Origin of the sequence: Streptomyces sp. HUAS TT7 (assembly GCF_051550175.1) — a bacterium.
GTDB lineage: Bacteria > Actinomycetota > Actinomycetes > Streptomycetales > Streptomycetaceae > Streptomyces.
On record NZ_CP196175.1, the window covers coordinates 2,892,053 to 2,945,853 of the forward strand.

The 53,801-nt window shown below is 71.0% G+C and carries 57 protein-coding genes, 1 tRNA gene and 2 pseudogenes (2 of these 60 running past the window's edge); 31 read left to right on the forward strand and 29 right to left on the reverse strand.

The features are described from left to right. The 4 genes from ACSHXC_RS12740 to ACSHXC_RS12755 form a co-directional block, all read left to right on the forward strand. Positions 1-364, forward strand: the 3' portion of a protein-coding gene (locus ACSHXC_RS12740; protein ID WP_438291690.1) for a class F sortase. 263 nt of this gene lie to the left of the window's left edge; only the last 364 of its 627 coding nucleotides appear in the window; its start codon lies off the left edge, out of view; its stop codon occupies positions 362-364. Between the two features lie 73 nt (positions 365-437). Then, a complete protein-coding gene (locus tag ACSHXC_RS12745; RefSeq protein ID WP_438296548.1) occupies positions 438-1,226 on the forward strand; it encodes a hypothetical protein in 789 nt (262 codons plus the stop codon). Then, the gene (locus ACSHXC_RS12750; protein WP_438291691.1) at positions 1,223-2,551 is read left to right on the forward strand and encodes an ATP-binding protein; all 1,329 of its coding nucleotides are present in this window, start codon (positions 1,223-1,225) and stop codon (positions 2,549-2,551) included. Before ACSHXC_RS12745 ends, ACSHXC_RS12750 begins: the two co-directional genes overlap by 4 nt. 100 nt (positions 2,552-2,651) lie before the next feature. Further along, positions 2,652-2,993 carry an SH3 domain-containing protein gene (locus tag ACSHXC_RS12755; RefSeq protein WP_438291692.1) on the forward strand — a complete coding sequence of 114 codons (342 nt, stop codon included), beginning with the start codon at positions 2,652-2,654 and terminating at the stop codon, positions 2,991-2,993. Positions 2,994-3,002: 9 nt separating this feature from the next. On the opposite strand, the gene ACSHXC_RS12760 is transcribed toward ACSHXC_RS12755, so the two are convergent. Next, the gene (locus ACSHXC_RS12760; protein WP_438291694.1) at positions 3,003-3,260 is read right to left on the reverse strand and encodes an SHOCT domain-containing protein; all 258 of its coding nucleotides are present in this window, start codon (positions 3,258-3,260) and stop codon (positions 3,003-3,005) included. A 3-nt stretch (positions 3,261-3,263) separates the two neighbouring features. Beyond that, positions 3,264-3,749, reverse strand: a complete 486-nt coding sequence (locus ACSHXC_RS12765) for a DUF6325 family protein (protein ID WP_438291695.1) — start codon at positions 3,747-3,749, stop codon at positions 3,264-3,266. Positions 3,750-3,844: 95 nt separating this feature from the next. On the opposite strand from ACSHXC_RS12765, the gene ACSHXC_RS12770 reads away from it, so the two are divergent. From ACSHXC_RS12770 to ACSHXC_RS12780, 3 genes are read left to right on the forward strand one after another with little or no spacing between them, the layout of a single operon-like run. Beyond that, positions 3,845-5,236 carry an FtsW/RodA/SpoVE family cell cycle protein gene (locus ACSHXC_RS12770; RefSeq protein WP_438291696.1) on the forward strand — a complete coding sequence of 464 codons (1,392 nt, stop codon included), beginning with the start codon at positions 3,845-3,847 and terminating at the stop codon, positions 5,234-5,236. Further along, positions 5,233-6,696 carry a penicillin-binding transpeptidase domain-containing protein gene (locus tag ACSHXC_RS12775; protein WP_438291697.1) on the forward strand — a complete coding sequence of 488 codons (1,464 nt, stop codon included), beginning with the start codon at positions 5,233-5,235 and terminating at the stop codon, positions 6,694-6,696. Before ACSHXC_RS12770 ends, ACSHXC_RS12775 begins: the two co-directional genes overlap by 4 nt. A gap of 60 nt (positions 6,697-6,756) precedes the next feature. After that, the gene (locus tag ACSHXC_RS12780) at positions 6,757-7,224 is read left to right on the forward strand and encodes a DUF3291 domain-containing protein (protein ID WP_438291698.1); all 468 of its coding nucleotides are present in this window, start codon (positions 6,757-6,759) and stop codon (positions 7,222-7,224) included. A gap of 108 nt (positions 7,225-7,332) precedes the next feature. On the opposite strand, the gene ACSHXC_RS12785 is transcribed toward ACSHXC_RS12780, so the two are convergent. After that, positions 7,333-7,947, reverse strand: coding sequence for a Uma2 family endonuclease (locus ACSHXC_RS12785; RefSeq protein ID WP_438291699.1), 615 nt, complete (start codon positions 7,945-7,947; stop codon positions 7,333-7,335). 134 nt (positions 7,948-8,081) lie between these two features. After that, a complete protein-coding gene (locus tag ACSHXC_RS12790; RefSeq protein WP_438296549.1) occupies positions 8,082-9,188 on the reverse strand; it encodes a ferritin-like domain-containing protein in 1,107 nt (368 codons plus the stop codon). A 190-nt stretch (positions 9,189-9,378) separates the two neighbouring features. Here ACSHXC_RS12790 and ACSHXC_RS12795 point away from each other — a divergent pair, with 190 nt between their 5' ends. From ACSHXC_RS12795 to ACSHXC_RS12810, 4 genes are all read left to right on the forward strand, one after another. Further along, positions 9,379-10,308 (forward strand): AurF N-oxygenase family protein, encoded by a 930-nt coding sequence (locus ACSHXC_RS12795; protein ID WP_438291700.1) that lies wholly within the window; start codon positions 9,379-9,381, stop codon positions 10,306-10,308. A gap of 119 nt (positions 10,309-10,427) precedes the next feature. Next, positions 10,428-11,153 carry a TetR/AcrR family transcriptional regulator gene (locus ACSHXC_RS12800; protein WP_438291701.1) on the forward strand — a complete coding sequence of 242 codons (726 nt, stop codon included), beginning with the start codon at positions 10,428-10,430 and terminating at the stop codon, positions 11,151-11,153. A 10-nt stretch (positions 11,154-11,163) separates the two neighbouring features. Next, on the forward strand, positions 11,164-11,463 hold the full coding sequence (locus ACSHXC_RS12805; RefSeq protein WP_438291703.1) for a hypothetical protein: 300 nt from the start codon (positions 11,164-11,166) through the stop codon (positions 11,461-11,463). 105 nt (positions 11,464-11,568) lie between these two features. Next, positions 11,569-12,729, forward strand: coding sequence for an NlpC/P60 family protein (locus ACSHXC_RS12810; protein WP_438291704.1), 1,161 nt, complete (start codon positions 11,569-11,571; stop codon positions 12,727-12,729). On the opposite strand, the gene ACSHXC_RS12815 is transcribed toward ACSHXC_RS12810, so the two are convergent. From ACSHXC_RS12815 to ACSHXC_RS12835, 5 genes are read right to left on the reverse strand one after another with little or no spacing between them, the layout of a single operon-like run. Further along, a complete protein-coding gene (locus tag ACSHXC_RS12815; protein WP_438291705.1) occupies positions 12,726-13,967 on the reverse strand; it encodes a styrene monooxygenase/indole monooxygenase family protein in 1,242 nt (413 codons plus the stop codon). The two genes, ACSHXC_RS12810 and ACSHXC_RS12815, sit on opposite strands and share 4 nt — an antisense overlap. A 48-nt stretch (positions 13,968-14,015) precedes the next feature. Beyond that, a complete protein-coding gene (locus ACSHXC_RS12820) occupies positions 14,016-14,633 on the reverse strand; it encodes a GTP-binding protein (protein ID WP_438291706.1) in 618 nt (205 codons plus the stop codon). Then, the gene (locus ACSHXC_RS12825; RefSeq protein ID WP_438291707.1) at positions 14,614-15,012 is read right to left on the reverse strand and encodes a DUF742 domain-containing protein; all 399 of its coding nucleotides are present in this window, start codon (positions 15,010-15,012) and stop codon (positions 14,614-14,616) included. The genes ACSHXC_RS12820 and ACSHXC_RS12825 overlap by 20 nt, the downstream gene beginning before the upstream one ends. Beyond that, entirely contained in the window at positions 15,009-15,524 is a 516-nt protein-coding gene (locus ACSHXC_RS12830; RefSeq protein ID WP_438291708.1) for a roadblock/LC7 domain-containing protein, read from the reverse strand. The genes ACSHXC_RS12825 and ACSHXC_RS12830 overlap by 4 nt, the downstream gene beginning before the upstream one ends. Further along, a complete protein-coding gene (locus tag ACSHXC_RS12835) occupies positions 15,521-18,103 on the reverse strand; it encodes a nitrate- and nitrite sensing domain-containing protein (protein ID WP_438291709.1) in 2,583 nt (860 codons plus the stop codon). The genes ACSHXC_RS12830 and ACSHXC_RS12835 overlap by 4 nt, the downstream gene beginning before the upstream one ends. Positions 18,104-18,443: 340 nt before the next feature. Between ACSHXC_RS12835 and ACSHXC_RS12840 the strand changes: the two genes are divergently transcribed. Then, on the forward strand, positions 18,444-19,229 hold the full coding sequence (locus ACSHXC_RS12840) for a hypothetical protein (RefSeq protein ID WP_438291710.1): 786 nt from the start codon (positions 18,444-18,446) through the stop codon (positions 19,227-19,229). Positions 19,230-19,264: 35 nt separating this feature from the next. On the opposite strand, the gene ACSHXC_RS12845 is transcribed toward ACSHXC_RS12840, so the two are convergent. After that, complete coding sequence (locus tag ACSHXC_RS12845; RefSeq protein WP_189962872.1) at positions 19,265-19,717, reverse strand: MarR family winged helix-turn-helix transcriptional regulator; 453 nt, start codon at positions 19,715-19,717, stop codon at positions 19,265-19,267. A 309-nt stretch (positions 19,718-20,026) separates the two neighbouring features. Here ACSHXC_RS12845 and ACSHXC_RS12850 point away from each other — a divergent pair, with 309 nt between their 5' ends. Both ACSHXC_RS12850 and ACSHXC_RS12855 read left to right on the forward strand, forming a co-directional pair. Next, a complete protein-coding gene (locus tag ACSHXC_RS12850; RefSeq protein ID WP_438291711.1) occupies positions 20,027-20,860 on the forward strand; it encodes a lysozyme in 834 nt (277 codons plus the stop codon). A 127-nt stretch (positions 20,861-20,987) separates the two neighbouring features. Further along, positions 20,988-21,794 (forward strand): trypsin-like serine peptidase, encoded by an 807-nt coding sequence (locus ACSHXC_RS12855; protein ID WP_438291712.1) that lies wholly within the window; start codon positions 20,988-20,990, stop codon positions 21,792-21,794. Positions 21,795-21,801: 7 nt separating this feature from the next. On the opposite strand, the gene lon is transcribed toward ACSHXC_RS12855, so the two are convergent. Next, positions 21,802-24,216: an endopeptidase La gene (lon, locus tag ACSHXC_RS12860; protein WP_438291713.1), complete on the reverse strand. Its 2,415-nt coding sequence runs from the start codon at positions 24,214-24,216 to the stop codon at positions 21,802-21,804. A 236-nt stretch (positions 24,217-24,452) separates the two neighbouring features. On the opposite strand from lon, the gene ACSHXC_RS12865 reads away from it, so the two are divergent. Then, positions 24,453-25,136, forward strand: coding sequence for a GNAT family N-acetyltransferase (locus ACSHXC_RS12865; protein ID WP_438291714.1), 684 nt, complete (start codon positions 24,453-24,455; stop codon positions 25,134-25,136). A 67-nt stretch (positions 25,137-25,203) separates the two neighbouring features. Here ACSHXC_RS12865 and ACSHXC_RS12870 read toward each other — a convergent pair whose 3' ends face one another. After that, positions 25,204-25,995 carry a rhomboid-like protein gene (locus ACSHXC_RS12870; protein ID WP_438291715.1) on the reverse strand — a complete coding sequence of 264 codons (792 nt, stop codon included), beginning with the start codon at positions 25,993-25,995 and terminating at the stop codon, positions 25,204-25,206. A gap of 249 nt (positions 25,996-26,244) precedes the next feature. Here ACSHXC_RS12870 and ACSHXC_RS12875 point away from each other — a divergent pair, with 249 nt between their 5' ends. From ACSHXC_RS12875 to ACSHXC_RS12890, 4 genes are all read left to right on the forward strand, one after another. Next, the gene (locus ACSHXC_RS12875) at positions 26,245-26,913 is read left to right on the forward strand and encodes a spermidine synthase (RefSeq protein ID WP_438291716.1); all 669 of its coding nucleotides are present in this window, start codon (positions 26,245-26,247) and stop codon (positions 26,911-26,913) included. A gap of 90 nt (positions 26,914-27,003) precedes the next feature. Then, complete coding sequence (locus ACSHXC_RS12880) at positions 27,004-27,741, forward strand: response regulator transcription factor (RefSeq protein WP_053730675.1); 738 nt, start codon at positions 27,004-27,006, stop codon at positions 27,739-27,741. Beyond that, positions 27,738-28,928: a HAMP domain-containing sensor histidine kinase gene (locus tag ACSHXC_RS12885; protein WP_438291717.1), complete on the forward strand. Its 1,191-nt coding sequence runs from the start codon at positions 27,738-27,740 to the stop codon at positions 28,926-28,928. Before ACSHXC_RS12880 ends, ACSHXC_RS12885 begins: the two co-directional genes overlap by 4 nt. A 281-nt stretch (positions 28,929-29,209) precedes the next feature. After that, a complete protein-coding gene (locus tag ACSHXC_RS12890; RefSeq protein ID WP_438291718.1) occupies positions 29,210-33,058 on the forward strand; it encodes a multifunctional oxoglutarate decarboxylase/oxoglutarate dehydrogenase thiamine pyrophosphate-binding subunit/dihydrolipoyllysine-residue succinyltransferase subunit in 3,849 nt (1,282 codons plus the stop codon). Between the two features lie 93 nt (positions 33,059-33,151). Here ACSHXC_RS12890 and ACSHXC_RS12895 read toward each other — a convergent pair whose 3' ends face one another. Continuing rightward, positions 33,152-33,364 carry a DUF6191 domain-containing protein gene (locus ACSHXC_RS12895; protein ID WP_438291719.1) on the reverse strand — a complete coding sequence of 71 codons (213 nt, stop codon included), beginning with the start codon at positions 33,362-33,364 and terminating at the stop codon, positions 33,152-33,154. A 187-nt stretch (positions 33,365-33,551) separates the two neighbouring features. Between ACSHXC_RS12895 and ACSHXC_RS12900 the strand changes: the two genes are divergently transcribed. Next, the gene (locus ACSHXC_RS12900) at positions 33,552-33,734 is read left to right on the forward strand and encodes a DUF6104 family protein (protein ID WP_003961784.1); all 183 of its coding nucleotides are present in this window, start codon (positions 33,552-33,554) and stop codon (positions 33,732-33,734) included. Positions 33,735-33,783: 49 nt separating this feature from the next. Here the strand turns inward: ACSHXC_RS12900 and ACSHXC_RS12905 are convergent, their stop codons facing one another. After that, a complete protein-coding gene (locus ACSHXC_RS12905) occupies positions 33,784-34,602 on the reverse strand; it encodes a hypothetical protein (protein ID WP_438291720.1) in 819 nt (272 codons plus the stop codon). Between the two features lie 223 nt (positions 34,603-34,825). Here ACSHXC_RS12905 and ACSHXC_RS12910 point away from each other — a divergent pair, with 223 nt between their 5' ends. Further along, positions 34,826-35,809, forward strand: a complete 984-nt coding sequence (locus ACSHXC_RS12910) for a DUF4097 family beta strand repeat-containing protein (RefSeq protein WP_438291721.1) — start codon at positions 34,826-34,828, stop codon at positions 35,807-35,809. A gap of 1 nt (position 35,810) precedes the next feature. After that, positions 35,811-36,860, forward strand: a complete 1,050-nt coding sequence (locus ACSHXC_RS12915) for a helix-turn-helix transcriptional regulator (RefSeq protein ID WP_438291722.1) — start codon at positions 35,811-35,813, stop codon at positions 36,858-36,860. Between the two features lie 100 nt (positions 36,861-36,960). Here the strand turns inward: ACSHXC_RS12915 and ACSHXC_RS12920 are convergent, their stop codons facing one another. From ACSHXC_RS12920 to ACSHXC_RS12935, 4 genes are all read right to left on the reverse strand, one after another. Then, the gene (locus ACSHXC_RS12920; protein WP_438291723.1) at positions 36,961-37,512 is read right to left on the reverse strand and encodes a Clp protease N-terminal domain-containing protein; all 552 of its coding nucleotides are present in this window, start codon (positions 37,510-37,512) and stop codon (positions 36,961-36,963) included. Beyond that, entirely contained in the window at positions 37,512-37,721 is a 210-nt protein-coding gene (locus tag ACSHXC_RS12925) for a helix-turn-helix domain-containing protein (protein ID WP_100579604.1), read from the reverse strand. Before ACSHXC_RS12925 ends, ACSHXC_RS12920 begins: the two co-directional genes overlap by 1 nt. Positions 37,722-37,861: 140 nt before the next feature. After that, complete coding sequence (locus ACSHXC_RS12930; protein ID WP_438291724.1) at positions 37,862-38,827, reverse strand: zinc-binding dehydrogenase; 966 nt, start codon at positions 38,825-38,827, stop codon at positions 37,862-37,864. A 146-nt stretch (positions 38,828-38,973) separates the two neighbouring features. Further along, a complete protein-coding gene (locus ACSHXC_RS12935; RefSeq protein WP_399484002.1) occupies positions 38,974-40,179 on the reverse strand; it encodes an NADP-dependent malic enzyme in 1,206 nt (401 codons plus the stop codon). A 617-nt stretch (positions 40,180-40,796) separates the two neighbouring features. On the opposite strand from ACSHXC_RS12935, the gene ACSHXC_RS12940 reads away from it, so the two are divergent. Genes ACSHXC_RS12940 through ACSHXC_RS12950 form a run of 3 tightly spaced genes read left to right on the forward strand, consistent with a single transcriptional unit; the run spans position 40,797 to position 43,494 of the window. Then, the gene (locus ACSHXC_RS12940; RefSeq protein ID WP_438291725.1) at positions 40,797-41,759 is read left to right on the forward strand and encodes an ABC transporter substrate-binding protein; all 963 of its coding nucleotides are present in this window, start codon (positions 40,797-40,799) and stop codon (positions 41,757-41,759) included. Positions 41,760-41,786: 27 nt separating this feature from the next. Continuing rightward, positions 41,787-42,722 (forward strand): amino acid ABC transporter permease, encoded by a 936-nt coding sequence (locus ACSHXC_RS12945; protein WP_438291726.1) that lies wholly within the window; start codon positions 41,787-41,789, stop codon positions 42,720-42,722. A gap of 4 nt (positions 42,723-42,726) precedes the next feature. Next, entirely contained in the window at positions 42,727-43,494 is a 768-nt protein-coding gene (locus tag ACSHXC_RS12950) for an amino acid ABC transporter ATP-binding protein (protein ID WP_053730660.1), read from the forward strand. Between the two features lie 90 nt (positions 43,495-43,584). Here ACSHXC_RS12950 and ACSHXC_RS12955 read toward each other — a convergent pair whose 3' ends face one another. Continuing rightward, positions 43,585-44,274, reverse strand: a complete 690-nt coding sequence (locus ACSHXC_RS12955) for a class I SAM-dependent methyltransferase (RefSeq protein WP_438296551.1) — start codon at positions 44,272-44,274, stop codon at positions 43,585-43,587. A 185-nt stretch (positions 44,275-44,459) separates the two neighbouring features. Here ACSHXC_RS12955 and ACSHXC_RS12960 point away from each other — a divergent pair, with 185 nt between their 5' ends. After that, positions 44,460-45,074: a CGNR zinc finger domain-containing protein gene (locus ACSHXC_RS12960; RefSeq protein ID WP_438291727.1), complete on the forward strand. Its 615-nt coding sequence runs from the start codon at positions 44,460-44,462 to the stop codon at positions 45,072-45,074. Here the strand turns inward: ACSHXC_RS12960 and sodX are convergent. Then, a complete protein-coding gene (gene sodX, locus ACSHXC_RS12965) occupies positions 44,993-45,418 on the reverse strand; it encodes a nickel-type superoxide dismutase maturation protease (protein ID WP_438291728.1) in 426 nt (141 codons plus the stop codon). The genes ACSHXC_RS12960 and sodX overlap by 82 nt on opposite strands. A gap of 175 nt (positions 45,419-45,593) precedes the next feature. Here sodX and sodN point away from each other — a divergent pair, with 175 nt between their 5' ends. Continuing rightward, positions 45,594-45,989 (forward strand): superoxide dismutase, Ni, encoded by a 396-nt coding sequence (gene sodN / locus ACSHXC_RS12970; RefSeq protein WP_053730656.1) that lies wholly within the window; start codon positions 45,594-45,596, stop codon positions 45,987-45,989. 133 nt (positions 45,990-46,122) lie between these two features. On the opposite strand, the gene ACSHXC_RS12975 is transcribed toward sodN, so the two are convergent. Next, positions 46,123-46,197 (reverse strand) — tRNA-Ala (locus tag ACSHXC_RS12975). An 86-nt stretch (positions 46,198-46,283) separates the two neighbouring features. Continuing rightward, complete coding sequence (locus ACSHXC_RS12980; RefSeq protein WP_438291729.1) at positions 46,284-46,493, reverse strand: hypothetical protein; 210 nt, start codon at positions 46,491-46,493, stop codon at positions 46,284-46,286. A gap of 63 nt (positions 46,494-46,556) precedes the next feature. Here ACSHXC_RS12980 and cpt point away from each other — a divergent pair, with 63 nt between their 5' ends. Genes cpt through ACSHXC_RS12995 form a run of 3 tightly spaced genes read left to right on the forward strand, consistent with a single transcriptional unit; the run spans position 46,557 to position 47,954 of the window. Next, complete coding sequence (gene cpt, locus ACSHXC_RS12985; protein ID WP_438296553.1) at positions 46,557-47,117, forward strand: chloramphenicol phosphotransferase CPT; 561 nt, start codon at positions 46,557-46,559, stop codon at positions 47,115-47,117. 23 nt (positions 47,118-47,140) lie between these two features. Next, positions 47,141-47,533 (forward strand): nuclear transport factor 2 family protein, encoded by a 393-nt coding sequence (locus ACSHXC_RS12990; protein WP_438291731.1) that lies wholly within the window; start codon positions 47,141-47,143, stop codon positions 47,531-47,533. 10 nt (positions 47,534-47,543) lie between these two features. Further along, positions 47,544-47,954 carry a VOC family protein gene (locus ACSHXC_RS12995; protein ID WP_438291732.1) on the forward strand — a complete coding sequence of 137 codons (411 nt, stop codon included), beginning with the start codon at positions 47,544-47,546 and terminating at the stop codon, positions 47,952-47,954. Between the two features lie 25 nt (positions 47,955-47,979). On the opposite strand, the pseudogene ACSHXC_RS13000 reads toward ACSHXC_RS12995, so the two are convergent. From ACSHXC_RS13000 to ACSHXC_RS13010, 3 genes and pseudogenes are all read right to left on the reverse strand, one after another. Beyond that, a pseudogene (locus tag ACSHXC_RS13000) lies at positions 47,980-48,165 on the reverse strand (GntR family transcriptional regulator); the annotation flags it as partial. A gap of 10 nt (positions 48,166-48,175) precedes the next feature. Continuing rightward, positions 48,176-48,622: a DUF6304 family protein gene (locus ACSHXC_RS13005; RefSeq protein ID WP_438291733.1), complete on the reverse strand. Its 447-nt coding sequence runs from the start codon at positions 48,620-48,622 to the stop codon at positions 48,176-48,178. A gap of 57 nt (positions 48,623-48,679) precedes the next feature. After that, complete coding sequence (locus ACSHXC_RS13010; protein ID WP_438291734.1) at positions 48,680-49,261, reverse strand: dihydrofolate reductase family protein; 582 nt, start codon at positions 49,259-49,261, stop codon at positions 48,680-48,682. Between the two features lie 134 nt (positions 49,262-49,395). Here ACSHXC_RS13010 and ACSHXC_RS13015 point away from each other — a divergent pair, with 134 nt between their 5' ends. Further along, positions 49,396-50,007, forward strand: a complete 612-nt coding sequence (locus ACSHXC_RS13015; protein ID WP_438291735.1) for a TetR/AcrR family transcriptional regulator — start codon at positions 49,396-49,398, stop codon at positions 50,005-50,007. Between the two features lie 12 nt (positions 50,008-50,019). Here the strand turns inward: ACSHXC_RS13015 and ACSHXC_RS13020 are convergent. The 4 genes and pseudogenes from ACSHXC_RS13020 to ACSHXC_RS13035 all read right to left on the reverse strand — a co-directional run. Beyond that, positions 50,020-50,574, reverse strand: a pseudogene (locus ACSHXC_RS13020) (GNAT family N-acetyltransferase). A 29-nt stretch (positions 50,575-50,603) separates the two neighbouring features. After that, positions 50,604-51,827 (reverse strand): MFS transporter, encoded by a 1,224-nt coding sequence (locus ACSHXC_RS13025; protein WP_438291736.1) that lies wholly within the window; start codon positions 51,825-51,827, stop codon positions 50,604-50,606. A gap of 133 nt (positions 51,828-51,960) precedes the next feature. Next, positions 51,961-52,992, reverse strand: a complete 1,032-nt coding sequence (locus tag ACSHXC_RS13030; protein ID WP_438291737.1) for a family 2 encapsulin nanocompartment cargo protein polyprenyl transferase — start codon at positions 52,990-52,992, stop codon at positions 51,961-51,963. 76 nt (positions 52,993-53,068) lie between these two features. After that, positions 53,069-53,801, reverse strand: the 3' portion of a protein-coding gene (locus ACSHXC_RS13035) for a family 2B encapsulin nanocompartment shell protein (protein WP_438291738.1). The gene runs 665 nt beyond the window's last position; only the last 733 of its 1,398 coding nucleotides appear in the window; the start codon falls outside the window, past its right edge — the gene reads right to left on this strand; it ends in the stop codon at positions 53,069-53,071.

The window sequence follows — 53,801 nt, forward strand, 5'->3', positions numbered from 1 at the left end:
GGAGGTGCCGCCGGTGGACCGGGCCGAGCAGGCGGGCTGGTACACCGGCAGCGTCACACCGGGCGAGAAGGGGGCCTCGGTCCTGGTCGCGCACTACGACACCGCGAAGGGGCCGGCGCTGATGCGGAACGTGAAGAACATGAAGGTCGGCGACGTGATCGAGGTCGGCCGGGCGGACGGCTCGACCGCGGTGTTCAAGATCCGGGAAACCCAGCAGGTCGAGAAAAAGGACTTCCCGACGCATAAGGTTTACGGGACGACACATCGCGCCGAGCTTCGCCTCATCACCTGCGGCGGTCCGATCAAGGACGGTCACCGCTCGGCCAACATCATCTTCTATGCCGACCTGGTCAAGGCCGAATAACGCACCGGGGCTCGGGCGAAGCCCCGGCGGAAGGTGAAATAGCCTGGGGTTCCCGCACGACAGGAGCACCTTGATCCGCCACCTCCGCACAGCCCTCCTGGCACCCCTGCTGACCGCAGTGGGTGCCCTGCTGCTGTCCGGTTGCGGCGGGGCGGGCCACCTGGAGAGCTCGGGTGCGACGCCGACGGCGATCGGCCCGATACACCTGTGGCCGGATCTGCCGCCCGCGACCGCGACCCCGAACGACTACGGCGAGACCGACACGGAGCAGGTGCCCGGCATCAAGGTGACCGGGGGCGACGTCCGCAAGCTGAACCCGGTCGCCGTGGTGCAGGCCGAGGTGAAGGCGCACCCGAACACCTACAGCGGCGAGGACGGTCTCTACGACGAAACGGTCCGGCAGCTCGCCTCCTGCAAGCAGAAGCCGGGCAGCTGCCCGGTGCTCAAGCCGTACTACCGGGATCTGACCGGGGACGGCAAGGACGAGCTGATCCTGGGCATCCGGATGCCGGACCAGCAGCTCGCGGTGCGCTGCTACATGCCGGCCAAGGACGGCGGCCTGATCCGCATCATGTCCACCGTCGACCAGATCATCAGCGTCGACCTGGCCGGCCGCGACGTGATCCTGCGGTCGGTGTCCGCGGGCATGCCCGGGTACGAGTACCGCACCGCGTGGTCCTGGGACGACCACCAGCAGGCGATGCTCCCCACCCGGGACGAGATCGTGCGCCACAAGACCGGCGGCGAGACTCCCGGCGGGAAGCACCCCGCACCGTCCGGCGCCGGGCAGCTCTCGCCGTCGCCGAAGAAGAAGCCGCCGACGGCGAAGCCGTCGGCCACCCCCACGGCGGACGCACCATGAGACTCCCCCGGATACCGAGGCCGCCCCGCCTGCCGCTGCCCCGCTGGACGGCGACGCTGACCTGGAAGTCGGCGGTCTTCATCACCGTGATGTGCTGCGCGCTCGCGTCGCTGCTCGGCATCCTGGTGCACGTGTCGGTGACCCGGCAGACCGTGGGCGAGGCCCGCCACAAGGCGCTCGACCGGCTCACCGACGTCACCCGGATGTACGAGGCGGGCGAGCAGCTGCCGCCCGGCGCCGGCCTCGACCCGCCCGAGCTGCCGCCCTCGCTGCGCGCGCTCGCCGTCTCCGGCAAGCGCGGCACCCTCGTCGACGACGACCACGGCCGCCCCACCATGTGGGCGGCGGGCCCGGCCGACGGCAGGGCGCTGGCCGCCGAGATCGACTACACCCAGAGCGCCCGCACCATCAACGGCCTGGACAAGGCCATCCTCGGCTCGTCCATCCTCGCGATCGGCGCGACCCTGCTGGTCGGCGTCTTCGCGGTCACCCGGATCACCCGGCGGCTGCACCAGACGGCGACGGTGGCCCGCCGGATCGACGCGGGCGACCTCGACGCCCGCGTCAACGACCCCCGCACCAAGGACCCCTCGCGCCCCCAGGACGAGGTGGCCACCGTGGCCGGCGCCCTGGACACGATGGCCTCCACGCTCCAGGGCAAACTGCTCAGCGAGCAGCGCTTCACCGCCGATGTGGCGCACGAGCTGCGCACCCCGCTGACCGGTCTGCACGCGGCGGCCGAGCTGCTGCCCCAGGGCCGCCCGGCCGAGCTCGTACGCGACCGGGTGCAGGCGATGCGCTCGCTCACCGAGGACCTCCTGGAGATCTCCCGCCTGGACGCGGGCAGCGAGACCGTCGACCTCGACATGCAGCAGCTGGCCCCGGTGGTGGAGCGGGTGGTGCGCGCCTCGGTCGCCTCGGGGACGGCGGAGGCGGACACCACCCTCACGGTGGTGCGGGACGCCTGCGTGGAGACCGACAAGCGCCGCCTTGAGCGGGTGATCGGCAACCTGCTCGCCAACGCCCACAAGCACGGCAAGGCCCCGGTCGAGCTGACCGTGCACGGCCCGGTCGTCACCGTCCGGGACCACGGCACGGGCTATCCGGACTACCTCCTCGACCACGGCCCGCAGCGCTTCCGTACCGACGCCGGAAGCAAGGGGCACGGGCTCGGCCTCACCATCGCGGTGGGTCAGGCGGCCGTGATCGGCGCCGAGCTGCGCTTCGCCAACGCCGCGGACGGCGGCGCGGTGGCCCGGCTCGAACTCCCCGAGTACGTCGACTTCGAGGCGCCCGAGTCCGGGGAGCGCCCGCACGCCGAGTGACGCCTCATTACGCTTTGCGATATCCCATGAGCGAATTTACCGTGAGGCAGGCGAATTGAGGGTCGTCCACCCGCGGCCCCGCCCCCATCCAGGAGGCACCATGTCCCTGCGCTCACCCCTTGCCGCACTCGGCCTTTGCGTGGCCACCGGCGCCGTGGCCGCCCTCGCCACGGCGCGGACGGCCGTCGCCGAGGAGTTCGCGGACAACGGGTACAAGGGCCGCGTCACCGCCAGGTCCGGCCTGCTCCTGCGCGACCGGCCCACCCGCGGCAGCAGGATCGTCGGCACGGCGCCGTACGGCTCGATCGTGCACATCTTCTGCAGGACCAGCGGCGACCGGGTGAACGGGAACGACCACTGGTACCTGCTCACCGACGGCAGCTGGGCGTGGGCGTCGGCCTATTACATCGACAACATCGGGGCCGTACCGCGCTGGTGCTGAGCCGGCCGCTCAGCCGCCGAGGAGTCTGGACTTGGCGGATGCGAACTCTTCGAGCGTGAGCAGTCCTTCGCTGACCATGTCACCCAGGCGGGCCAGCCGGTCGGCGACATCGGCGCCGCTCGCGTACACGGGCGCGTGCGGCGCCGCGGCGTGCGCCGCACGGTCGGCGGCGTAGCCCGGGCTGCCGGAGAGCAGACCGCGCAGCAGGGGCGCACCGGCCGGGCGCTCGACGGGGTGGCCTTCGGGGCGGGCGGGTCGGACGTACATCGGTCAGGCCTCCGTTCCGGTGGACGGTGACGAGGATGAGGAGGGGGACGGGGATGGGGGCGAGGACGGTGCGGACGCGGCCAGCGCGGCGAGTCCCGCCTTCACCTCGGCGAGCCGCTCCGGCGGGATCCGTACCGAGCCGGCGATGCGGCCGCCGGCCGCCCGCACCTCCTCGGCCGCCTCCGCCGCCCAGAGGTGTTCGACCAGGACGAGCAGCGCGCAGTTCCCGCGGTCCAGGAGCCCGGCCGACTCGGCGACGTCCTCGGGGCCGATGAGCCGGGCCGCGTCCCGGCCGCCGAGCATCCCCCGGAGCTCCTCGAACTCGTCGAGTTCGGCGGCGAGCACCTCGCCGCCGGCGGTCTTCGTGACGACCAGCGCGTCGATCAGGGCGACGGCGCCGGACCGGCGCAGCGCGCCGAGCGAGGCGACCGCCCGGACCCTCAACTGCTCCTCGGGAAAGGCGAGGACGATGAACTCCACGGGCCCCATGGCGCCGGCTCCTTTTTGACGGACCGTCATGCATTCCGTTCGGCACTTTATGACATACAGGGACATAAGGCCTGTGTCTTGCTACGTTGCCAGGCATGACCGCACCGTCGGCGGCCGACGCCTCCCCGCCCGAGCTCCGCCTCCCCGACCCACGGGGCATCGAGCTCTCCCTGCTCGTCGGCGCCGTTCTCGTCGTGGTGCTCGGCTATGTCGACGTCGGCCTCGCCAGGAACGGCACGCTGCCGCCCGACGCCGCGCGCTACGGGGCCGGGCTCGGGCTGCTCGCGCTCCTCACCCACCTGGTGGTCCGCTTCCGCGCGCCGTACGCAGACCCCCTGCTGCTGCCGATCGCGGTGCTGCTCAACGGGCTCGGCCTGGTGCTGATCTACCGGCTCGACCTCGCGACCCCGGGCAGCCGGGCGGCCCCCACCCAGCTGGTCTGGTCGACACTCGGGGTCTGCCTGTTCCTCGCCGTCGTCCTGGTCCTGCGTGAGCACCGCGTCCTGCAGCGGTACGCCTATGTCTCGATGGCCGCGGGCCTGTTCCTGATGCTCGTCCCGATCCTGTTCCCCGCGGTCAACGGCGCCAAGATCTGGATCAGGGTGGGCGGCTTCTCCTTCCAGCCCGCCGAGTTCGCCAAGATCCTTCTCGCCCTGTTCTTCGCGGCCTACCTAGCCGCCAACCGCAACGCGCTCGCGTACACCGGCCGCATGATCTGGCGGCTCCAGCTGCCCACCGGCCGGGTGCTCGGCCCCATCGTGGCGATCTGGCTGCTGAGCGTCGGCGTCCTCGTACTCGAACGCGACCTCGGCACCTCGCTGCTCTTCTTCGGCCTGTTCGTGGTCATGCTGTACGTGGCGACCGGGCGCACCGGGTGGATCGCGGTGGGGATGCTGCTCGCCTCGGCCGGCGCGGCCGTGGTCGCCCTGCTCGAACCCCATGTGCACAGCCGCGTCGCCGACTGGCTGAACCCGTACGCCACCATCGAGGCGGGCCGCGGCCCCAGCCAGCTCGCCCAGTCCCTGTTCGCGTTCGGCGCCGGCGGCACGCTCGGCTCGGGGCTCGGCCTCGGCCACTCCACCCTGATCGGCTTCGCCGCGAAGTCCGACTTCATCCTGGCCACGGCGGGCGAGGAGCTCGGCCTGGCCGGACTGACCGCGATCTTCCTCCTGTACGCCCTGCTCGTGGCCCGGGGCTACCGGGCCGGGCTCCGCCTGACCAGCCCGTTCGGACGCCTTCTCGCCCTCGGGCTCGCCTCGATCGTGGCGCTCCAGGTGTTCGTGATCGCGGGCGGCGTGATGGGGCTCATCCCGCTCACCGGCCTGGCGATGCCCTTCCTCGCGCAGGGCGGCTCGTCCGTCGTCGCCAACTGGATCATCGTGGCTCTGCTCATCCGGATCAGTGATTCCGCCCACCGGCCGCTCCCCGCGGTCGAACCCGGCGTCATCGCACGGCCCGAACCATCGGTGAAGGGGACACCCGCATGACCCGGTACATCCGGCGGGCCGCCGCCTTCTGCCTCGTCCTCCTGGTGGCGCTGCTCGCGAACGCGGCCCGCGTCCAGGTCTTCGGAGCCGACGCGCTCGACTCCAATCCCGCCAACCGCCGCCTGATGATCGCCCGTTACCACCAGCCGCGCGGCGCCATCGTGGTCGACGGGGAGAGCGTCACCGGATCGCGGGACAGCGGCCAGCAGCTGCGGTACGAGCGGACGTACACCTACGGGCCGCTGTACGCGAGCGTCACCGGGTACGCCTCGCAGACATACGGCACGACGCTCGTCGAGAACGCGGAGGACCCCGTCCTGTCGGGCACCTCCTCGCTCCTGCCGGCGTTCCCGCTGTGGAACGACCTCACCCGCAGCCGGCAGGCCGGCGGGCAGGCCGTCACCACCATCAAGGCGTCGATGCAGCGGGCCGCGTACGAGGGTCTGGCCGGCAAGAAGGGGGCCGTCGCGGCGATCGAACCGTCGACGGGCAAGATCCTGGCGCTGGTCAGCAGCCCGTCGTACGACCCGGGCGTTCTCTCGGGTACCGGCAGGTCGGTGGCGAACGCCTGGCGGCGGCTGACCTCGGACCCGAGCCAGCCCATGCTGAACCGGGCGATCCGGCAGACATATCCGCCCGGCTCCGCCTTCAAGATCCTGACCGCGGCGGCCGCGCTCGACGCGGGGCTGATCACAGACGTCGAAGCGCCGACCGACACACCGGATCCGTACGTCCTGCCCAACTCGGTCACCACGCTCCCCAACGAGCCGAGCGGCTGTGGCGGAGCCTCACTGGCGTACGCGGTCACCGTCTCCTGCAACACGGTGATGGCGCGGGTCGGGCTGAAGGTGGGGCTGGCCGGAATGGTGGACGCGGTGCGGAAGTTCGGCTTCAACGACACGACGCTGCGCATCCCGTCACGAGTCGCGAAATCCAACTTCGACACGAGGATGAGCCCCGACCAACTGGCTCTTTCCTCGATCGGCCAGTTCGACACGACGGCCACACCGCTCCAGATGGCGATGGTCTCGGCGGCCGTCGCCAACGGCGGGGAGCTCAAATACCCCTATCTGGTGGACCATACGACGACCTCGGGCGGCACGACCGTCTCCACCACCAGGCCGCGCACCTACCAGCGGGCGATGTACCCGGCGACCGCGATGCAGCTCCAGCAGATGATGATCGACGTGGTCAGAAACGGCACCGGCACCATCGCGGCGATCCCGGGGGCCACGGTCGGCGGCAAGACCGGCACCGCGCAGAACGGCGTCGGCAACGTCGGCAGCCCGTACGCCTGGTTCATCTCCTGGGCCCGGGCGGACGGCGCGGCCCGCCCGGCCGTCGCGGTCGCGGTCGTCGTCGAGGACGCGTCGGCGCAGCGAGGCGACATCAGCGGGGGTGGCGACGCGGCGCCGATCGCGAGGGCGGTGATGGAGGCGGCGCTGGCGGGCACCCCCTAGCGTCTCGCCCCTCGGAAAACGGGGCGCCCCGGGCAGCCCCTCCTGATTACTGTGCGCCCCATGACCAACGACACACGGCAGTACGAACTCGCCCAGGTGAACATAGGCCGTCTCAAACACCCGCTGGACTCGGCCGAGTTGAAGGACTTCATGGACGGGCTCGACCCGGTGAACGCGGTGGCGGACGCCTCCGACGGCTTCGTGTGGCGCCTGCAGACGGAGTCCGGCAACGCGACCGACCTCCGGTTCTTCGGCGACGACACGATGCTGGTGAACATGTCGGTGTGGCGCGACACCGACGCGCTGACGGCCTTCATGTACCAGGGCCTGCACCGCGAACTGCTCGCCCGCCGCTTCGAGTTCTTCCAGCGCCTGACCGAGCCGATGACCGCCCTGTGGTGGGTCCCGGCGGGCCACCGCCCGACGATCCCGGAGGCCGAGAAGCGCGTCCTGAGCCTGCGCGCGCAGGGGCCGACCCCTTACGCCTTCACTCTGCGGAACGCGTTTCCGGCGGGGCCGGGTGAGTGACGCTCCCGGGGACCGTTCACCCACGGCGGGGCCGCCGTGGGCTGGTCGCGCAGTCCCCTGCGCCCCTCAAGGGAGGTTCAGTTATCCGCCTTCCTTCGACAAGCCGTCTCAGTCGGTGCGGTAGGGAGGGCGGTCGTTTACCGCCGCGAGGTCGATACTGATCGGGACGGGGACACTGACCCTGAGCTTCCCGTGGTAGATGCCGGCCGGGCCATATGCCTTGGTCGCGGGGTCGAGTTCGTAGACGTATACGACCGGAAGCCCCTTGTCCTCCTCAACGCGCCAGAAGTGCTGGATTCCAGCAGCCGCATACCTGAGGGGCTTGGTCTCACGGTCCCGCTCCTGGGACTCCTCCGAGACAACTTCGATGGCGAGGACAACGTCTTCGGACAGAAGCCTCGTCCGCCGGGGCCCGGTGTCCGCGCCCTTGCGGCACACCAATACATCGGGTTCCGGCCGGTTGCGGTCGTTGAGCAACATGCTGAACTCCCGGTAGACGTCGAGCCCCTCGGGTACCTGGCTCAGCAGGCTGTACTCCAGCAGGCGCACCGCCAGCATGTGAAAGGACGTCTGCGGACTCATGAAAACAAGACTCCCGTCGATCAGCTCCGTGTGCGGAGGGAGATTCGGAAGCCGGTCCAGGTCGTCCGCCGTCCAGCCACCGGCCGGCGGGCGGGCCCACTCGTACTGGTCGTCCAGCCCGTACTCGCGTGCGGCGCTCATGATTGCTCCCATGCGACGGAGTCTGTCTCGCAGACCGTCAGCCTACCCAGCGGCGATCCGGAAGCGCCGCACGAAAGAGTGTCGGTCGGTCGCGCCGTTGACGCGTGGGGCGGCGCGACCGGCACCGACCGCCGTCAGGACGAGGCCCCCTCCCCGATCGCCCCCTCCACCTCTGCCACCCTCGCCTTCTCCTCCGCCTCGAAGCGCTCCTTGTCCAGTTGTTCCGCGATTTCCTCGTCCTGGGTCATCAGGAGGTCCAGGTTGGAGTCGCCCATGTCGAAGACGCCCATGTCTACGTAGGCCTTCTGGAGGCGTTCGCCCCAGAGGCCGATGTCCTTCACGCAGGGGACGATGCGGCTGAAGAGGAGTTTGCGAAAGAGGTGCAGGAATTCGCTTTCCTCGCTCAGCTGCTCGGCCTCCTTCTTTGGGATGCCGAAGTTCTCCAGGACCTCGACCCCGCGCAGCCGGTCGCGCATCAAGTAGCAGCCCTCGATGACGAATTCCTCGCGTTCGCGCAGTTCGGCGTCCGAGAGCTGGGTGTAGTAGTCGCGCAGGGCCATGCGGCCGAAGGCCACGTGGCGGGCCTCGTCCTGCATGACGTACGCCAGGATCTGCTTCGGCAGGGGCTTGGTCGTGGTGTCCCGGATCATGCCGAACGCGGCGAGCGCCAGGCCCTCGATCAGGACCTGCATGCCGAGGTAGGGCATGTCCCAGCGGGAGTCGCGCAGGGTGTCGCCGAGCAGCGACTGGAGGTTGTCGTTGATCGGGTACAGCATGCCGAGCTTCGTGTGGAGGAAGCGGGCGTAGATCTCGGCGTGCCGGGCCTCGTCCATGGTCTGGGTCGCGGAGTAGAACTTGGCGTCCAGGTCCGGGACGGACTCCACGATGCGGGCGGCACACACCATCGCACCCTGCTCGCCGTGCAGGAACTGGCTGAACTGCCAGGACGTGTAGTGCCGGCGCAGATCACCCTTGTTGCGGTCGGTCATCTTGTCCCAGTACGGCGTGCCGTACAGCGTCATCGCCTCGTCGGGGGTGCCCAGCGGGTCGTACGGGTCGACCTCCAGGTCCCAGTCGATGCGCTTGGCGCCGTCCCACTGCTTGTCCTTGCCCTTCTGGTAGAGGGCGAGCAGACGGTCGCGCCCGTCGTCGTAGTCCCAGTTGAAGCGGGCGGCGCCGGAGGCCGGCACCTGCCAGAGGGGTTCTCGCGGGCCCGTCACATAGAGGTCGTGCGTCGACACGTGCGGCTCCTTCGCCTCGCGGACGTCGTCGTCCATCGGCCGAACTTCTGCACACTGCTGTGCAGTTGGCAGGTTCACACGGTGGTAGACGCGCAGTCAACAAGTGGCGCGCGAGGGATTGACGAGCTTGCTGACAAGCAGTCTCATAAGAGGCGACCGCAGGTAACCCAGCCACGAGGTGCCCCCAGCCATGACGACCATGACCGAACGCGATGCGCTCCGCGACGCACTCGGCCTGCTCAGGGACCGCGAGCAGGTCGCCGAGCGGCTGCTCGAATCGTCCGCGAAGCACTCCTTCGACCCCGACAAGGAGCTCGACTGGGACGCCCCCGTCGAGGACGGCAAGTGGTTCTGGCCGCCGGAGCTGCTCTCGCTGTACGACACACCGCTGTGGCGGAAGATGTCCGAGGAACAGCGCATGGACCTGGCCCGCCACGAGGCCGCCTCGCTCGCCTCGCTCGGCATCTGGTTCGAGATCATCCTGATGCAGCTGCTCGTGCGGCACATCTACGACAAGTCGCTGACCAGCAACCACGTCCGGTACGCGCTCACCGAGATCGCCGACGAGTGCCGCCACTCCATGATGTTCGCCCGCATGATCAAGAAGGGCGGCGCGCCGACGTACCGGGTGCCGCGCGTCTACCACAACCTGGCCCGCGTCCTGAAGACCGTCTCCACCACGCCGGGCTCCTTCGCGGCCACCCTGCTCGGCGAGGAGATCCTGGACTGGATGCAGCGCCTGACCTTCCCGGACGAGCGCGTCCAGACCATCGTGCGCGGCGTGACCCGCATTCACGTGGTCGAGGAGGCCCGCCATGTCCGGTACGCCCGCGAGGAGTTGCGCCGCCAGATGGTGTCCGCGCCGCGCTGGGAACGGGAGTTGACCCGGATCAGCTGCGGCGAGGCGGCCCGCGTCTTCGCCACCTGCTTCGTCAACCCGCAGGTGTACGAGAACGTCGGCCTGGACCGCCGCGAGGCCGTCGCCCAGGTGAAGGCGAGCGGCCACCGCCGCGAGGTCATGCAGAGCGGCGCGGGCCGCCTGACGGAATTCCTGGACGACATCGGGGTCATGAACGGGCTCAGCCGACGGCTGTGGAGGAGCTCGGGCCTGCTGGCCTGATGACATTGCCACGCGGCGGAGCCGCATATCGGATGCAGCATGAACGGGCTGAGCCGAAGGCTCTGGAAGTCCTCCGGACTCCTGGCCTGAACCTCGATCGCGGGGATTACGCTGCTGGTATGAGCTCACCCGCCGCCACCCCCGCGTACCGCAGGCTCAGCGTCGAGGAGCGCCGCACCCAGCTTCTCGGCGCGGCCCTCTCGCTGTTCGCGCACCGGGCGCCGGAGGACGTGTCCCTCGACGACGTGGCCGAGGCCGCCGGCGTCTCGCGGCCGCTGGTCTACCGCTACTTCCCGGGCGGCAAGCAGCAGTTGTACGAGGCCGCCCTCAGGTCGGCCGCCGACGAGCTGGAGTTGTGCTTCGCCGAGGCGCAGACCGGGCCGCTCACCCAGCGCCTCACCCGCGCCCTGGACCGCTACCTCGCCTTCGTCGACGAGCACGACGCCGGGTTCTCGGCGCTGCTCCAGGGCGGCAGCATGGCCGAGACGTCGCGTACGACGGCGATCGTCGACGAGGTGCGGCGGGCCGCGGCCGAGCAGATCCTGGTGCACCTCAGGGTGGGGAAGCCGGGCCCGCGCCTTCGGATGATGGTGCGCACCTGGATCGCGGCGGTCGAGGCGGCATCGCTCATCTGGCTGGACGAGGACAAGCAGCCCCCGCTGCCCGAGCTGCGCGACTGGCTGGTGGACCACCTGGTGGCGCTGCTCACCGCCACGGCCGCCACCGACGGGCAGACCGCCGCCGTGGTGCGGGGGGCGCTGGCCCACGAGCCGGCCGAGGGCCCGGCCGGCGTCCTGGCCCGCCGGGTGATACCCGTGGTGAGCGAGGCGGCCCACCTGCTGTGAGACTTGGGGGGTGCGAAGCGAGAACACCCTCTTTGTGGGCGGCCCCCTCGACGGGCGCGTCCTGCCGGTACTGACCGGCCATACCGGCAAGCCGCCGCAGTGGTACGAGGTGCCCGTGCCGGATCCCGACGGCGGACCGGCGACGGTGTACGCCTACCGCCTGGAGCCGGCCGCCCACTCCAAGCGGCTCGGCCTGCCACGCGGCTGGAAGTACGTCTACGTGCCCGAGGGCCGCGAGCCGCGCCGCTGGCCGTGGACGAAGAAGGACGGCGGCGCAAGCCCCCGCACCGGGCTGCCGCCGCACGAGTGAGGCGAAACCCCCGTTCACTTCTCCCACCAGGATTGTCGCGCCGGTGCGTGCCACGATCCGATCCGGTAGGGCCGGACGGACCGGTTCCGGACCGGAGGTGAGCACATGTCAGCTCGCGTGCGCTCGGTGTGCGCGGTGGCCGTCGCCGTGACTCTGGCGACGGCGGTGGTGGGTCCGCTCGCGGTGGCCGCGCCCCAGCCGCCCGGCGAGTCCTCGGCCGTCCAGCCCGCGCAGCCCCCCGAGACCTCGGCCCCGGCCCTGCTGGCCCAGCTCCAGACGCTGTACCGGCAGACGGAGGAGGCGACCGAGGCGTACAAGACCACCGACGTCGAGCTGAAGCGCCGTGAAGCCGAGGAGCAGAGGCTCGCCGCCTCGCTGTCCAAGGCCCGCACCGCGCTCGACCGGAGCCGCCGCGACGCGGGAAGGCTGGCCCGCGAGCAGTACCAGGGCCGCAGCGAACTCTCCACGTACGTAAGGCTGTTGCTGGCCCGGGACCCGCAGAGCGCCCTCGATCAGCGGCACGTCCTGGACCGCGCGGCGCGCGAGCGGCAGGCAGCGCTGGCCCGGCTCGCCCGCGGCGAACAGCAGGCAGCCGACCTCGCGCGGGCCTCGCGCCGGGCCCTCGACGAGCAGCAGGCCCTCGCCCGGCGGCAACAGCAGGCGAAGGACGACGTGGAGCTCCGCCTCAAAGAGGTGGAGAAGCTGCTCGCCGGCCTCTCCCCCGAGCAGCTCGCCGAGCTCACCCGCCTCGAACGGCTCGGCACCGACAAGGCTCAGCAGAACCTGCTCGCCTCGGGCGCGCTGAGCGGCACGCGCGCACCATCGTCCGAGGGCGAGCGGGCGCTCGCGTACGCCGTCGACCAGATCGGCAAACCGTACGTGTGGGGCGCGGAGGGCCCGGAGTCCTACGACTGCTCGGGGCTCACCTCGCAGGCGTGGGCGCACGCGGGCCGCGAGATTCCCCGCACCAGCCAGGAGCAGTGGGCGGAGCTGCCGCACGTCCCGCTGACCTCGCTGCGCCCGGGTGACCTGGTCGTCTACTTCCCCACGGCCACCCATGTGGCGATGTACCTGGGCGACGGCCTGGTGGTGCAGGCGCCCCGGCCCGGCGCCCGCGTCAAGGTCTCCCCCATCGCCGCGAACCCGCTGCTCGGCGCGGTCCGCCCGGACCCGGCGGCGGGCCCCATGTCCTCGTACCACCCCCCGAAGCTCCCCGAGGGAGCGACGGAGGGGGTGGACACGGGGTACTCGGAGGAGTCCGGTTAGGCCTGGGCGCCTGCCACTTCGGCCAGGTAGGCGGCCGTCTTCTCCGGTTCGTAGAAGAAGTTCTCGAAGTCGGCGGGGTCGTTGAAGCCGTTCGCGAAACGGTCGGCGGCCGCCTGGAGCTGACCGGCCGCGCCGATCAGGTTCAGGACGTGCTCCGGGGGCACCCCGAGCATGGCGTTGGTCCACTTCGTCACGTGCTGGGCGGTGTCCCAGTAGCGGTCGAAGGTGCCCTGCATCCACGCCTCGTCGAACTCCGCCTCACCGTGCTCGACGATCGAGGCGAGGTAGGAAGCCGCGCACTTGGAGGCCGAGTTGGAGCCCTGGCCGGTGATCGGGTCGTTGGCCACGACCACGTCGGCGACGCCGAGCACCAGGCCGCCGCCGGGCAGCCGGCCGATCGGGTTGCGTACGGTCGGCGCGTAGCGGCCCGCCAGCGTGGCTCCCGCGTCGGTCAGTTCGACGTTGGTGGCCCGCGCGTACTCCCAGGGCAGGAACTTCTCCATCAGCTCCAGGGTGAGCGCGAGGTGCTCGGCCGGGTCCTTCACGCCGTTGAACACGTCCAGCGGGCCGCCGGGGACGCCCTCCCAGAACAGGATGTCGGCGCGCCCCGAGGTGGTCAGGGTCGGCATCACGAACAGCTCGCCCACCCCCGGCACCAGGTTGCAGCGCACCGCGTCGGAGTCGGGGTGCTCCGGGCGCGGGCCGAGCCCGTGCACGTAGGAGACCGCGAGCGCGCGCTGCGGCTCGGCGTACGGGGAGCGCGACGCGTCACGGCCGAACATCGAGACGAGCTCGCCCTTGCCCGCGGAGACCAGGACCAGGTCGTAGGTGCGCGCGAAGAAGTCCAGGTCGGAGACGGCGGCGCCGTGGATGACCAGCTGGCCGCCGCGCTGCGCGAAGGTCTCCATCCAGCCGGCCATCTTGACCCGCTGGTCCACGGACTGCGCATAGCCGTCCAGCCTGCCCAGCCAGTCGATGGCGCGGGTGGAATCCGGGGCCGCGACCGAGACGCCGATGCCCTCGATGCGCGGGGCCTGGGACTCCCAGAAGTTCAGCGCGAGGTCGCGCTCGTGCTGGAGCGCGGTGCGGAACATGCACTGCGTGGACATGACCCGGCCGGACCGGATCTCGTCCGCCGTACGGTTCGACATCAGGGTGACCTCGTACCCCTGCGCCTGCAGTCCGAGGGCCAGCTGAAGACCGGACTGGCCGGCTCCGACTATGAGTATTCTCCGCATGCGGGACCGTTCTCCGTTGAGTGCGTAGCGAGCCGTGGGGGGCGGGGTCTATTCGGGGCAGGCTTCCAGCGCGTGGGACACCAGGCCGAGCAGGGTCTCGATCACCGAGACCCTGCTGCGCGCGTCCATGATCACGACCGGGATGTGCGGCGGCACGGTGAGCGCCTCGCGCACGTCCTCGGCCTCGAAGGACTCGGTGCCCTCGAAGTGGTTCACGGCCACGATGTACGGGAGCCCGCAGCTCTCGAAGTAGTCGAGCGCGGTGAAGCAGTCCGACAGGCGCCGGGTGTCGGCGAGCACGACCGCGCCGATCGCGCCGCGCACGATGTCGTCCCACATGAACCAGAACCGCTGCTGCCCGGGCGTGCCGAACACGTACAGGACGAGGTCGTCGTCCAGGGTGACGCGGCCGAAGTCCATGGCGACGGTGGTGGTCACCTTGTCCGGGGTCGCCGACAGGTCGTCCGTGGCCTCGCTGGCCTGCGTCATCACCGCCTCGGTCTGGAGCGGTGTGATCTCGGAGACCGCCGATACGAAGGTGGTCTTGCCCACGCCGAAGCCGCCGGCGACCACGACCTTCGTCGCGATGGGGGCCCGGCTGCGGTCCTGCTGCCAGGGCATCAACTCCTCGTCCGGGGCGAGGAGTTCAGAGGCGGCGGAGTCCACTGAGCACCCTTTCGAGCAGTGCGCGGTTCGGCTGACCCGGGCCGTGCCCGGTCCCGTACACACGGATCCTTCCCTGGTCGGCCAGGTCGCTGAGCAGCACCCGGACCACGCCGAGCGGCATCTTCAGGAGCGCGGAGATCTCGGCGACCGTACGCATCGCGCGGCAGATCTCGACGATGGCCAGCATCTCCGGCATGACCCGGTGCGTGCCGCCGCCGAGCTCCTTGCGCTCCGGGGGCGCCTCGATCGCCGCGACGAACGTCTCGACGAGCAGGACGTGGCCGAACCGGGTGCGGCCGCCGGTGAGCGAGTACGGGCGCACCCGGGCGGGTTTCCTGTCGGCGCCGCGTATCGGCAGCTTCGGGGCTGGCGGGATCACTGGGCGGCCTCCATCGACTGGCGCAGCTCGCTGCGGACTTCGGGGGTCAGGACGTGTCCGGCACGGCCCACGAAGAGCGCCATGTGGTACGCCACCACGCTCATGTCGCAGTCCGGGGTAGCGTGCACGCCGAGCAGCGAGCCGTCGCTGATGGCCATGACGAAGACGCTGCCCTCCTCCATGGCGACCATCGTCTGCTTGACGTTGCCGCCGTCCATGAGGCGGGCGGCGCCGACGGTGAGGCTGCCGATGCCGGAGACGATGGTGGCGAGGTCGGCGCTGGAGCCGCGCGGGCCCTGCCGGACGACGGTGACCTGGCGCTGCTCCGGGTCGGAGGAGAGCAGCAGCAGCCCGTCCGAGGAGACGACCGCGACGGAGATGAGCCCTGGCACCTCCTCGACCAGATTGCCGAGCAGCCACTGCAGATTGCGGGCCTCGGTGCTCGTGCCGATCGTGCCGGTTCCGGACCCGCCGCTGCCGGGCCTGCCGGCCCCGGTGCCGGTCGCACTCATCTGCGTACCTCCTCGACTGTCTCCCCCGTGTCCGTGTCTGCCTGCTGTTCGGTCTCTTCGAGCTCCGCCGCCACGTCGCGGCGGCCTTCGTTCGCGCCCTGCTGGAAGCCGCCGAGCCTGCGCCGCAGCGCCTCGGCGGCGTCGGTGCCGCCCTTGCGTTCCCGGGTCTTGGCGGATCCGGCCTGCACGACCTTGGGGGTGCGCTTGGGGAGGCCCTTGTCGGTGACCTTCTGCGCGGGCTCCGGCTCGGGCCCCGGCTCCGGATCGTCCTCGGCCTCGGGCTCGGCCTCGGCGGGCCGGGGCTCGGGGAGCCGCATCTCGAAGGTCGGCTGGTCGAGCGGGACGTCGTCGGGCTCGGCGGGCTCTGTGGGCTCTGTGGGCTCGGCGGTCTCTGTGGGCTCGACCGGCTCCGGCGTGGCGGGCCTGGCCACCTCGCCCGAGCGCTCCGTACGCTCCGGCAGCACATTGGAGTTGGCCTCGGCCAGCGCGCCGGGCAGCGTGAAGCGCGGGGCGCCGCCCTGCACCGTGTGCGGCGCGGCCGCCGGCGGGGTGGTCGGCAGGATCGCCTCGGGCAGCACCACGACCGCCGCGACGCCGCCCCGCTTCTGCTCCCGCAGCTCGATGCGCACGCCGTGCCGGTGCGCGAGCAGCGCCGAGACGTGCAGGCCGAGCCCGCCCGCCTCGGTGCCGGGCTCGCCGGGTTCGTACGACGCGGGGTCGTCGAGCCGCCGGTTGAGCTCGGCGCGCCGCTCCGCGGGGACGCCGATGCCCTCGTCCTGGACCGAGAGCATGATCTCGCCGCCCTCCAGCTGCCAGCCGGAGAGCTGCACTTGGACGTCCGGCGGGGAGAAGGAGGTGGCGTTCTCCAGGAGCTCGGCGACCAGGTGGCTCAGGTCGTCGGCAGCGAATCCGGCGACCTGGGCGTGCGGCGGCAGGGCCTGGATGACGACGCGCTCGTACCGCTCGATCTCGCTGACCGCGGCCCGCATGACGTCGACGAGCGGGACCGGGCCCGGGTGGTTGTGGTGGTGCTCGGTACCGGCCAGGACCAGGAGGTTCTCGCCGTGGCGGCGGATGACGGTGGCCAGGTGGTCGAGCTTGAAGAGGACGGCGAGCTGGTCCGGGTCCTGCTCGCGCTCCTCCAGGCTCTCGATCACGGCGAGCTGCCGCTCGATCAGACCGAGGCTGCGCAGCCCCAGATTGACGAAGGCGTGCTTGACGGTGCCCTCGGCCCGCTCAAGGCGCTCGGTCAACTCCCGTACCTGGGCGCGGAGTTCGTCCTTCTCGGCGGCGAGCCGGGCGAGCCGACCGCGCTGCTTGGCGAGGTCCTCGTCGAGCCCGCCGGCCCGCGTGGACTGCTCGGCGAACTTGTCGTGCAGCTCGTTGAGGTTCCGTACGACCTGGGCGAACTCGTCGTTGCGGCCGGTGAAGCGCACCGGCTCCGCGGCCTCGGGCGCCTCGGCCAGGCGGGCGGAGCCGCGGCTCAGCACGGACAGCGGGCGGGTCAGGCTGCGGGCGGTGGCGGAGGTGACGCCGATGGCGAGCAGCAGCAGCGCGCCGATCAGGCCGACGCGGATCTCCAGGGCGGTGACGTCGTCGTCCCGCAGCTGCTCGAACCGTTTGACCTGCGAGGTGGCGAGGGCGGCCTCGGCGCCGCGCATCCGGTCGATCCGGGCGGACAGCGCGGCGTTCACCGCGTCCGGGTCGGTCTTGCGCTCGGCGGTGCTCAGCTGGGGCTGGTCGGTGAGGCGGGTGAGGAAGCCGTCGGCAGCCTCCACCTCGGGTCCGGTGACGGTGGTGGCGACCTTGTCGCGGGCGTCGGCGCCCGCCGCCTGGTCGAAGTCGGCGAGCGCGGACTGCTCGCGCACGTGCGCCTGCTGGGCGGCCGCGCTGAGCGCGTCCCGCGCCCGGCCCGCGTCGCCGTCGTCCTTCTGTACGTACCTGCCGGTGACCGGGTCGAGCACCTTGGAGGCCTGGCCGGGCGGCACCGAGAGCGCGCCGAGCAGCAGCCCCCGGGTGGCCGAGGCCTGCTCGACGGCCCGCCCGAGCGCGCCCGGCGCCCGCACGGCCTCGGCGGCGCGCGGCGGCGTGCGGTCGGCGAGCTCGTCGGCGACGGCGAGCAGCGTGGCGATCACGTCCGAGTACGCCTTCTGCGCCTCCAGGGCCGTGCCCTTGCCGGTGAGCGCGGTGCGGCGCAGGGCGGGCACGGTGGCGAGGTCGCGCGCGAGGCCCGCGGGGGCGGTGGCGCGGAGCTCGTCGATCTGGCGGTCGACGCGGGCGGCGGGCTCCTTGAGCGCCGCGTCCTTGCCACTGGGCCGGCCGGCCGCGACGTACTGCGTGACGCCGTCCCGCTCGTCGCCCAGCGCGTGGGCGAGGCTGACCGTCTGCTGGTCGAGCTGCGCGAGGGTGACCAGGTGCTGGGAGTCGTTAAGGTCCGCGGAGGCCGCGAACAGGGTGGGCGCACCGGCTCCGAGCACGACGAGGGAGACGACGGCGACGGAGACGACCAGGCGGCTCCGCACCCGTACGGTGCGTGCTGCGCGTGTGCCGTCGTTGCCCCGAGGCCGCTTGTTCTGCACCGGTGCTCTCAATCTTCACTCGTGTTGCCAGTCAGTCCACCAAGGAAGCCAAGGTGACGACTGGTCATGACGAGTAGTCACTGCTCGGCCACCTGAACGAGTGAACATCACTTCGGAGTTGACCATCAACTCCCGCGGAATGCCCGGCCCCGCTCGTGGCGGGCCCCGGTTGGAACTTCCGCGCGGCCTTTGGCAGGATGCCCGCCCACAGCTCGGCGGAGCGGAGCATTCCTCCCGGGTTCGTGCGATTCGCCCACTGGTACAGGCCAATTGACAGGCCGTCCGGTGGCCCTGTGGAGGGCATGAAGGTGGCGTGAAGGCGTCGTGCAGACTGGCGGGTATGCGCATCCACCTGGCCACCGTTCCCGGAGATCCCGCCCGCCCCAACGAGGACTGGGCGGCGACCGCCATGCCCGCTTCGGGCCTGGGCGGCCTGCTCGTCGTCCTCGACGGCGTCACGCCGCTGCCCGGCAACGGCGACTGCGTGCACGACGTGCCCTGGTTCACCGCGCGGCTCGGCGGCGCCCTGACCGAACTGTCGGCTTCACGACGGGATATGACGCTGGACGAGATCCTGGCCGAATCCATTCGGCGCACCGCCGACGCCCACCGCGACACGTGTGACCTTTCTCACCCGCGTACGCCTCAGGCGACGGTGGTCCTGGCGCGTTGGGACTCGGCGGAGCTGGAGTACCTCGTCCTGTCGGACTCGGCACTGCTTCTCGAATCGTCCGACGGCACGGTGCGGGCGGTCCTGGACGACCGGCTCGACCGGGTGCCGCGCTCCTCCCTGGTCAGCGACGCGGTGGCCGACTCCCTCGTCCGCAACAAGGAGGGCGGCTTCTTCACTGCGGCGGCGGATCCGACGGTTGCCGCCCGCGCCGTGACCGGCCGCGAGCCGCTCGCCCCCCTGCGCTCCGTCCTCGCCCTGACGGACGGGGCGACCCGGTGGGTCGAGAAGTTCGGCGAGGGCTCGTGGGGGGACTGCGTCGCACTGGTCCGGAAGGCGGGGCCGGAGGGGTTGGTCGAGCGGGTGCGGGAGCTGGAAACGGGGGACGTGGAGCGGGTGTTCCTGCGAGGGAGCAAGCGCCATGACGATGCGACGGTGGTGGCGGTGGAGCTGTAGCCGCCTGTTCGCGACGCCGGGTGCCGAAGGGCCCCCTACCCCTCCGCCGCCGCGTTCAGCTGGTGCAGCAACCTCGCCAGTTCCGAGATTTCCGCTCGGTCCCAGCCCGCCAGCTTGCGGACGTAGCTCTCGCGGCGGGCGTCGCGCACCCGGCCGAACCGGGTCGTGCCCTCTGCCGTGATGCGGACCAGGGAGGCACGGCCGTCCGCCGGGTCGGGCTCCCGGGCCACCAGGCCCAGGTCCTCCAGGGCGTGCAGCTGGCGGCTCATCGTCGCCTTGCCCACGCCGAAGAACCCGGCGAGTTCGGTGGCCCGCTGCGGGCCCGCCTCGTCCAGGCGCACCAGCAGTCCGTATGCCGCCGGTTCGAGATCGGGGTGGACCTCGCGGGCCATCTCACCGGACGAGGCCCTGGCCCGTCGCAGAAAGACGGCCAGCTCGCGTTCGAGCGCGAGGAACTCCTGGTCCGGACCGTGCACATCGGCTCCCATGCCGTAGGTGTGTCGTGAGGGCACAGTATTTCCCAGCATGCTGTGCGCCCGGCACGCCGAGGGGCCCGTCCCGGCCGGGAGCGGCCGTGACGCCGGGGCCAACGCCGGATGAAAGTTTCTTCCAGGCCACACCGTTCCCGCAGCGTGTCGCCACCATCAAAGGTCTGAACCATCGGCATAACCTGAAGCCTCTTTCGCGCCAGCGGTCTACGTGCGTAGCGTCGACTCTGACATGTCCACAGCGATACGTCGGCATGTCGACCCAGGCCGTCAAGTCCCAAGCCCCACCGAGCCTTTCGGAGGCACGCAATGCCCGTGCACAGATCCGGAACGGCCCGCCGCGGACCCATTGCCGCGGCCGGGATCCTCCTCTCCTCCCTCGCCCTCGTCCTCGGCTCCACCGGAACGTCGGGCGCCGCCGACACCCCGGCCCGCGGCTCCGCGACCCTGGGCATGGGCGTCGCGAAGCACGACGGGGTGGGCGGTCTGCCCGGTGACACCCGTGACGTGCAGACGGTGCAGACCGAGGGTGTGGACACCAGCAGCCACAACGGCAACGTCGCCTGGTCCACCCTGTGGAGCAGCGGCGTGAAGTGGGCCTACGTCAAGGCCACCGAGGGCACCTACTACACCAACCCCTACTTCGCCCAGCAGTACAACGGCTCCTACAACGTCGGCATGGTCCGCGGCGCCTACCACTTCGCGACCCCGGACACGACGGGCGGCGCGGCCCAGGCCAACTACTTCGTGGACCACGGCGGCGGCTGGTCCCGGGACGGCAGGACGCTGCCGGGCGCGCTCGACATCGAATGGAACCCGTACGGCGACGCCTGCTACGGCAAGTCGGAGGCCGGGATGGTCGGCTGGATCCACGACTTCGTCAACCAGTACAAGGCCCGTACCGGGCGCGACGCGGTGATCTACACCGCTGCCAGCTGGTGGAGCGAGTGCACCGGCAACTCCGCCGCCTTCGGCTCCACCAACCCGCTCTGGATCGCCCGCTACAACTCCGACCCGGGCACCCTGCCGGCCGGCTGGGGCTACTACACGATGTGGCAGTACACGTCGTCCGGACCGACGGTCGGCGACCACTCCAAGTTCAACGGGGCGTACGACCGGCTGCAGGCGCTCGCCAACGGCTGACCCGCTCCGCGTCGCATGAGCGGGGCCCCCGGCGCTGCGTAGCCGGGGGCCCTTCCGTGTGCCCGTACGGAGCACGACTCGCACACCTGACCCCATCTCGCGCGCGGCATGAGTAAAGATGGGGGGCATGCGCAGGTTGGGAGTGGTGTTCCGGACAGTGGCCCTGGCGGCGGTCGTCGCGGCCGGCGGTGCGGGGTGCGGCGGGCCCGCGGCCTCGGAACCACAGGCGGAGAGTTCCCCGAGCGCCGCCCCGCAGGCCGCGCAGCCCGCCACCCAGACCAGCGCCGTCCCGGCCGCGAAGGTGGCGTCGGTCGGCGTGCTGGTCAACGGCGACGGCCATTACTGCACGGCCAGCGTGGTGGACAGCCCGCGCGGCAACGTCATCGCCACCGCCGCGCACTGCACGGCCGGCGAGCCGCTCGACTCCCTGGAGTTCGCGCCCGGCTTCTCGGGGGCGGCCAAGGGGACGTATCCGTACGGGAAGTGGAAGGTGCGGGCGGTCCAGGTCGACGACGAGTGGACCGCGGAGCAGAGCGACGCGGTGGACTACGCCTTCCTCACGGTCGCACCGGACGCGCAGGGCCGCAGCGTGCAGAGCGTGGTCGGCGCCTCGACGCCCGAGTGGGGCGCGGGCCCCGACCAGCGGGTCACCGTCGTCGGGTACCCGGAGGAGAACCACAACCCCGACAACCGGCCGGTCATGTGCACCACCGACGTCCACCGGGACCGCGACGAGCCCGCGATGATCCGCATGGAGTGCGGCGGCTTCTGGGTCGGCACGAGCGGCAGCCCCTGGCTGACCGGCTACCGGGGCCCGGACCGACTGGGCAGGATCATCGGCGTGCTGAGCGGCGGCGACACGGACAACGAGTCGACGGCGGCCCTGTTCGACGCGAAGGCCCGCTCGGTGTACGAGCGGGCCACCACGGCGTAGCCGTCACTCAGGCGGCTGCGGCGACGGCCACCTCCGCCGGGGCGAGGGCGATCTCCAGGACCTGGCGGACGTCCGTCACCGGGTGGACCTCCAGCTTCTCCAGGACCTCGGCCGGGACGTCGTCCAGGTCCGCCTCGTTCCGCTTGGGGATCACCACGGTCGTGATCCCGGCCCGGTGCGCGGCGAGCAGCTTCTGCTTGAGGCCGCCGATCGGCAGCACCCGCCCGGTCAGCGACACCTCACCGGTCATCGCCACGTCGGTGCGGACCTGCCGCCCCGAAAGCAGCGAGGACAGCGCGGTGACCAGGGTGATGCCGGCGCTCGGGCCGTCCTTGGGGACCGCGCCGGCCGGGAAGTGGACGTGCACGCCCCGGTCCTTCAAGTCCCCCACCGGAAGCTCCAGTTCGGCCCCGTGCGAGCGCAGGAAGCTCAGCGCGATCTGCGCGGACTCCTTCATCACGTCGCCGAGCTGACCGGTGAGGGTCAGGCCCGCCGCGCCCGTCTCCGGGTCGGCGAGGGAGGCCTCGACGAACAGGACGTCGCCGCCGGCCCCGGTGACGGCGAGGCCGGTGGCCACGCCGGGCACCGCGGTGCGCCGCTCGGCCGGGTCCTGTGCGGACTCGGGCACGTGGTGCGGGCGCCCGATCAGGCTCCGCAGCCCGTCCGGGGTTACGGTGAACGGGAGCTCCTGCTGGTCCAGTTCGTGCTGGGCGGCCACCTTGCGGAGCAGCCGGGCGATCGAGCGCTCCAGGTTCCGTACGCCCGCCTCCCGGGTGTACTCCCCCGCGAGCTTGCGCAGCGAGGCGTCTTCGAGGACGACCTCGCCCGGCTCCAGACCGGCCCGCTCCAGCTGACGCGGCAGCAGGTGGTCCCGGGCGATGACGACCTTCTCGTCCTCGGTGTAGCCGTCCAGCCTGACCAGTTCCATGCGGTCGAGCAGCGCCTCCGGGATGGCTTCGAGGACGTTGGCGGTGGCGAGGAACACCACGTCGCTCAGGTCGAGCTCGACCTCCAGGTAGTGGTCGCGGAACGTGTGGTTCTGCGCCGGGTCGAGGACTTCGAGCAGGGCCGCCGCCGGGTCGCCCCGGAAGTCGGAGCCCACCTTGTCGATCTCGTCGAGCAGCACGACCGGGTTCATGGACCCGGCCTCCTTGATGGCCCGTACGATCCGGCCGGGCAGGGCGCCGACGTACGTACGCCGGTGGCCGCGGATCTCGGCCTCGTCGCGTACGCCGCCGAGTGCGACGCGGACGAACTTGCGGCCCATCGCGTGAGCCACGGACTCGCCGAGCGAGGTCTTGCCGACACCGGGAGGGCCGACGAGCGCCAGAACCGCGCCCCCGCGCCGCCCGCCGACCACTCCCAGGCCCCGGTCGGCGCGCCGCTTGCGCACGGCCAGGTATTCGGTGATGCGCTCCTTCACGTCCTTGAGGCCGGCGTGCTCGGCGTCGAGGATCGCGCGGGCGCCGCGGATGTCGTAGACGTCCTCGGTGGTCTCGTTCCAGGGCAGTTCGAGGACGGTGTCGAGCCAGGTGCGGATCCAGGAGCCCTCGGGCGACTGGTCGCTGGAACGCTCCAGCTTGTCGACCTCCTTGAGGGCGGCCTCGCGGACCTTCTCGGGCAGGTCGGCGGCCTCGACACGGGCGCGGTAGTCGTCGCTCTCGTCCTCCTCGCCGCCGTCGCCGTTGAGCTCGCGCAGCTCCTTGCGTACGGCGTCGAGCTGGCGGCGCAGCAGGAACTCGCGCTGCTGCTTGTCCACGCCTTCCTGTACGTCCTTGGCGATGGACTCGGCGACGTCCTGCTCGGCGAGGTGCTCGCGGAGCTGCTCGGTGGCGAGCTTGAGGCGGGCGACCGGGTCGCTGGTCTCCAGGAGCTCGACCTTCTGGGCGGTCGTGAGGAACGGCGAGTACCCGGAGTTGTCGGCGAGCGCGGAGACGCCCTCGATCTGCTGGACGCGGTCGACGACCTGCCAGGCCCCGCGCTTCTTCAGCCAGTCGGTGGCGAGCGCCTTGTACTCCTTGACCAGCTCGGTCACCTGGCCGGGCAGCGGCTCGGGCAGGGTCTCCCCGACCCGGGTGCCCTCCACCCACAGGGCGGCCCCGGGCCCGGTGGTGCCGGCCCCGATCCGCACGCGGTGGCGGCCCCGGATGAGGGCGCCCGGGTCACCGTCGGAGAGCCGGCCGACCTGTTCGACGGTCCCGAGCACACCGGTCCCGGCATACGTTCCGTCGATCCGCGGCACGAGCAGCACCTGCGGCTTTCCCTGGCCGGACCGCGCGGCGGCCTGCGCGGCCTCGACGGCGGCCCGCACCTCGGCATCGGACAGGTCCAGCGGAACCACCATGCCGGGCAGCACGACCTCGTCGTCGAGCGGCAGCACGGGCAGGTCGGTCGGTGTGTACGCCGTGGACTCGGTAGCCATGATCTCCCCTTCGGCAGTCAAGTTGAGCTATGCCGACTCAATGCAGCTGAGTCGAGGAATGTTCCCCGGGGCGTGTTCGCTCTGAGCGATCACGTGGAGCGGGCCCTGTGACCAGGCCCGGAAACCCTCGGCGACGCCAGCACCAAGCAACGGCGCCCACGCGGACGGGACAAGGACGAACCGAGCCAGTAAGGTTCCTATAGGCAGTGCACCTATTACATACCCAGGGGGCAGCAATGACGTTGACGGCGACAACGGCACCGGATCGAGCCACGATCGGCACGCTGGTGCGGGCCTGGATCGACGGCTGGATCGTGTCGCGAGGGACCTCCGATCCCATCGACCGGCCATGGGGCTGGACGATCGACGCCGGACAGGCCGACCACGTGTCGCGCCATGTGCTCCCGACACCCGCCGAGGCGGATGTCCGCGAGCTGGCGGCCACCACGAGCGCGCCCGGAACGTGGCTGAAGCTGTTCGCCGACGACGACACCGTGCGGCCGTGGCTCGCCGAGGGCTGGCAGTTCGATCAGCCCGGCTACCTGATGACGATCCCGCTGACCGCGGAGCGCCCCGAAGTCCCGGCCGGCTACACCCTCACGACCTGGACCCGGGGCGGCGTGACCCGCGTCCTGGTCCGCACCGCAGAGGGCCACTTCGCGGCCCGCGGCCAGATCGCCCCGACGGGCCCGACAGCGGTGGCCGACCAGATCGAAACCGCCCCCACCCACCAGCGCCGAGGCCTGGGCAGCCTGGTGATGCGCACCCTGCAGAACACGGCGTACGAGTCGGGCGCGACCGAGGGAATCCTGGTCGGCACCCCGGAGGGCCAGGCCTTGTACTCGGCTCTGGGCTGGGAGACGCGCTCGCCGATGGCGAGTCTGTATTTCAGGCCGACGGACAGGCCGACGGGACGGTGATGAGGGCGCGGTGATGAGGGCGCGGCACCCAAAAAAACTCCGGACCGACCGGCGAGGCTGAGGCCCCTCAGCCCGCCGTCCCCGCGTTCCGTACCCGCCGTACCGCCGGCCAGCAGGCCACCCCCACCAGGAGGGCCACCGGGTGGCCCCAGGCCGCCAGCGGTTCCACCATGTCCACCAGGTCGTCCACCAGCAGCACGCCCACCACCGCCAGGGTCGTCCAGCGGAACAGGGGGGCGAGCAGGCCCGTCAGGGCGCCCACCGTGGCCATCAGGCCGAAGCTGATGCCGTAGTCCAGGCGGTGCAGGGAGCTCTCGGGGAGGTGGCCGGCCAGGACCGAGAGGGCCACCGGGACCTCCGTGGCCAGAGTCGCCACGACATGGCCGAGCAGGAAGACGCCCGCCGTGCGCCAGCCGCCGATCCGGCGTTCCAGCGCGGCCAGCACGAAGATGAAGACCACCGCGTACGGGGAGGCGATGCCTCCCGCTATCCACAGGGCGCTCCCGAAGATCGCCAGGACCGGTGTCGTCGACAGGTGGGCCACGTCCGTGCTCGACGCCTGGAGCAGGGTGTCCACCGTGTCCGGATCGCCGTACTCCGTGTACATCGAAGTCACCAGGAGCAGCAACGCGTAGCCGAAGGCGAACGGTGTGGAGGTCGGGGAGGGAAGCAGTCGGCCGGCCCGGGCCGGCAGGCCTCGTACGCCCGGGACAACGGGGGCCGGTGCGGTCACCGCGGTCGCGGGCTCCGGCTTCGGGCGCGGGGCCGGTATCGCCTCCAGTTGCGCGGGTATCGCCTCAAGGGCCGTCGGCAGGGGGCCTTCCGCCGTCGCGGGGCGGCGGGTTTCGAGCGGGTGCACCGGGTGAGGCCCCTTCCCCGGAGCGCGGCAGGTGCGCGCCCCGAATCAAGCCACGCCCGCGTTCTTCGGCCGTGTTCCGTGGTTCGTACTCGCTGATACCTCTCTACAACGGCTCACCTTCCGTGAACGACTCCTGCCCCGTCTATGGCGTGCGCCACACGGGACAACCTTTGACGGTTCCTGAGCGTCGGGGGCGAACGGTCCGCAACTCGCGTGCGCCGCGCCACCGGACCCGGCATCCTCTGCGGCATGGACGACATCGCCACCCTCGACCGGCGCCAGGGACCCCACGGGGAAGTCGTGCTGCGGCAGCGCGGGGCGCATTTCGAGATCATCGCCAACGGGTGCTTCCTCATGGACACTTCGGACGGCCGCTCGGAACGCCTCCTCATCGATGCGGCGTACGACACACTTTTGCCAGCCGCCACCCGGCCCTCCGTTCTCATCGGCGGACTCGGCGTCGGCTTCTCGCTCGCACATGCGGCGCAGGACCCCCGCTGGGGCCAAATCGCCGTGGTGGAGAGGGAACAGGCCATCATCGACTGGCACCGATCAGGTCCACTTGGCGCCATTTCCGGCCCGGCTCTGTCCGATTCCCGTACCCGGATCATCCCTGCCGATCTGGTCGATTACGTACGTACGGCGCAGGAGACCTTCGACGCGCTCTGCCTCGACATCGACAACGGGCCCGACTGGACCGTCACCGAGGGCAACGGCGGACTGTACTCACCGGCCGGACTCGCCCACTGCGCACGGCGGTTGAACCCCGGCGGGGTGCTCGCCGTGTGGTCCGCGCAGCCGTCCGCCGCCTTCGAACAGGCTCTCCGTAATGCCGGATTCACTGGGGTACATACCGAAGAGATCCGAGTTGCCCGGGGCGTCCCTGACGTGGTCCATCTCGGCGTTCGCCCTGCGTAGCCGAGACACGGAAAGTGCCTCTAGTCTCTGACCGACACAGGGGATCACCCCACGGATCCCCGGGCGAGCACAGTCAGGGCGGGGCAACCGATGGAGCAGACACACACCGGCCACAACGGCGTCGCGGCGACCCCCGGCGCCCAGCGCAGGGTGCTGGTCGTCGAGGACGACACGACGATCGTCGACGCCATCGCGGCCCGTCTGCGGGCCGAGGGCTTCCAGGTGCAAACGGCTGTCGACGGCCCCGCCGCCGTCGACACGGCCGAGGCCTGGCAGCCGGACCTGATGGTCCTCGACATCATGCTGCCGGGCTTCGACGGCCTGGAGGTCTGCCGCCGGGTCCAGGCCCGGCGGCCCGTGCCGGTCCTCATGCTGACGGCCCGGGACGACGAGACGGACATGCTCGTCGGACTCGGCGTCGGCGCGGACGACTACATGACCAAGCCGTTCTCGATGCGCGAGCTGGCGGCCCGGGTGCACGTCCTGCTGCGCCGGGTGGAGCGGGCCGCGCTGGCCGCCACCACGCCGCGCACGGGCATACTGCGCCTCGGCGAGCTGGAGATCGACCACGCGCAGCGCCGGGTACGGGTCCGCGGCGAGGACGTCCACCTGACGCCGACCGAGTTCGACCTGCTGAGCTGCCTGGCGAACACGCCGCGCGCCGTGCTGTCCCGCGAGCAGCTGCTCGCCGAGGTGTGGGACTGGGCCGACGCCTCCGGCACCCGCACCGTGGACAGCCACATCAAGGCGCTGCGCCGGAAGATCGGGGCCGAGCGCATCCGTACGGTCCACGGCGTCGGCTACGCGCTGGAGACCCCGGCGCCATGAGCCGGGCCGGAGACCGGGCCCGGCAGCTGCGCGGCAGCGGCGAGCGGCCCGGCTGGGACGAACCCGCCAGGCGCGGCGGGTGGGCCAGGGCCAGGCGCGTCCTGCGCGGCCAGGTCGTGGCGGGGCTCCGGTCGGTCTCCATATCGATCAAGACCAAGCTCGGCACGCTGGTCGTGGTCTCCGTCTTCATCACGACCGGGCTGCTCATGGTGGCCCTGCAGACCCGCACCGAGCTCCGCTTCATCACCGTCTTCTCGGTGATAGCGACCCTGCTGATCACCCAGTTCGTCGCCCACGGGCTCACCGCCCCGCTGGACGAGATGAACACCGTCGCCCGCGCCATCTCGCACGGGGACTACACGCGCCGGGTGCGCGGCGCCGACCGCCGCGACGAGCTCGGCGACCTCGCGGGCACGATCAACCGCATGGCGGACGATCTGGAGGCCGTGGACCGGCACCGCAAGGAACTCGTGGCCAATGTCTCGCACGAGCTGCGCACACCCATCGCGGCACTGCGCGCGGTCCTGGAGAACGTCGTGGACGGCGTCTCCGCGGCCGACCCGGAGACGATGCGCACGGCGCTCAAACAGACCGAGCGCCTGGGCCGCCTGGTCGAGACGCTGCTCGACCTGTCCCGCCTGGACAACGGGGTGGTGACGCTGCGGGCCCACCGCTTCGAGGTGTGGCCGTACCTGTCGGGCGTCCTCAAGGAAGCCAATCTGGCGGCCGCCCAGCGCAAGCTGTCCTCCGGCTCGGGCAACCACCAGCGCGCCGACGTCCACCTCCACCTGGACGTCTCGCCGCCCGAGCTGACCGCGCACGCGGATGCCGAGCGGCTGCACCAGGTAGTGGCGAATCTCATCGACAACGCCGTCAAGCACTCCCCGCCGCACGGCCGCGTGACCGTACGGGCCCGGCGCGGCCCCCAGCCCGAGTCGCTCGATCTGGAGGTCCTGGACGAGGGTCCGGGCATCCCGCAGTCCGAGTGGCACCGGGTCTTCGAGCGCTTCAACCGCGGCGCCGCGCCCTCCCCGCACGGGCCCGGCAGCGACGGCGGTACGGGGCTCGGCCTCGCGATCGCGCGCTGGGCAGTGGATCTTCACGGTGGCCGGATCGGCGTGGCCGAATCCGCACGCGGATGCCGGATCCAGGTCACCCTCCCGGGCACCCCGCGCCAGCAAAGTTGACGTAAAGTTCGAACCGGAAGCAGCCGTTCTGCGTGGTCATCAGCAGAAGTGGTCGTTCAGGGGTGCGGGCCAGGGGGCCGTAGCCGCACTGTCGCATACCCGAAGTGGCTCGCGCAGCAGCGGAACCACGCTTGTTTCCCGCCATTTCACACACCGAAACCCGGGTTTCGGTGTGACTTACACGACTGTGGCATGCCCGGTCTGCACGTCCAGGCCAGGGAGGCGTAGCCTTTATTTCCGCTGTCCATCACCTTGTGAAGCGGAAGAGGGCGGTTACCGCCGTGTCGTCTCAGTCCCCCAGTAATTCGAGCGTCTCGACCGACCAAGACGGGCAGGGCAAGAACCCTGCGGCCGGCTTTGGTGCCAATGAGTGGCTTGTCGACGAGATCTATCAGCAGTACCTCCAGGATCCCAATTCGGTCGACCGTGCCTGGTGGGACTTCTTCGCCGACTACAAGCCGGGTGCCACCGGCACGGCGGACAAGCCCGTTCAGGGTGTTCCCACCGCGGCAGCCGCGGTGGCTGCTCCGGCCGCTCCCGCGAGCCCGGCCCCGGCCGCACCCGCCGCACCGGCACCGGTCACCCCGGCCGCCGCCCCGGCACCGGCCAAGGCGGCCGCTCCGGCCGCTGCCCCGGCTCCGGCGAAGCCCGCGGCCGCCGCCGCGCCCGCCAAGGCCGCAGCCCCCAAGTCCGGTGCAAGCACCGGCTCCACCGGAGCGGCCTTCGCCGCACAGCCTGCTGGGGCCACCGAAGCCCCGGCCGGTCCTGAATTCGTGACGCTGCGCGGCCCCGCCGCCGCGGTCGCCAAGAACATGAACGCCTCGCTGGAGATGCCGACGGCCACGTCCGTCCGCGCCGTCCCGGTGAAGCTGCTGTTCGACAACCGCATCGTCATCAACAACCACCTCAAGCGCGCCCGGGGCGGGAAGGTCTCCTTCACCCACCTCATCGGGTACGCGATGGTGCAGGCGATCAAGGCCATGCCGTCGATGAACTACGCGTTCGTCGAGAAGGACGGCAAGCCGACCCTGGTCAAGCCGGAGCACGTGAACTTCGGCCTCGCCATCGACCTGGTGAAGCCCAACGGCGACCGCCAGCTCGTCGTCGCCGGCATCAAGAAGGCCGAGACGCTCAACTTCTTCGAGTTCTGGCAGGCGTACGAGGACATCGTCCGCCGGGCCCGGAACAACAAGCTGACGATGGACGACTTCACGGGCGTCACCGTCTCGCTGACCAACCCCGGCGGCCTCGGCACCGTGCACTCCGTGCCGCGTCTGATGCCCGGTCAGTCGGTCATCATGGGCGTCGGCTCGATGGACTACCCGGCCGAGTTCCAGGGCACCTCCCAGGACACCCTGAACAAGCTGGGCATCTCGAAGGTGATGACCCTCACCTCGACGTACGACCACCGCGTCATCCAGGGTGCCGCCTCCGGCGAGTTCCTGCGCATCGTCGCCAACCTGCTGCTCGGCGACAGCGACTTCTACGACGACATCTTCGAGGCGCTGCGCATCCCCTACGAGCCGGTCCGCTGGCTCAAGGACATCGACGCCTCGCACGACGACGACGTCACGAAGGCCGCCCGCGTCTTCGAGCTGATCCACTCCTACCGGGTCCGCGGCCACGTCATGGCCGACACCGACCCGCTGGAGTACCGCCAGCGCAAGCACCCCGACCTGGACATCACCGAGCACGGCCTCACCCTGTGGGACCTGGAGCGGGAGTTCGCGGTCGGCGGGTTCGCCGGCAAGTCCCTGATGAAGCTGCGCGACGTCCTCGGCGTCCTGCGCGACTCGTACTGCCGCACCACCGGCATCGAGTTCATGCACATCCAGGACCCCAAGCAGCGCAAGTGGATCCAGGACCGCGTCGAGCGCTCGCACTCCAAGCCGGAGCGCGAGGAGCAGCTGCGCATCCTGCGCCGCCTGAACGCGGCCGAGGCGTTCGAGACGTTCCTGCAGACCAAGTACGTCGGCCAGAAGCGCTTCTCCCTCGAAGGCGGCGAGTCGGTCATCCCGCTGCTCGACGCCGTCATCGACAGCGCCGCCGAGTCGCGCCTGGACGAGGTCGTCATCGGCATGGCCCACCGCGGCCGCCTGAACGTGCTGGCCAACATCGTCGGCAAGTCGTACGCGCAGATCTTCCGCGAGTTCGAGGGCAACCTCGACCCGAAGTCGATGCACGGCTCCGGCGACGTGAAGTACCACCTGGGCGCCTCGGGCACCTTCACCGGTCTGGACGGCGAGCAGATCAAGGTCTCGCTCGTCGCGAACCCCTCGCACCTGGAGGCGGTCGACCCGGTCCTGGAGGGTGTCGCCCGCGCCAAGCAGGACGTCATCAACAAGGGCGGCACGGACTTCACGGTCCTGCCCGTCGCCCTGCACGGTGACGCGGCCTTCGCCGGCCAGGGTGTCGTCGCCGAGACCCTGAACATGTCGCAGCTGCGCGGCTACCGCACCGGCGGCACCGTGCACATCGTCATCAACAACCAGGTCGGCTTCACCGCCGCCCCGGAGTCGTCGCGCTCGTCCATGTACGCCACCGACGTGGCCCGCATGATTGAGGCGCCGATCATCCATGTGAACGGCGACGACCCGGAGGCCGTGGTCCGCGTCGCGCGGCTCGCCTTCGAGTTCCGCCAGACGTTCAACAAGGACGTCGTGATCGACCTCATCTGCTACCGCCGCCGCGGTCACAACGAGGGCGACAACCCGCAGTTCACCAACCCGCAGATGTACAACCTGATCGACAAGAAGCGCTCGGTGCGCAAGCTCTACACCGAGTCGCTCATCGGTCGCGGCGACATCACCCTGGAAGAGGCCGAGCAGGCCCTGCAGGACTTCCAGGGCCAGCTGGAGAAGGTGTTCGCGGAGGTCCGCGAGGCCACCACCTCGGCGCCGGGCGAGATCCACTCGACCGACCCGCAGGCGCAGTTCCCGGTCGCGGTCACCACGGCGGTCTCCCAGGAGATCGTCAAGCGCATCGCCGAGTCGCAGGTGAACATCCCGGAGCGGATCACCGTCCACCCGCGTCTGATGCCGCAGATGCAGCGCCGCGCCGCCTCGGTCGAGGACGGCACGATCGACTGGGGCATGGGCGAGACCCTGGCCATCGGCTCGCTGCTCATGGAGGGCGTCCCGGTCCGGCTGTCCGGCCAGGACACCCGCCGCGGCACCTTCGGCCAGCGCCACGCGGTCCTGGTCGACCAGGTCACGGGCGAGGACTACACGCCGCTGATGTACCTCTCCGAGGACCAGGCGCGCTACAACGTCTACGACTCGCTGCTCTCCGAGTACGCGGCGATGGGCTTCGAGTACGGCTACTCGCTGGCCCGTCCCGAGTCCCTGGTGATGTGGGAGGCGCAGTTCGGCGACTTCGTCAACGGCGCCCAGACGGTCGTGGACGAGTTCATCTCCTCGGCCGAGCAGAAGTGGGGCCAGACCTCCGGCGTCACCCTGCTGCTCCCGCACGGCTACGAGGGCCAGGGCCCGGACCACTCGTCCGCCCGCCCGGAGCGCTTCCTCCAGATGTGCGCGCAGAACAACATGACGGTCGCGATGCCGACGCTGCCGTCGAACTACTTCCACCTGCTGCGCTGGCAGGTCCACAACCCGCACCACAAGCCGCTCATCGTCTTCACCCCGAAGTCGATGCTGCGTCTGAAGGCGGCGGCGTCGAAGGCCGAGGAGTTCACCAACGGCGGCTTCCGCCCGGTGATCGGCGACGAGCACGTGGACCCGGCCGCCGTCCGCAAGGTCGTCTTCTGCGCGGGCAAGGTCTACTACGACCTGGCCGCCGAGCGCGAGAAGCGCGGCGCGACGGACACGGCGATCATCCGCATCGAGCGCCTGTACCCGCTGCCGGGTGCCGAGCTCCAGGCGGAGATCGCCAAGTTCCCGAACGCCGAGAAGTACCTGTGGGCCCAGGAGGAGCCGGCGAACCAGGGTGCCTGGCCGTTCATCGCGCTCAACCTGATCGACCACCTGGACCTGGCCGTCGGCGCGGACGTGCCGCACGGCGAGCGCCTGCGCCGCATCTCGCGCCCGCACGGCTCGTCCCCGGCGGTGGGCTCGAAGAAGCGCCACGAGCAGGAGCAGGAGCAGCTGGTGAACGAGGTCTTCGAGGCCTAGCCCTCAGAGAGCTGATCAGCCCCTGCAGTACGCAGCCGAAGGGCCCGGCATCCCCACCAACTTGGGATGCCGGGCCCTTCGGCGCAACCGCGCTCAGTTCTCTTCTTCGTCCTCGTGACCGGCGTCCTCGTGACCGGCGCCCCTGGCCGGGGGCACGCGTATGACCACGCTGCCGCTGGCCAGGTCTATCGGGCCGCGCCCGGGGTCGGAGTCACCGACCTCGTCGAGCGTGATCTCCTGCCGTCGGCGCTCCTCTTCCGTGTGCCGTCGCGCGGGCGCAAAGAGCTCGTCGAGCCCACCGAACATCCGAAGCCTCCTCCGTCAGCCGTCCCGTACTCACACAACGCTGTGCGACGCCTGTCAGATCCCGATCATGGCTGTCGGATCCGCCGGGGAGTCTTGGGGCCAGTCCCCGGACGGGAGCAGGAGGTGGTCCCCGGCGGCCGCCGGATACGCTGAAGGGCGAACATCCGGTACGTCCCAGGAGCAAGTTGTGTACTTCACCGACCGCGGCATCGAGGAGCTGGAGAAGCGGCGCGGCGAGGAGGAGGTCACCTTCGAGTGGCTCGCCGAGCAGTTGCGTACCTTCGTCGACCTGAACCCGGACTTCGAGGTTCCGGTCGAGCGGCTCGCCACGTGGCTGGCACGGCTGGACGACGAGGACGAGGACGAGTGAGCTGAGCCGCATCGGGGTTCGACGAGCGGGCCGCAACGCGTAATACGCGTCAGTCGCCGGGCCGGGCGCGCATCCGGTCGTACGCGAGGCTCAGCACCCCGTGGGCGATCAGGACCGCGCCCGCCGTCGTCCAGCCGCCACTGCGGCGCTTCAGGCCCCAGGCCGTGAGCGGGAGGCCCGCGGCGAGTTGGGCGGCACCCAGGAGGCGGGCCCTGGGGCCGCGGACCCAGGGCCCGAGCGGGCTTTCCTCGACCGCGTCGAGTTCGGCGCGTACCGCATCGCGCCAGCCGGACCACTCGATCGTCTCGGCGCCCTGTGCGGCGGCCACCGAACGCAGCCGGTCGGTCGGTTCGCCCGGGGTGAGTCCGGCCGGCAGGGCGACGCCCGTGCGGGCCAGGATCGCGATCAGGCCGAGGAGCCGGGCCCGGGCGTCCGCGGCCGAATCGGGCCGGGTCAGACCGTCGAGCGCCTCCATGTCGTGCACGGGGTCGAGCCCGAGCCGGGCCGCGAACGTCCGCATCGCCTCGGCCTCGCCGACCGGGGTGCCGTCGGCGAGCCAGACATAGCCGACCGTACGGCGGAAGCCCGAGGCCAGGGTGTAGCCCGCCCGGGCGTCGTCCCACCACAGCGCGATCGCGGGCCAGCCCGCGCCGACCGTGAGCGCGCCCGCCCAGCCCGCGAGCACCTGGTCGACGGGGTCGGTGCCGGTCAGCCAGGGTTTGGCCGCGGGGACCAGCACGCTCCAGCCGTCGCCCGCCGGGGCGAGGAGCATCCGCTCGCGCAGCAGATGGGCGATCGGGCGGACCGCCGGGGGTTCGGCGCGGCAGAGGAGCAGGGCTCCGGGGGCGGCGGGAGGGGCGACGCGCATGATCCATACGCTAGGGCATTTTTGCCCCGATTTCGCCATATCCATACAGAAGTAGGCCCGTATCGAATCACTCCGGACCGCCCCTTGACTTTCCTCAAGCGCGATATATCGTGTCTAACGAGAGACGCGATATGTTGCGTCTTGCAGTACACACTCTTCGCGGTACGCACTTCTCGCAGTACCCACTTGCAGTACCCACTCGCAGCGCCCAGGAGGTCAGCACATGTCCGAGTCCACGTGGGCCGTCCCAGACTCGCGGAAGCTCACCTTCGACGAGGTCGACGAGCCGTTGACGATGCTCCGTGTGCGCATCGTCAACGGAACGGTGAACGTCGTGGGCACCGAGGAAAGTTCCGCCCGCCTGGAGATCTCGTCCGTCGAAGGGCCGCCGCTGATCGTGACGCGGAACGGGTCCACGCTCACCGTCGCCTACGAGGACTTGCCCTGGCGCGGCTTGTTCAAGTGGCTCGACCGCAAGGGCTGGAACCGCAGCGCGGTGGTCTCGCTGGCGGTACCGGCCGACGCGGACGTCGAGGTCGGCATGATCGGCGCGGGCGCCGTGGTCTCCGGGATCCGGGGACGTACGGAGGTGCGCGGCGTCAGTGGTGACACCACCCTCGTCAAGCTCGCGGGCCCGGTCCGCGCCGAGAGCGTCACCGGCAACCTGGAGGCCCAGGCGGTCACCGGTGAGCTCCGCTTCAAGTCGGTCTCCGGCGATCTGACGGTCGTCGAGGGGGCCGGGGGCTGTGTGGCGGCGGAGTCGGTGAGCGGCGACATGCTGCTCGACCTCGACCCGGGCGCGAAGGCCACCGACATCCGGCTGACCACGGTGTCCGGCGAGGTCGCCATCCGGCTGCCGCACCCGGCCGACGCACACGTCGAGGCGAACACCGCGAGCGGGGCCGTCTCCAGCGCCTTCGAGGACCTGCGGGTCAGCGGGCAGTGGGGCGCGAAGAAGATCACCGGCACGCTGGGGGCGGGCAACGGCACGCTCAGGGCGACGACGGTCTCGGGGTCGATAGCGCTCCTGCGCAGGCCTGCGGACGAGGAGCCGCCGTTCGAGGACGCGGGACCGGGCCCGCGGGCCACGGGGCCCGCCGCCTCGGGGCCTGTTGCCCCTGCGCCCGACGGCCCGGGGGCCGAGGACGCGCCCTCCCCCGCCGACGACCAGCCCGGCTCGGCCGGCTCGACCAAGAAGGTGCTCTGACATGCCCCCCGTCTTCGCCCACGGCCGCCTCCGTCTCTACCTCCTCAAGCTGCTCGACGAGGCCCCGCGTCACGGGTACGAGGTGATCCGGCTCCTTGAAGAGCGCTTCCAGGGGCTGTACGCGCCCAGCGCCGGCACCGTCTACCCGCGGCTCGCCAAGCTGGAGGCCGAGGGGCTCGTCACGCACGCCACCGAGGGCGGCCGCAAGGTCTACTCGATCACCGACGCGGGCCGCGCGGAGTTGGCGGGCCGGGGCGGTGAACTGGCCGATCTGGAGCTGGAGATCCGCGAGTCCGTCTCCGAACTCGCCGCCGAGATCCGCGACGACGTACGTGGTGCGGCCGGCAGCCTCCGTGACGACATGCGCCGGGCGGCCCGCGAGGCGCGTACGGGTCAGGCGTCCGGGGGCGCCGGCCGGGGTGCCCGGAAGGGGTTCCCCGAGGCCTCCGACTTCTTCGACAGCGCGTGGGGCGACGGCGAGGCCTGGCAGCAGGCGAAGGAGGAGTTCAAGCGCGCCAAGCAGGAGTGGAAGGAGCAGGCGCGCCGGGCGAAGGACGAGTCCCGGCGGGCCCGCGACGAGGCCCAGCAGGCCCGCCGCCAGGCGAAGGAGGCCAAGGACGAGGCGCGCGAGGAGATGCAGCGCGTCGCCCGGGACGTCCAGCGCCAGGTGCAGGAGCACTTCGCACGGGGCGACTGGCCGACGGGTGTACGCGAGGGGCTCGCGGAGATCACCAAGGAGCTGAGCCGCTTCGGGTTCGGCCAGCCGCCGGCGTCGTCGCCGGAGGCGGACGTCACGGTCGAGCGGGTGGACCTGGCGAAGCCGGATGCCGAGGCCGGGCCCGAGCCGGAACCCGAGCCGGAGTGGGCCCGGGAGGAGCCGTCCGGTGACCCGGCACGGGACCTGGACCGCCTGCTCGACCGCTTCCGGGACGACATCAGGGATGCGGCCCGGGACAACGGGGTGACGGGCCCCCAACTGGCCGAGGCCCGCGCCCACTTGGCCCGGGCGGCGGCCCACATCGGAGCGACGCTGCGCCCCCGGCAGCACTAGCAGGGCGGGGCGCCCCCATGCCGTCTGGGGCTCCGCCCCAGGAGGGCCCGGGCCATGCAACCCCGCTCAACGGGCGGGTGGGTGGGAAACCCCCGCCCCCCTAACCCCCCACCCCGAACAACACCCTCTCCACACCCCCATACGTCCCCCCGAACTCCGCGAGGACCTCCCCCACCAACCCCGGCATCGCGGTGAGCGCCAGCAACACGTGCTCGTCGCCGATGTGCTTCTGCTTGCGGGCCAGAGCCATCCTGAGGGACTTCTCCAGTACCTTCTTGGAGCCCTTCGTGAAGGACGGCCGCCCCGAGGGCCACGCCTTGCCCTGCTCCGCGCCGGACAGCGCGCCCGGCCCGTGGGTCTCTTCCACCCGGGCCACGATCTCCTCGACGGAGATGCCGAGTCCGGCCAGCGCGTCCTCGTCCGCCTTGGACATGCCGCCCCGGCGCCGCGCGGCGGCCAGCGCCTCGACGACCTCGGCGCGCCGGTCGGTGACGCCGAGGGAGGTGAGCGCGAAGGCCGCCTTGCTGCCCTCGCGGTCGAGGAGGGCGAGGAGCAGGTGCTCCTCGGTCACCACCGGGGACCCCGCACGCGAGGCGTGCTCGACCGCGCCCGTCACCACCCCACGGGCGTTCGCCGTGAATCGCTCGAACATCAAGTCCTCCCGTGCTTCTTGTGGACCGCCTGCCGGCTGACCCCCAGCTCGGCGGCGATCTCCTGCCATGACCAGCCCTGGTTGCGGGCGCTTCGTACCTGTACGGATTCGAGCTGTTCCAGGAGCCGGCGCAGTGCGGCGACGGCTCGCAGTCCGACCCTCGGGTCGCGGTCGCCGGCTCGTGCGGCGAGATCGGTGGCCTCGGTCATGGCGTCAACTTACATTGACACTCACTCAACCGTCAACCCTGGTTGACATCATGCCCACACAAAAAGCCGCGGCCCCGCGCATACGCACGCGTACACGCGGAACCGCGGCCATCAGCCCCGTCCACACCCTCAGCCGCACCTCACCCGACGGCGAGGACCACCTTCCCGAACAGGTCCCCCGACGCCACCTTCTCGAAGCCCTCGCGCGCCCGGTCCAGCGGGAGCACCTCGTCGATGACGGGACGTACGCCCGTCGCCGAGCAGAACGCGAGCAGGTCCTCCAGCTCGTCCTTCGTACCCATCGTCGAGCCGACGACCTTGAGCTCCAGGAAGAAGATGCGGGTCAGCTCGGCGTGCGCGGGGCGGTCGCCGCTGGTGGCGCCCGAGATGACCAGAGTGCCCCCGGGACGCAGGGACTTGACCGAGTGGGACCAGGTCGCGGCCCCCACCGTCTCGATCACCGCGTCGACGCGCTGCGGCAGCCGCGCACCGGGCTCGTACGCCTCGACCGCGCCCAGTTCCACGGCCCGCCTGCGCTTGGCCTCGTCGCGGCTGGTGGCGAAGACCCGCAGGCCCGCCGCCTTGCCGAGCACGATCGCGGCGGTGGCGACGCCGCCTCCCGCACCCTGCACGAGGACCGAATCCCCGGGCCGCACCCCGGCGTTGGTGAACAGCATCCGGTACGCCGTCAGCCAGGCGGTCGGCATGCAGGCCGCCTCCGCGAAGCTCAGTTCCTTCGGCTTCGGCAGGACGTTCCAGGTGGGGACGGCGACCTGCTCGGCGAAGGTGCCTTGGTACTTCTCGGTGAGGATCGAGCGGCCCTCGGCGGGGCCGACGCCGTGGCCGGTCTGGCCGATCACCGAGTGCAGGACGACCTCGTTGCCGTCCTGGTCGACCCCGGCCGCGTCGCAGCCGAGGATCATCGGCAGCTTGTCCTCGGTGAGTCCGACCCCGCGCAGCGACCAGACGTCGTGGTGGTTGAGGGAGGCGGCCCGTACGTCGACGAGCGTCCAGCCGGGGCGTACCTCGGGGGCCGGCCGCTCCCCCAACTCAAGGCCGCTGAGCGGCTGGTCACGGTCGATGCGGGCGGCGTAGGCGGCGAACATGGCCCTGACCCTAGAGCGCGCGGCCCGGCCGCCGGAACCTCCCACGGCTGTGACACCCCGCACGCCGGGAGGAGCCACGAAAAAGCCGTGCCGGGCTCCCCGGAGGGAAGCCCGGCACGGCTCGGTAAGCGGAACTCCGGAACGTACTACCGGCGCGCCACGCCCTCGGCGCGGGCGGCGGCCGCGACCGCCGCCGTGACGGCCGGGGCGACCCGCTCGTCGAACGGGGACGGGATGACGTAGTCGGCGGCGAGCTGGTCGCCCACGACGTCGGCCAGCGCGTTCGCCGCGGCGATCTTCATGCCCTCGGTGATCCGGGAGGCCCGGACCTGGAGGGCGCCCGCGAAGATGCCCGGGAAGGCGAGCACGTTGTTGATCTGGTTCGGGTAGTCCGAGCGGCCGGTGGCCACGACGGACGCGTACTTGTGCGCGATGTCGGGGTGCACCTCGGGGTTCGGGTTGGCCATCGCGAAGACGAAGGCACCCGGCGCCATGGAGGCGACCGCGGGCTCGGGCACCGTACCGCCGGAGACGCCGATGAACACGTCGGCGCCCGCGAGCGCGGTCTCCAGGGAGCCGGTCAGGCCCGCCTTGTTGGTGAGCTCGGCGAGCTCGCGCTTGACGTCCGTCAGGTCCGTCCGGTCCGTGCTGACGATGCCCTTGCGGTCCGCGACCGCCACATCGCCGAGGCCCGCTTCCAGCAGGAACTTGGCGATGGCGACACCGGCCGCGCCGGCCCCGGAGATCACCGCGCGCAGGTCGCCGAGGGTGCGTCCGGTGAGCTTCGCGGCGTTGCGCAGGGCAGCCAGGGTGACGACGGCCGTGCCGTGCTGGTCGTCGTGGAAGACCGGAATGTCCAGGGCCTCCTGCAGCCGGCGCTCGATCTCGAAGCAGCGCGGGGCGGAGATGTCCTCCAGGTTCACCCCACCGAAGGACGGGGCGAGCCGGACCACGGTCTCGATGATCTCGTCCGTGTCGGTGGTCGCGAGCGCGATCGGAACCGCGTCGACGCCGCCGAACTGCTTGAAGAGGATCGCCTTGCCCTCCATCACGGGAAGGGAGGCCTCCGGGCCGATGTCACCGAGCCCGAGCACCGCCGTACCGTCCGTCACGACGGCGACCACCTGAGACTTCCAGGTGTAGTCGTGGACCAGCTCCGGGTTCTCCGCGATCGCGCTGCACACCTTGGCGACGCCCGGCGTGTACGCGAGGGACAGGTCGTCCTTGTCACGGATCGGCACGGTGGCCTGGACGGCCATCTTGCCGCCCCGGTGGAGCGCGAAGGCCGGGTCGAAGGGCTCGTCGGAACCCTCCGTGCTGTCGCTGCGAGGATTGACGATCTCCGCTGCCATTGTGTTTGACCCCTTAAGTCTTCATCAGTTGAGGGTGGCCACTCCTTGTTGAGGAGGGGTGGGCGGACCCGCGTACGTTCCCCGCTGAGGGCGGTTGGCCCGCCCCGCGGGGTGGAGGTACGTACGCGCGGGCGCGCCGCACACGCGCCCTGAGCCCCGGATGAGGGGTGTAAGGATCCTTCTTACCGGACATCGACGTCCGCCGACGAGTCCATATTGGCCCAGCGCCGACGCTGCGTCGCAAGCGGCCTCCGTACCGTGACACGACTCTTGGTGTGATGTCACGACAAGTCGCGTACGCGGCGTGAAACATGTCCACAACGCGAGATGAACCGGAGAATCTGCGGTCCTCGCGGACGCTTCCCGCACATGGTCCGGCCCGGTGGGCCTTGGGGTACCGGCTTGTTGGGGTTCGGGGGTGACCCGTTATCCGATTTTGACATCTCTGCGACCCTGATTTCCGGGGTCCGAATGGCAAGATGCGACTTCACACGCGGTTCACACCGCGGTCGCGACACCCGAGGATGCGTGCACGACCACCGCCCAGGACCTGTGCGTCGTCGTTTTGTACGCACTCCATGGCCACTCCACTCAACATCTGCCGGAGGAACCCGACCATGACCGCAAGCACCACCCGCCGTACGACCGCCGCCAAGTCCCGGATTGCCGCGGTCGGCGCCATCGCGGTCGCGGGCGCCCTGCTGGTCACCGGCTGCGGTGACCAGACGAAGAAGGGCTCGGCCCCCGAGTCCTCGGGCGGGGCCTCGAAGTCCGCCCCGCTCTTCTCCAAGCTGCCCGCGAACATCCAGAAGGCCGGCGTCATCAAGGTCGGGACCGACGCCACCTACGCCCCCATGGAGTTCAAGCAGGGCGAGAAGATCGTCGGTATCGACCCCGACATCGCCGACGCCCTCGGCAAGCAGCTCGGCGTGAAGTTCGAGTTCACCAGCGGCACCTTCGACACCCTCCTCGGCGCGCTGCCGACCGGCCGCTACGACGCGGTCATGTCCTCGGTGAGCGACACCAAGGCCCGCCAGCAGGGTCTTGACAAGGACGGCAAGAAGACCGGTACGGGCGTCGACTTCGTCGACTACTACACGGCGAGCACCGGCATTCTGGTCAAGAAGGGCAACCCGGAGGGCATCAAGTCCACCGACGACCTCTGCGGCAAGAAGATCGCCGTGCAGCGCGGCACCACGTACGAGCAGGCCGCCAAGGACCTCGCCGCCAAGTGCAAGGCGGACGGCAAGGGCGACCTGACCTTCGAGCCCTACGCCACCGACGCCGAGGCGCAGACCCGCGTCAAGGCCGGCGGCGCGGTCGCCGACCTCAACGACTCCCCCGTCGCCGCGTACATCGCGAAGACCGCGGGCGGCGGCGCCGACTTCGAGGCGGTCGCCAACAAGTCGGACGCGGGCCCCTTCGGCATCGCGGTGGACAAGAAGAACACCCAGCTGCGTGACGCCCTCTCGGCCGCGCTGGACGCGGTCATCGCGGACGGCACGTACAAGACGGCGATCGACAAGTGGGGCGGCGCGCAGGGCGCCGTCACCAAGGCAGCCATCAACGGCGGCTCCTGACCCGCGCACCACTGAAGGGCAGTCGCTGTGACTGACAAGCTCGACAAGACCCCCTCCGGTCCGGCGGACGCCGCCCCGGAGCAGGTCCCGCCGGACATCATCCGTGCCATCCCGGTACGCCACTACGGCCGCTGGGTCAGCGCCGTGGTCGTCGTCGCCGTACTCGGCGCGCTCGGCTACGCGTTCGCCCAGGGCAATGTGCGCTGGGCGACCGTCACGGACAAGCTGTTCGACTCCAGCATCCTGACCGGTCTGTGGCACACCGTGCTCATCAGCGTGGTCTCCATGGCCGTGGGCCTGGCGCTCGGTGTGCTGTTCGCCGTGATGCGGCTTTCGAAGAACCCGGTGACCAGCTCGGTCGCCTGGCTGTACATCTGGTTCTTCCGCGGCACCCCGGTCTACGTACAGCTCCTCATCTGGTTCAACCTGGCGCTGATCTTCCCGATCCTGAACCTCGGGTTCTACAAGGACTACATGACCGCGGTCATGACTCCGTTCCTCGCCGCCCTGCTCGGCCTCGGCCTGAACGAGGGCGCGTACATGGCGGAGATCGTCCGGGCCGGCATCCAGTCGGTGGACGAGGGCCAGACCGAGGCCTCGCACGCGCTCGGCATGACCCAGATGCAGACCATGCGCCGCGTCGTGCTGCCCCAGTCGATGCGGGTGATCATCCCGCCGACGGGCAACGAGTTCATCAACATGCTCAAGACCTCGTCGCTGGTCGTCGCCGTCCAGTACCAGGATCTGCTGCGCAGTGCCCAGGACGTCGCCGCGACCTCGTTCGCGGTGATGGAGATGCTCTTCGTCGCCTCGATCTGGTACCTGGCCCTGACCAGCGTGTTCAGCGTCGGCCAGTACTACCTGGAGCGCCGTTTCGCACGCGGTTCGCTGCGCGCCCTGCCGCCCACGCCGCTGGAGCGCATCAAGTCGAACCTGCTCTCCCTCTCCAACTGGCGGCGGTGATCCCATGACTGCACAACCGATGGTCAAGGCGGAGGGCGTCCACAAGTCGTTCGGCCCCGCCCACATCCTCAAGGGCATCGACCTGGAGGTGGCCGAGGGCGAGGTGTTCTGCCTGATCGGCCCGTCCGGCTCCGGCAAGTCGACGTTCCTGCGGTGCATCAACCACCTGGAGCAGATCAACGCCGGGCGCCTGTACGTCGACGGCGACCTGGTCGGGTACCGGCAGAAGGGGGACAAGCTGTACGAGCTGAAGGACAGCGAAGTCGCCCTCAAGCGCCGGGACATCGGCATGGTCTTCCAGCGCTTCAACCTGTTCCCGCACATGACGGCCGTCGAGAACGTCATGGAGGCGCCGGTCCAGGTCAAGCGCGAGTCCAAGGCGGTGGCCCGCGAGCGGGCGCTGAAGCTGCTCGACCGCGTCGGCCTCGCCGACAAGGCGGGCAACTACCCCTCGCAGCTCTCCGGCGGCCAGCAGCAGCGTGTGGCGATCGCCCGGGCGCTGGCGATGCAGCCGAAGCTGATGCTCTTCGACGAGCCGACCTCGGCGCTCGACCCCGAGCTGGTGGGCGACGTCCTGGACGTCATGCGCGGCCTCGCCGAGGACGGCATGACCATGATCGTGGTCACCCACGAGATGGGCTTCGCCCGTGAGGTCGGCGACTCGCTGGTCTTCATGGACGACGGCGTGGTGGTCGAAGCGGGCAACCCGCGCGACGTTCTGACGAACCCTCAGCACGACCGGACGAAGTCGTTCCTGTCGAAGGTGCTGTGAGCCCGCGGCGCGGTAAGTAGTCCTACAGGGAGGGGGTTACGGGCAATGGGCCCGTAACCCCCCTTCCGCATGCGCTTCTTGAGGACTCTGCTACTTCAGGGCGAGGAGCAGGGTGTCCGAGGGCGAGGCCCATACGGGGCGGGCCTCGGCGAAGCCGGCGGCGCGCAGGGTTTCGGCGTGCCAGCCGGCCGAGGGCATGTCGCCGTCGGCGTGCTCACCGTAGATCTCGTACCGCTTGGCGGTCGGGCCGGCGAGGACCGGGTCCTCGGCGGCCAGCGCCCACCAGTCGGCCCAGTCGACGGCCCCGGCGGCCTTGGCGCGCTCCATCCGGGCGTGCCGGAGGGCGCGTTCGGCGGCGTTGATGCGCGGGGTGGCGGGGTCGATCATGTGGTCGGCGTTCATGAACACGCCGCCGTCCCGGACGAGCCCGGCGACCTGCCCGTAGAGCGCGGCGAGCGGCTCACTGTGCAGCCAGTGCAGGGCGGTGGCCGTGAGAACGGCATCGTAGGAATCGTACGGAAGCAGCCCGACCCATCCCGAATCCTTGAGGTCGGCGGTCACGAAGGTGACGCGCGGGTCCCCGGCGAAGGTGCCCTCGGCGATGGCGAGGAGCGCGGGGTCGAGGTCCACCCCCGTACTGACCGCGTCCGGGAACCTCTTGAGGAGCCGGTCCGTAATACTCCCCGTACCGCACGCGAGGTCGAGCACGCGCGGCGCGGGACCGGCGCAGGCCTCGACCATGTCGAGCATGACCCGGAAGCGCTCCTCGCGGTCCGGCATGTACCACTCCTGCTGCCGGTCCCAGCTGTTCTGCCAGCCCCGCCAGTCGGTGCCCGTACCGGCCCCAGTGACAGTCTCCGACACCGCGATCCCTCCTACAAAGCCACTCTGTAATACCCTCGAAGGGCATCCAGCCGTTACCTGTGAACACTCCAGACCATAGACCGCCGCCGTAAGGACTACAAGTGGAACTGGCCTATTACTCGGACTACGCCGTGCGCCTGGTCAACACCGAGGAGCCGGCCCGCAACAAGGACTCGCTGACCTCGGTCGACGCGGTGCGCGAACTGTTCGGCGGGAACAAGTCGGCGGCCCGCCGGGCGACGGACGCGGACGTGACACGCTTCCGTTCGGTACGGGCCCGGCTGCGGGCGGTCTTCGAGGCGGCGGACGGGGGCGAGGAGGTCCAGGCGGTGGACCTGCTCAACTCGCTGCTCCTGGAGTTCCCCGTCAGCCCGCAGGTGTCGGGCCACGAGCACCGGGACGAGGACGACCGCCCGCTGTGGCACATGCACCTCGCCGACCACCCGTCGAACGCGACGGCGGGCTATGCGGCGATCGCCTCCATGGGCCTGGCCTTCCACCTCACGGAGTACGGGGTCGACCGGCTCGGCCTCTGCCAGGCGGCGCCGTGCCGCAACGCCTACCTGGACACCTCGACCAACCGCTCGCGCCGCTACTGCTCGGACCGCTGCGCGACCCGGGCGAACGTGGCCGCCTACCGGGCCCGCAAGCGCCTGGAGACCGAGCGGTCGGAGAGCACCGGCCTGACCGACGAGACGAACCAGGACGCCAGGTAGCCGACGGTGCGGCGGCGTCCGGCCGTCATCGGCCGGTACCGCCCGCGCACCCGGCCGAGCACGAGCTCGATGGGCACGGCGCCGAACGCCCGGCTGTCCACGACCTCGTCGTCCGCGTTGTCCCCGAGCACCCACCAGCCGCTCTCGCGCAGCTCCATGAGCCGCTTGACGATGAGCAGATCCTGCTGCAAGGGGTGCCGCAGCACCGCCACGTCACCCGCCCTCAGCTCGGCCCCGTAGTGCACGAGCAGCTGATCCCCGTGCAACAGCGTGGGAACCATCGAGGTCCCCAGGACCTCGGCGATCCCCAACGGCACCCTCGGCTCCCGCCCCTCATCCGTCATACGTCACCCACTTCCCGGCCACCGGCACCCCGCCGCCACTCCCACGGTACGTTCCGCCACGAGTCCCATGGTGACCCTGGACTTTTGACCTAAGCCCACGGGGGCACCCGCGAAATCCCGTCTCTCACCGAGTAATGTCCCACCTGAGAAGACGATCACGAGGAAGGACAGCTCAATGCTTTCCCGCCTGTTTGCCCCCAAGGTGAAGGTCAGCGCGCACTGCGACCTGCCCTGCGGTGTGTACGACCCGGCCCAGGCCCGCATCGAGGCGGAGTCGGTCAAGGCCGTACAGGAGAAGTTCCAGGCCAACGAGGACGCGCACTTCCGTGCCCGTGCCGTGGTCATCAAGGAACAGCGCGCGGAGCTCGCCAAGCACCACGTTTCGGTGCTGTGGAGCGACTACTTCAAGCCGCCGCACTTCGAGAAGTACCCGGAGCTGCACCAGCTGGTCAACGACACCCTGAAGGCCCTCTCGGCCGCCAAGGCGTCGACCGACCCGGCGACCGGCCAGAAGGCGCTCGACCTCATCGCCGAGATCGACCGCATCTTCTGGGAGACGAAGAAGGCCTGACTCAGGCCGAGTTCGAGAGGCCGCGCGCGTTCCACGAACACGCAGGTCCGAGCGGACAAAGAAGGGCCCGACCGGGTTCACCGGCCGGGCCCTTTCGCTGCCGTCGCACGACCCGACGGAGCGTACGAAGAGGGGCGGGGCGGCCGGATTCGAACCGGCGTCCTCCTCCATGCTGTGTAGGCGCACTACCTCTGTGCTACGACCCCGCCTTGATCAACATCGTACGGGGTGCGCCTGCCCGGGCGCACGCGGATTTCGCGCACCCGCCCCGCGCAGCCCGCGGACGCCGACGCGTCACGTGCCGGCCAGCGTGCGCAGCCAACCGGCGGCTGCGCGCGGGTCGGTGAATCGCAGGGTGCGCAGCGGGGCGAGTTTTCCGTCCAGTTCGGTCCCGAGAAATACAGCACGTCCATTTCGTGGTACGGGATCTCCAGGCGCGTACCCACCGCGCGCCAGCGTGGACTTGCCGGCTCCCGTCACCCCGGCCACCAGGATTCGCTGCATCCGCGCAGGCTGGGCGGAATTCGGTTGGCCGGGAGGGGGCGGCCGCCTACGTTGACACCCGTGATGGATCAAACAGGCGTGCCCCGCTGTCAGGTGATCGTGCTCAACGGCGGGTCCAGTTCCGGGAAGTCTGGGATCGCCCGGTGTCTGCAGGCCGTGCTGCCCGGGGCCTGGCTGACGTTCGGGGTCGACTCGGTCGACGCGGCGATGCCCGCCTCGCTCCGCGACGGCGAGGGCGGGCTCGGCATCGGGGCCGACGGCACGGTGACCGTGGGGCCCGAGTACCGGCGGCTCTCGGACGCCTGGCGGCACGGGGTCGCCGCCATGGTGCGGGCCGGGGCCCGGGTCATTCTCGACGAGGTGTTCCTCGACGGCGCCGACGGGCAGAAGCGCTGGCTCCACGCCCTCGACGGGCTCGACGTGCTCTGGGTCGCGGTGCGCTGCGACCCCGACACCGCGGCCGGGCGCGAGACCGCCCGCGGCGACCGCGTCCCCGGCATGGCCCGCGGCCAGGCCGACTCCGTACACCTCGGGGTGCGGTACGACATCGAGGTCGACTCGGCGGGGGCCGAGTCCATGGCCTGCGCCCTGCTGATCGCCGAGCAGCACGCCCTCCGGGGCTGAGCCGCCAAGGGATACTCGACGGCATGGGCAGCCTCGATCTCGCAGCCGCCGCGCGGCGATTCGTGACCACCTGGGAAGCCGGCTGGGCCCGGCACGACGTCGACGCCATCCTGGAGCTGTACGCCGACGACATCGTCCACACCTCCATGCCGTTCCGCCCTCCGCACCGGGGACGCCAGGAGCTCGCCGACTACCTGCGCTGGTCGTTCGAGGGGGAACGCGTCCAGGAGGTCCGGTTCACTGAACCCGTGACCGGCCAGGACGGGCTCGCGGTCGCCGAGTTCCGGGTCCTTGCCTACGAGGGCGAGGCGCCCGTCACCCTCGCGGGCTGCGTGTTCGTCCGCTTCGGGGCGGACGGGCTCGCGGTCGAGACGCGTGACTACTGGCACACCGCGGAAGGTCATCTTCCGGGTTAGGTTCGAGGTCATGGACCCCCTGGAACCTCCGTACCCACGGCTCCTTGTCGACCGTTACGAACCCTCGTTCCGCTTCTACGATGCTGTGCTGCCCGGCCTCACCGGCTGCACGCTCGCCCGGGGCAACGCGTCCTCCGGCTATGCGAGTTGGGATGCCGTCGACGGACGGACCGCGCTCGCCCTGTTCACCCGGTCCGCGATGGTCTCCGCGCTCGGCGAGGACGCCGTGCCTCGCGGGGGTGGGTCGCTGGTCGTCCACGTGGCATCGCGCGAAGCCCTCGACTCCGCGGTTTCGCTCTGCGCGGAGGCGGGGGGCGTGGTCGCGGCCCCGGCCCGCGACATGCCCGAGTGGGGGCCCGGGTTGCGTGCTGCGCACATCCTCGACCCGGACGGGAATCTGGTCGAGCTCCAGACGTATTGAGGAGCCCCTCACGCCAGCCCCTTCCGCCCCGGCCCCGGCGGAGTTCGATCAGGCCGTCCTCCCTCAGGCGCCGGTAACCCCTCGGCACCGTATGGAGGTTGACGCCCAGGGAGTCCGCAGGGAGCGGGAGACGGGAGGAACAAGGCGGCCGCCCCGCACCACGGAGTCCCGAGGACTCCCCGATGCGCAGCGGCCGCGGGAGGAACAGCAGAGGAAGGGGATCAGATCGCGTCCAGCGGGGACGGCTGGAGGCTTGAGCCGGACGGGAGTTGGCGCCGGATGTCGTCGAGGACGGAGCCGAAGTCGAGCTCGGCGCGCCCGCTGGCGTACACCGCTCCCCCGAAGTGCAGGGCGACCCCGAGGTCGGGCTCCGGCGGTTTCAGGGAGAGCAGGCAGCTGAGGGTGGCCTGCTGGACGGCGCCGTCGTCCGAGGCGACGGGCACGGGCATGTCCCATTCCAGTACGAAGTCACGAAGGTTCCCGCCGTCGAGCGCGAAAGTGCCGCTCTCTGTCGGTATCCCCGGTACCGGGCCGAGCGAGTCGAAGCTCGCTCCGGCGAAATCGACCCCCCTGATCCGGGTCCGCAGTTGCGTCCCGTCAGTGGTGATCGTCAGCGCTTCGGATCCTAGGCGGTCCCGGTACCAACCCGCCCATGACTGTGGTGTCATGGGCGGAGATTAGCGGCGCACCCTGCTGTTCGTCACAGGGGGTGACCGAAATGAGCGTTACCGCTTCCTTGCGTATTTCGAGACGACCGCACCATTGTCGAAGGTTCGGGAGCCGGTCAACTCGAAGGGGCGGGGGCCGAATTCACCCGACACGACCCGGATTCCGTCGCCCGCGAGCACCGGGTAGGCCTTGATCACCAGCTCGTCGATCTCGTCCGCCAGCTGACCGGCGAGGTTGCCGCCGCCGCACAGCCAGATGCCGAGGCCGTCCTGCCGCTTGAGCTCGCGCACCTTGGCGACCGGGTCGCCCGCCACCAACTCGACCGCGGGGTGCGGGGATTCGGCGAGGCTGCGCGAGAAGACGTACGTCTTGAGGTGGGCGTACGGGTCGGGCATGCCCTCCTTGAGGCCCGGCTCGTAGGTGGCCCGGCCCATCAGGACCGTGTCGTAGTGGGTGTTCTCGGCGTCGTCACAGCCGAAGTGCCGTCGGCCGGCGGTCGCCAGCGTCTCTGGCCACTCCGTCTTCAGGTAGTCGAGGTACGCCGGGGACAGCTGGTCCATCAAGAACTGGATCTCGTCATCGGGCCCCGCGATGAAGCCGTCGAGGGACATGCCGATGAAGTACGAGAGCTTGCGCAAACCGACCTCTTGAGTCTCGGGTGCGTGGCCCTTCCCTGCCGACCACGACAGCTATAGTGCTTCAGGTGTAGTGGTTGTGCAACCCCGTTTTTCGTTACGGGCCATGAAGCAGATCCATCAGGAGGAGTTCCCGCGTGGCCAGAAACCCCGAACGCAGAACCGCGCTGGTCGACGCGGCGATCGAAGTGCTCGCGCGGGAAGGAGCGCGCGGGCTGACCTTTCGCGCCGTGGACGCGGAGGCGGGCGTGCCTGCCGGCACCTCGTCCAACTACTTCGCCAGCAGGGACGACCTGTTCACCCAGGCCGGCCGGCACATCCACGTACGCATGGCGCCGGACCCGGACGAGGTCGCCGAGGTGATGCGGACCGGGCCGTCGCGCGCACTGATCGCCTCCCTGATGCACTGGGTGGTGCGGCGGATGACCGCAGAGCGCACCGGGTACCTCGCCATGCTGGAGCTGCGCCTCGAAGCCACCCGGCGGCCCGCGCTGCGGACGGAGCTGACCCGGGCGATCCGCGCGGACCTGGAGGCGAACATCCGGTTCCACGTGGACTCGGGGCTGCCCGGCGACCCCGACACCGTCCGGCTGCTCCACTTCGCGATCAATGGGCTGCTCGTCGAGGTCTTCACGCTGCCGGGAGTGTTCGGCGACGATCCCGAACAGGGCGTCCACGAGCGGGAGTCGGCCGACAAGGAGACCTCCCGGCTCGTCGACCTCATCGTCTCCCGCATCGTCCCGGACTGAGCCCGCCGGACCTCAGGCCTTGGGCTCGCGCCACATCGGGTGGACGAGCGGCCCGTCCGGCAGCCGCACCGGCTCGCCGAGCGGGGCGAAGCCGAGGCGCCGGTACAGGCGGGGACTGCGCTCGCTGCTCGCCTCCAGATAGGCGGGCAGGCCCTCCCGGTCGCACCGCTCCAGTACGGAACCGATCAGCGCGGCACCCAGGCCCTCGCCCTGCCGGTCCGGGACCACCCCGACCATCCAGAGGTAGGCGTGGGCGCGGCCGTGCGGATGGATGCCCGCCATGAGGTGCGCGATCTGCTCGACCCGCTCGTTGCCGGGGTCGACGAAGGCCCGCAGCTGCGCGGGCCCGTCGTCGCGCCTCCATCAGGCGGTGGTGCACCTGTCCACCTGGCCCTCGGCGAAGGAGAGCTGGCAGAAGGCCTCCATCAGGCGGTGGTGCACCTCACGCCGCCGCGCCTCGTCGGGCAGCACCCAGCTGCTCACCGGGTCGTCCATGAACGCCGCGTCGAGGATGCGTACCGCCGCCGCTCGGTCGCTCTGCTCCGCCCGCCTGATCCGTACGCCCATGTGCACCGCTCCCACCCCGTCCGGCCGCCTCAACCAACCACCGCCATCCTAGAGTTGGCCCGCTCGGCCCACCGGACCGCGGGCCCGAGCGCGAGGCCGGCACCGAGGAAGAGGGCGCCGAGCAGCAGCCAGCCGGGCACGCCCCAGTCGACGACGAGCGCGGTGAGCAGCAGCGGGCCGAGCATCCTGGCCAGCGGCACGCCCATCCCGAAGAAGCCCTGGTACTCGCCCTGCTGGTCGGCCGGTGCGAGATCGAAGCCGATCTGCCAGGCGCCCGCCGACTGCATCATCTCGCCCGCCACCTGGAGCCCGCCCGCGACCAGCAGCACGGCCGCGGCGGCCCAGGCGGACGCCCCGGCGGCGCTGAGCGCGAACACCGCGCAGGAGGCGAGCATCAGCACCCCGCCGCGCGCCACGGTCCGCCGGGCGCTGGGCAGATCGCGGACGGCTGAGGCGGTACGGACCTGGAAGAGCATCACCGCGCCGGTGTTGAGCACGAGCAGCGCGGACACCAGCCACCCCGGGGCGTCGGTGCGCGTGACGGTCCACAGCGGGACGGCGAGGCTGATCAGCGGCATCCGTAGCAGGAGCAGGGTGTTGAGGAGGGTGATCACGGCGTAGGGGCGGTCGCGCAGCACGGCGAACCGCGGGCCCGCTCCGGGCGCGACGGCCTTGGCCGGTACCTGGGGCAGCCGGAGCAGGACGAGTGCGCAGAGCAGGAAGGCGGCCGCGTCCAGGGCGAACACGGCGAGGTAGGCGGTGCGGGTGCCGTAGTGCAGGGCGACCCCGCCGATCGCGGCTCCGACGGCGAGCCCGGCGTTCAGCGTGGACTGGAGGTGCGCGAGGACATGGGTGCGGTCCCGGCGGTCGACGAGCGCGGCGAGGAGCGCCTGGCGTGCGGCGGAGAGCCCGGTCTGGGCGGTCGCGTAGCAGCAGGCGGCCAGGACGAAGGGGAGGAAGCCGCGGACGAACAGGAAGGCCGCGACCGAGGCCCCCGTGGCGGCGGCGAGCAGGACGGCGACGCCGCGCGGGCCGCGCCGGTCGGCGAGCCGGCCGAGCGGCACCCCGGCGAGCGCGCCGACCGCCCAGGCGAGGGTGAGGCCGAGGCCTATGCGGGTGGGCGGGAGGCCGACTATGCGGCTGAAGTACAGCGCCGAGGTGACCAGGAAGGCGCCGTCGCCCAGGGAGTTGACGAGCTGGGCGGCGGCGAGACCGCGGGCGGGGCCGGCGGGCGGCAGGAAGCGGAAGGGCATGACCACATCAAATCAAGAGAAATGGCCCAGCACAGGGGCCACTTGCCCCCTGATTGACTGGGCCATTCCGTACTGCCGGGATGCCCGGCGGACCAGCCCTGCGGACTACCGGGATGCCCGGACGCCTGCCCGGTCAGTGGGTGCGGCGGGTCACGAACTCGGCCAGGGCGAGGAGTTCGCCGGCCGCGGTGGGGTCGGGGACGGCGCGCGAGAGGTGGTCGACCGCGCGGGCCATGCGGTCGGCGGCATGGATCTGGGCCCAGTCGCGGCCGCCGGCCAGGTCGACCGCCTCGGCGGCCCGGCGGACCGCGGCGGCTCCCATCGGGGCCCGGTACAGGTCGGCGAGGTCGGCCGCCGCCGGAGTGCCCGAGCCGAGCGCCGCGACGACGGGCAGCGACTTCTTGTGCGCGGCGAGGTCGGCGCCGACGGGCTTCCCGGTGCGCCCGGGGTCGCCCCAGATGCCGATCAGGTCGTCGATGAGCTGGAAGGCGAGCCCGGCCTCGCGGCCGAACGCGTCCATGGCGGCGACCTCCTCCTCGCCCGCGCCCGCGTACAGCGCGCCGAGTGCGCAGGCGCAACCGAGCAGCGCCCCGGTCTTGGCCATCGCCATGGCGAGGCACTCGTCGAGCGAGACGTCCTGCGGGCCCCGGCGCTCGAAGGCGCAGTCGGCCTGCTGGCCCGCGCACAGTTCGATGACGCAGGCGGCGAGCCGGGCGGAGGCGGCGGCGGACGCGGGGTGGCCGTCGTCGGCGATCAGGCGCAGGGCGAGGGCGAGCAGCGCGTCGCCGACGACGATGGCGTCCGGGGTGCCGAAGACGGTCCAGGCGGTGGGGCGGTGGCGCCGGGTCGCGTCCTCGTCGATGACGTCGTCGTGGAGCAGCGTGAAGTTGTGGACGAGTTCGACGGCGGCGGCCGCCTGTACCGCCGCTTCGGGGTGGCCGCCGAGCGCCGTGGCGGCGGCGAGGACGAGGGCGGGGCGGATCGCCTTGCCCGCCTGTCCGCCGGCCGGGGTGCCGTCCGCGTGCTCCCAGCCGAAGTGGTACATGGCGACCCGCCGCATGGAGCCGGGCAACGACTCGACGGTGGAGCGCAGTCGGGGGTCCACGACGGTACGGGTCCGCTCCAGCAGCTCGACCGCCTCGCGGCCCTCCACGGCTTCCGGCATTGCCAACTAGGGTGACCTTTCTGGGAGTTGACGGCGGCACCGGGCGCATCCAGCAGGGCGCGCCCGGACCGGAAGCTCACCGCCAGCGGCTGACCTCGACGTTCTCCAGGACGCCGAGCGCGTCGGGCACCAGGATCGCGGCCGAGTAGTACGCGGTGACGAGGTACGAGATGATCGCCTGCTCGTCGATGCCCATGAAGCGGACCGACAGGCTCGGCTCGATCTCGTCCGGGATGCCGGCCTGCTGGAGCCCGATGACGCCCTGCTCGGCCTCGCCGGTACGCATGCAGATGATCGAGGTCGTACGGGCCTCGCTCACCGGGATCTTGTTGCACGGGAAGATCGGCACGCCGCGCCAGGCGGGCACGTGGTGGCCGCCCACCTCCACGGACTCGGGCACCAGGCCGCGCTTGTTGCACTCGCGCCCGAAGGCGGCGATCGCGCGCGGGTGGGCGAGGAACAGCTTGGAGCCGCGGCGCCGGGAGAGCAGCTCGTCCATGTCGTCGGGGCTGGGCACCCCGTCGTGCGGCTGGAGGCGCTGGCCGTAGTCGCAGTTGGTCAGGAGGCCGAACTCGCGGTTGTTGACGAGCTCGTGCTCCTGGCGCTCGCGCAGCGCCTCGACCGTGAGCCGCAACTGCTGCTCGGTCTGGTTCATCGGCTGGTTGTAGAGGTCGGCGACGCGGCTGTGGACCTTCAGCACGGTCTGGGCGACGGAGAGTTCGTACTCGCGGGGCGAGCCCTCGTAGTCGACATAGGTGTGCGGAATGACCGCTTCGCCGACGTGGCCCGCGGAGAGGTCGATCGCCGCT

What these genes read in the sequence shown, in the direction of transcription:
- ACSHXC_RS12915 (WP_438291722.1), top strand. Translation starts at nt 35,811, where the DNA reads ATGCCCCCCGTCTTCGCCCACGGCCGCCTCCGTCTCTACCTCCTCAAG.
- ACSHXC_RS12940 (WP_438291725.1), top strand. Translation starts at nt 40,797, where the DNA reads ATGACCGCAAGCACCACCCGCCGTACGACCGCCGCCAAGTCCCGGATT.
- ACSHXC_RS12770 (WP_438291696.1), top strand. Translation starts at nt 3,845, where the DNA reads ATGACCGCACCGTCGGCGGCCGACGCCTCCCCGCCCGAGCTCCGCCTC.
- ACSHXC_RS12850 (WP_438291711.1), top strand. Translation starts at nt 20,027, where the DNA reads ATGCCCGTGCACAGATCCGGAACGGCCCGCCGCGGACCCATTGCCGCG.
- ACSHXC_RS12775 (WP_438291697.1), top strand. Translation starts at nt 5,233, where the DNA reads ATGACCCGGTACATCCGGCGGGCCGCCGCCTTCTGCCTCGTCCTCCTG.
- ACSHXC_RS12935 (WP_399484002.1), bottom strand. Translation starts at nt 40,179, where the DNA reads ATGGCAGCGGAGATCGTCAATCCTCGCAGCGACAGCACGGAGGGTTCC.
- ACSHXC_RS12800 (WP_438291701.1), top strand. Translation starts at nt 10,428, where the DNA reads ATGAGCTCACCCGCCGCCACCCCCGCGTACCGCAGGCTCAGCGTCGAG.
- ACSHXC_RS12810 (WP_438291704.1), top strand. Translation starts at nt 11,569, where the DNA reads ATGTCAGCTCGCGTGCGCTCGGTGTGCGCGGTGGCCGTCGCCGTGACT.
- ACSHXC_RS12795 (WP_438291700.1), top strand. Translation starts at nt 9,379, where the DNA reads ATGACGACCATGACCGAACGCGATGCGCTCCGCGACGCACTCGGCCTG.
- cpt (WP_438296553.1), top strand. Translation starts at nt 46,557, where the DNA reads ATGGATCAAACAGGCGTGCCCCGCTGTCAGGTGATCGTGCTCAACGGC.
- ACSHXC_RS12920 (WP_438291723.1), bottom strand. Translation starts at nt 37,512, where the DNA reads ATGTTCGAGCGATTCACGGCGAACGCCCGTGGGGTGGTGACGGGCGCG.
- ACSHXC_RS12830 (WP_438291708.1), bottom strand. Translation starts at nt 15,524, where the DNA reads ATGAGTGCGACCGGCACCGGGGCCGGCAGGCCCGGCAGCGGCGGGTCC.
- ACSHXC_RS12840 (WP_438291710.1), top strand. Translation starts at nt 18,444, where the DNA reads ATGCGCATCCACCTGGCCACCGTTCCCGGAGATCCCGCCCGCCCCAAC.
- ACSHXC_RS13005 (WP_438291733.1), bottom strand. Translation starts at nt 48,622, where the DNA reads ATGACACCACAGTCATGGGCGGGTTGGTACCGGGACCGCCTAGGATCC.
- ACSHXC_RS12750 (WP_438291691.1), top strand. Translation starts at nt 1,223, where the DNA reads ATGAGACTCCCCCGGATACCGAGGCCGCCCCGCCTGCCGCTGCCCCGC.
- sodN (WP_053730656.1), top strand. Translation starts at nt 45,594, where the DNA reads ATGCTTTCCCGCCTGTTTGCCCCCAAGGTGAAGGTCAGCGCGCACTGC.
- ACSHXC_RS12845 (WP_189962872.1), bottom strand. Translation starts at nt 19,717, where the DNA reads ATGGGAGCCGATGTGCACGGTCCGGACCAGGAGTTCCTCGCGCTCGAA.
- ACSHXC_RS13030 (WP_438291737.1), bottom strand. Translation starts at nt 52,992, where the DNA reads ATGCCGGAAGCCGTGGAGGGCCGCGAGGCGGTCGAGCTGCTGGAGCGG.
- ACSHXC_RS12910 (WP_438291721.1), top strand. Translation starts at nt 34,826, where the DNA reads ATGTCCGAGTCCACGTGGGCCGTCCCAGACTCGCGGAAGCTCACCTTC.
- ACSHXC_RS12755 (WP_438291692.1), top strand. Translation starts at nt 2,652, where the DNA reads ATGTCCCTGCGCTCACCCCTTGCCGCACTCGGCCTTTGCGTGGCCACC.
- ACSHXC_RS12865 (WP_438291714.1), top strand. Translation starts at nt 24,453, where the DNA reads ATGACGTTGACGGCGACAACGGCACCGGATCGAGCCACGATCGGCACG.
- ACSHXC_RS12990 (WP_438291731.1), top strand. Translation starts at nt 47,141, where the DNA reads ATGGGCAGCCTCGATCTCGCAGCCGCCGCGCGGCGATTCGTGACCACC.
- ACSHXC_RS12780 (WP_438291698.1), top strand. Translation starts at nt 6,757, where the DNA reads ATGACCAACGACACACGGCAGTACGAACTCGCCCAGGTGAACATAGGC.
- ACSHXC_RS12905 (WP_438291720.1), bottom strand. Translation starts at nt 34,602, where the DNA reads ATGCGCGTCGCCCCTCCCGCCGCCCCCGGAGCCCTGCTCCTCTGCCGC.
- ACSHXC_RS12995 (WP_438291732.1), top strand. Translation starts at nt 47,544, where the DNA reads ATGGACCCCCTGGAACCTCCGTACCCACGGCTCCTTGTCGACCGTTAC.
- ACSHXC_RS12765 (WP_438291695.1), bottom strand. Translation starts at nt 3,749, where the DNA reads ATGGGGCCCGTGGAGTTCATCGTCCTCGCCTTTCCCGAGGAGCAGTTG.
- ACSHXC_RS12815 (WP_438291705.1), bottom strand. Translation starts at nt 13,967, where the DNA reads ATGCGGAGAATACTCATAGTCGGAGCCGGCCAGTCCGGTCTTCAGCTG.
- ACSHXC_RS12885 (WP_438291717.1), top strand. Translation starts at nt 27,738, where the DNA reads ATGAGCCGGGCCGGAGACCGGGCCCGGCAGCTGCGCGGCAGCGGCGAG.
- ACSHXC_RS12880 (WP_053730675.1), top strand. Translation starts at nt 27,004, where the DNA reads ATGGAGCAGACACACACCGGCCACAACGGCGTCGCGGCGACCCCCGGC.
- lon (WP_438291713.1), bottom strand. Translation starts at nt 24,216, where the DNA reads ATGGCTACCGAGTCCACGGCGTACACACCGACCGACCTGCCCGTGCTG.
- sodX (WP_438291728.1), bottom strand. Translation starts at nt 45,418, where the DNA reads ATGACGGATGAGGGGCGGGAGCCGAGGGTGCCGTTGGGGATCGCCGAG.
- ACSHXC_RS12950 (WP_053730660.1), top strand. Translation starts at nt 42,727, where the DNA reads ATGACTGCACAACCGATGGTCAAGGCGGAGGGCGTCCACAAGTCGTTC.
- ACSHXC_RS12895 (WP_438291719.1), bottom strand. Translation starts at nt 33,364, where the DNA reads ATGTTCGGTGGGCTCGACGAGCTCTTTGCGCCCGCGCGACGGCACACG.
- ACSHXC_RS12930 (WP_438291724.1), bottom strand. Translation starts at nt 38,827, where the DNA reads ATGTTCGCCGCCTACGCCGCCCGCATCGACCGTGACCAGCCGCTCAGC.
- ACSHXC_RS13025 (WP_438291736.1), bottom strand. Translation starts at nt 51,827, where the DNA reads ATGCCCTTCCGCTTCCTGCCGCCCGCCGGCCCCGCCCGCGGTCTCGCC.
- ACSHXC_RS12980 (WP_438291729.1), bottom strand. Translation starts at nt 46,493, where the DNA reads ATGCAGCGAATCCTGGTGGCCGGGGTGACGGGAGCCGGCAAGTCCACG.
- ACSHXC_RS12785 (WP_438291699.1), bottom strand. Translation starts at nt 7,947, where the DNA reads ATGAGCGCCGCACGCGAGTACGGGCTGGACGACCAGTACGAGTGGGCC.
- ACSHXC_RS12955 (WP_438296551.1), bottom strand. Translation starts at nt 44,274, where the DNA reads ATGCCGGACCGCGAGGAGCGCTTCCGGGTCATGCTCGACATGGTCGAG.
- ACSHXC_RS12760 (WP_438291694.1), bottom strand. Translation starts at nt 3,260, where the DNA reads ATGTACGTCCGACCCGCCCGCCCCGAAGGCCACCCCGTCGAGCGCCCG.
- ACSHXC_RS12925 (WP_100579604.1), bottom strand. Translation starts at nt 37,721, where the DNA reads ATGACCGAGGCCACCGATCTCGCCGCACGAGCCGGCGACCGCGACCCG.
- ACSHXC_RS12875 (WP_438291716.1), top strand. Translation starts at nt 26,245, where the DNA reads ATGGACGACATCGCCACCCTCGACCGGCGCCAGGGACCCCACGGGGAA.
- ACSHXC_RS12855 (WP_438291712.1), top strand. Translation starts at nt 20,988, where the DNA reads ATGCGCAGGTTGGGAGTGGTGTTCCGGACAGTGGCCCTGGCGGCGGTC.